Here is a 55,284-nt window from a genome sequence, read left to right as displayed (position 1 = left end):
GCACCACACCGCGGCGCACGCCGACACCGTTCTACCCAACGGAAGGATCGAATGACGATGTCGCCGACCATCACCCAGGAACGACACCGGGAGGTGGTCGAGGCCGTCAAGGCGTTGCGACCCGAGGGCGTCGCCTATGTGCCCAGCGCGAGCATCGCCCCGATCATCAACGGTGTCCTGCAGGCTCAGCACGACGGTGACCTGCCACTGGTGTTCCCGGTCTCACGGGAAGAGGAGGCCGTCGGAATTATCGGCGCCTATTCGTTCGGCGGCAAGTTCGGCGTCATCCTGATGCAGGACAACGGATTCGGTAACGCTCTTACTGCGCTGACCACCATGGCGGTGTCCTACCACCTGCCCATGCTGATCATCGCCAACACCCGCGGTGGGCTGGCCGAGTACAACTCCATGATCCACAGCATCTCCGCACCCGTACCGGAGATGTTGCGTGCCAGTGGCATTCCGGTATTCGCGCTGGATCGGCGCAATTCCCCGCGCGACTGGGGCGCCACGGTCGCCGAAGCCGGCGCCCACGCCCGGATGACCTTCCGCCCGGTGGTGGTGCTGATGGAGTTCTTCGACCACAACGATACGAAAGCCAAGGCATGAAACGCATCGAAGCGCTGCGCACGCTGGTGGCGCGTACCCCCGACGTGCCGGTGGTGGCCACGTGTGCGGCCACCAGCCGTGAGCTGGCGTCCATCGACGACCGGGACAACAATCTTTACCTGCTCGACGCGATGGGCCTGGCGATCTCGGTGGGTACCGGCGTCGCACAGGTCACCGCAGGCACCGGGGTGACGCGCACCGTGGTCATCGAAGGTGACGGCTCGCTGCTGATGAACCCGGGCGCGGCCATCACAGCCGGTTTCCTGGGTCTGGAGAACCTGGTTATCGTGTTGCTGGACAACGGGGTCTACGCGTCGACCGCCGGTATCCCCACGCAGGCGCAGACGGTGGACCTGGGCCGCTTCGCCGAGTCGGTGGATCTCGAAGTGGCCAGGGTCGACAGCCCCGAGCTGCTGGACGAGGCGCTGAAACGGAGCTTCGAGGTGCCCGGGCCGTGGTTCCTGCACGTCCGGATCGAACCCGGCAACGAGGCGGGCACCCCGCTGCTACTGATCGACCCGGTGGTGCTGGGGCACCGGTTCCAGCAGTGGCTGACCAAGGCGATGTGAGGTGAGCGCGCCCACGCTGCCGATCCCCACCGGCACCATGTTCGTCGACGGGCAATGGGTGCCGGCGGAGACCGGGGCCGTGATCGCGGTGCTCAACCCCGCCACCGAAACGCACCTCGCCGAGGTGGCCGACGCTTCCGTCGCAGACGGCCGGCGTGCGCTCGACAGTGCTCATCGGGCCCAGAAGGCTTGGGCCGCAACGACGGCGCAGCAGCGCGCCAATCTCCTGCGCGCCGTGTACGACGCGATCACCGCTCGCGCCGACGAGTTCGCCGACCTGATCGTCGCCGAGATGGGCAAGCCGCGGGCCGAAGCGCTCGGCGAGGTGACCTACGGCGCCGGTTTCTTCCGGTGGTTCTCCGAGGCCGCCACCCGGTTGCACCTGGAGGGCCAGTTCGGTGTCGAGCCGGGCGGCCAGTACCGGATCGCCGTCTCCAAACGCCCGGTGGGGCCGTCGCTACTGATCACGCCGTGGAACTTCCCGCTGGCCATGGCGACACGCAAGCTCGCGCCGGCATTGGCTGCGGGCTGCACGGCGGTGCTCAAGCCCGCCGAGCAGACTCCGCTCACCAGTCTGCTGCTGGCGCAGGTGATGGCCGAGGCCGGAGTCCCAGCCGGCGTCGTCAACGTCATCACCACCACCGCGGCCCCGACGGTCGTCGGTGCGATCATGAAAGACCCACGCGCACGCAAGATTTCCTTCACCGGCTCGACACAGGTGGGTAAGGTGCTGTTACGACAGGCCGCCGAGAACGTGATGAACACGTCGATGGAACTCGGAGGTAACGGGCCTCTGATCGTGTTCGACGACGCCGATATCGACCAGGCTGTCGACGGTGCCATGGTGGCCAAGCTCCGCAACGGGGGTGAATCGTGCGTCGCGGCCAACCGGATCTTCGTCCACCGCGCTGTCGCCGAGCAGTTCGTCGAACGCTTCGCCGCGCGGATGGCCGCAGTGCGGGTGGGGGACGGAGCTGACGAGCGCTCGCAGCTCGGGCCGCTGATCGACGACCGTCACCTGGCCAAGGTCACCGCGCTGGTGGCCGACGCAGTGCGCAAAGGCGCTGAATGTGTCACCGGGGGAGCACCGCTGGATCCGCCGGGTTTCTTCTATCAGCCCACCGTGCTGCGCGACATCCCGGCCGACGCCGACATCCGCACGGAGGAGATCTTCGGCCCCGTCGCCCCTGTCTACGAGTTCGACGACGAAGAGGAGGTCATCTCGGAGGCCAACGACACTCCCTACGGGTTGGCATCCTATGTGTTCACCCGGGATCTGGCCCGTGCCCTGCGCGTCGCCGACGGACTCGACACCGGTATGACGGGCATCAACCGCGGTGTGGTCAGCAATCCCGCTGCGCCGTTCGGCGGCACCAAAGCATCGGGGCTGGGGCGAGAAGGCGCCGTGGAAGGCCTCGATGCCTACCTCGAGACCAAGTACACCGGCATCCAGTTGTAGCGCTAGTTCTCCGGTTCCGGGATCATCCCGAACATCGGCTTGATCACCGACATCAGCCACCCCGCGGTGCCGGGCCCGTGGAAGCGGGTGAAGTTCGTCTGCAGGCTCACCACCCAGCCTTGGCCTGATTTGTCTTCGGCGTACCAGCTGAACGTCAGATCGCCAGGCAGATTGCCCGCCTTGGCGCCGATGTAGGGCCACTGCTGCCGGTCCAGGTCGATGCCGGGAATCGCGGACATGATGTCGCGGACGGGTGCGGCAGCTCCGTGGGCCATGTGTTGCAACGCGGCGTGCACACGGCAGATGTCTTCGGCGTTGCCGTACCACTCGGCGCCATAGGCCGAGGCCGGTGACGTCGTTCGGGTCATGTCGGGCTCGTAGGGGCGCGACTTGGTGTCTTCGAGCATCTGCGCCCTGACCGCCGGGCTTGCCTGCTTCCACTGTTCGCGCACATCGGGTTTGCCCCAGCCGATCGAGAACAGTTCGTGCATGGTGGGGAACGGAGTCATGCTCGCCGGGTCGTGGTGTCCGGTGGCCACCAGGGCGCGTTCGACGGCTTCGTGCCCCACTCGCTCCATGAGCAGATCGGTGGCCATGTTGTCGCTGTTGGCGATCATCTTTTCGGCGAGTAGGCGCACCGGAACCCGTGAACCCGCGGGCAGCTTGTCGAAACCGGACGAGCCGACGGCCTTGGCCTCGGTGGTGATGGTCAGCTCTTCGTCCCACGACAGGGTGCCCGCGCGCGCCGCGTCGGCGACGGCGTACAACACATACATCTTGAAAATCGAAGCCAGCGGCAGGGATTCGCCGGTATTGCTGCCGGCGAGCTGTTCGCACCGGCCGTTGTCGACCTTCGACACCCGATAGGAGTACTTGCCACCGGTCTTGGACAGTGCCGCGTCCACGTCGTCCCACGAGTCGATCTCGGGCGGCTGGTTGGTCACCTTGAACCGGTCGAGCAGAGTGTCACTGTTGATCCGGAACTCTATGTCCTGCCGCCCGCCGTAGGAGGTGACAAGTCGCAGAGTCGCTGTGCCCGCACCGAATTCGATACCGGCCAGGGTGTAAGGCCGGTCGTACCACATCGAATCCATGGTGAGCCAGACGTACTCCACCAGATCGGGCGCGGCGAGCGTCTTGGTGCCGTTGGGTCCGATGGGCCAATCGGAGTTGAGCATGTCCATAATCTGCTTGGCCCGAACCCCCTGCGGGGTGCCGGTGCTGATGTGGATACCCGTGTCGCCGGCGTTTGCCGAGGGGGTGGCGTTGGGTGGCGCGCATCCGTTGACCAGAGAGGTGGTCAGCGCAGCCGTGCACACCAGAGCGGTCAGGCGGCCCAGCGGCCGCCCGAACCGGGTACTACTTGGTGCCGGCAACGTCCAGCACTACCTCGAACTCCAACAGAGATGCGCCGGTGGCCACCGGATTGCTCTGCTGACCCTTGTGCGCCTCGATCGCGGGTCCGGTGGCCCACGCCTGGAACGCCTCCTCGGACTCCCACTGCGTGACCACGAAATAGCGGTCCTCACCCTTGACGGGACGCAGGAGCTGGAACCCCAGGAAACCGGGCTGATTGTCGACCGCGTGCGCGCGGTGGGCGAACCGCTTCTCCAGCTCTGGGCCGGCGTCGGCGGGGACCTCGATTGCGTTGATCTTCACCACGGACATGGCGTTAGGCTACCGCTTCACCTATGCGTACCGAACCGATGCCATGACCGGCCCGCTGACGTACCAGGGCGGGCACGGAGATCCGCTGGTGCTGGTGCACGGGTTGATGGGGCGCGGCAGCACCTGGTTTCGCCAACTGCCATGGCTCACCGGTCTGGGCGCCGTCTACACCTACGACGCGCCTTGGCATCGGGGTCGCGGTGTCGATGATCCCCACCCGATCAGCACCGAGAGGTTCGTCGAGGACCTGGGGGAGGCCGTCACCGGTCTGGGTGCTCCCGCTGCTCTGATCGGCCACTCCATGGGCGCACTGCACAGCTGGTGTCTGGCAGCCGCGCGACCGGAATTGGTGACGGCTCTGGTCATCGAGGACATGGCCCCGGACTTCCGCGGCCGTACCACCGGCCCGTGGGAGCCCTGGCTGCTGGCCTTGCCGGTCGAGTTCGGTACCGAGCAGCAGGTCATCGACATCTTCGGCGCGGTGGCAGGGCGCTACTTCCTGGATGCCTTCGACCGGACCGGCGCCGGATGGCGGTTGCACGGGCACGTCGAACGCTGGGTGCAGATCGCCGCCGAATGGGGCAGGCGGGACTACTGGGCGCAATGGCGTGCTGTTCAGGCGCCCGCGCTGCTGATCGAGGCGGGTAACTCCGTCGCGCCACCCGGGCAGATGCGCCAGATGTACGAGACCGGCCTCCGGACTGACCTGATCAGGTATCAGTTGGTTCCGGGGGCCGGTCATCTGGTCCATGACGATGCGCCGCAGGAATATCAGCATGCGGTTGAGGAGTTCTTAACGACGTTCCCCCAACGCGCCTGATTCCGGCCACGACGGGTGCTCTTCGAATCGGGTGCGCACCGCATCCAGGTCATGGCTCAGTCGCCGCATGTCGGCGTCGTCTTCGAAGAGGCGGCCGATCATGGGTGCGCTGAACCGGAACTGGTCGAGGTTCCAGCGCAGGTGCCCTTCCCGGTGCGCGCGGCGGGCGACGGCTCCGATGAGTGCGAACGGAGCGAGCAGGACAGCTGTGAGAAGCAGATAGGTGAGTGCAGTAGCCATGGCAGCAAGTTTGCGACGGTTCAAATCCGGCCAACAGTGGCAGAACTGACGAGGAAGACTAAAATACCGCCATGATCAAGAGTGTCTCAGCATTGGTGCTGGACGGTTTGGCGCCCTTCGAATTCGGCGTCATCTGCGAGGTGTTCGGGATCGACCGCTCTGCCCAGGGCGTCCCGAATTTCGATTTCAAGGTCTGCGGACCGCAAGCCGGTGTCCCGGTGCGCACCTCGGTGGGGGCCAGCCTGACGCCCGACCATGATTTCAGTGCCCTCCTCGGGGTGGACCTGGTGGCGATCCCCGCGATCGCCGCCTCCAACTATCCGCAGGAGGCTCTCGACGCGATACGGCAGGCCGCCGACACCGGGTCGATCGTCCTGACGGTGTGCTCGGGTGCGTTCGTCGCCGGCGCCGCGGGTCTGCTCGACGGTCGAGCGTGCACCACACACTGGATGCACACCGACGAATTGGCGCGGCTCTATCCCACCGCGAAGATCGACCGCAACGTGCTCTATGTCGACGACGGCAATCTGATCACCAGCGCCGGTACGGCAGCCGGCATCGATGCCTGTCTTCACCTGGTGCGCCGCGAAATCGGTAGCGCGGCAACCAACGCCATCGCGCGCCGGATGGTGGTGCCGCCGCAGCGCGACGGCGGACAGCGGCAGTACATCGATCAGCCCATCCCGGCCAGTCACTCCGAAGGCTTTGCGCCTCAACTGGATTGGATCATGGCCAACCTGCAACACCCGCACACCGTCGCCTCACTGGCGGCGCGTGCGCACATGTCGGCCCGTACCTTCGCGCGGCGCTTCGTCGAAGAGACCGGCCGCACCCCGATGCAGTGGGTGACCGATCAGCGAGTGCTGTATGCGCGGCGGTTGCTCGAGGAGACGGGTCTGGACATCGACCGGATCGCTGACAAAGCCGGATTCGGCACCGCCACGCTGCTGCGGCACCACTTCCGCAGGGTCATCGGCATCACGCCGTCGGACTATCGACGCCGGTTCGCCTGCGAGGACTGCCAAGCCACGGCCTGAGCCCGCGACTCGGCCTCTCAGCCTTCGCCTGCCAGGGCGAAGCGGCCGTCCTCCGTCTGCTCCACCAGGCCGTCGATCAGCAGTGAGTCCAGCGCCCGGTCCCGTTGCGCGGTGTCGGTCAGCCAGGCCATGTCCAGCTGCGCGCGCGGCACCGGAGAGTCGCTGGCCCGCAACACATCCAGCAGGCGACCACGCACCTGCCGGTCGGTACCGGCGTACTTCTGCACCCGCTTGGCCGGTGCGGTCGAGGGTGGGAAACCCGCTGCCCGCCAAGCGCATTGGGACAGCGGACACAGCCCGCACCGGGGGTTCCGAGCCGTGCACACCAAGGCGCCCAGCTCCATCAACCCCGCCGAGAAGCGGGGTGCGGTGTCATCGTCGGGAATCAGCGCAGCCACGTCGGCCTCATCGCGTCTGGCCGACGGTGAACCGGCGTCGGCCAGCCCGTGCACGGCGCGGGCCACCACCCTGCGCACGTTGGTGTCCACCACCGGGACCGACTGCTGATACGCGAAACAGGCGATCGCCCGGGCGGTGTAGCTCCCGACGCCCGGCAGTGACAGCAGGGTCTCCACGTCGTCGGGCACCACGTCGCCGTGTTCGGTGGCGATCACCGTCGCGCATTCGTGCAGGCGTTTGGCGCGGCGCGGATATCCCAGCTTGCCCCACGCCCGCAGCACGTCCGCGGCGCCGGCAGCGGCCGTGGCCGACGGGGTGGGCCAGCGGGCGATCCAGTCCAGCCAGATGGGCTGCACACGGGCCACCGGCGTCTGCTGCAGCATGAACTCGCTGACCAGGATCTGCCAGGCACTGACCTCGGGCCGACGCCACGGCAGATCGCGTCGCTCGCGGTCGAACCAGGTCACCACTTCGGCGGCTTGGATGGTCATTGGGTGCGGCCCACACCGGCAAGGCACAATGACATCCATGCCGAACACCAGTCCTGTGACCGCATGGAAGGCACTCAGAGAGGGTAACGAGCGCTTTGTCGCCGGCGAACCCCAGCACCCCAGCCAGAGCATCGAGCACCGGGCCAGCCTGACCGAGGCCCAGAAGCCCACGGCCGTGGTGTTCGGGTGCGCCGACAGCCGGGTGGCCGCGGAGATCATCTTCGATCAGGGCCTCGGCGACATGTTCGTGGTGCGCACCGCGGGCCATGTCATCGACTCCGCGGTGCTCGGATCCATCGAATACGCCGTCACCGTGCTCAATGTGCCGCTCATCGTGGTCCTCGGCCACGACAGCTGCGGCGCGGTCAAAGCCACGCTGACCGCACTCGATGACGGGGCAGTGCCGGGAGGCTATATCCGTGACGTCGTGGAACGGGTCACCCCGTCGATCCTGCTCGGGCGCAAGGACGGCCTGGAGCGGGTGGACGAGTTCGAGGCCCGCCACGTCGTCGAGACCGGATCGCAGCTGGTAGATCGCTCGACCACCATCTCCAACGGGGTCAAGGACGGCACCCTGGCGATTGTCGGGCTCACCTATCACCTCGCCGACGGCAAGGTGGCGCTGCGCACTCACCTCGGCGACATCGGCGAATAGCACACCAGGGCCGTTTCAGCCGCGTCGCGACACGCCGCGCCAGGTCGAACTGTCAGCGGTGACCTCGGCTTACCGTGAGTAAGTGCTGGAAACCGAACCCCATCGCCAACTCCCGCCGGAGATCTATCGCCGACGCCGGGCGTTGGCGATAGGCATCGCGGTTTTTGTCATCGTCGTCGTGGTGGCCATCGTGTTACTGGTGGTCAGAGGTGGTTCCAGTAGCGAACCGTCGACCACCACCGACGATCAGCCCAACACCGCGCAGGGACCGCTGGCGCCCACACCGACCCCTGAGGTCAAGACGCCGGTGGTCCCCCCGGCTGTTGATGCGCCGGCGCCGACACCCACCCCCACGGTGGCCGTCGAGCCGCCGCCGGTGCTGCAAGAGGGTGACGACTGCCCGGACTCGACCCTGGCGGTCAAGGGCATCACCAGCCAACCGCGCTACACCATCGGCGATCAGCCGAAGTTCACCATGGTCGTCACGAACATCGGCCTGGTCGCCTGCCAGCGCGATGTCGGTGCGGCGGTCCTGGCCGCCTATGTGTACTCGCTGGACAACAAGCGGCTCTGGTCGAACCTGGACTGCGCGCCGTCCAACGAGACGCTGGTCAAGACGTTCGCCCCGGGTGAGCAGGTGACCACCGAGGTGACCTGGACCGGGATGGGTTCCGAGGCGCAGTGCCCGCTGCCGCGGCAGCCCATCGGGCCCGGTACGTACAACCTGGTGGTCCAGCTGGGCAACCTGAGATCGGCGACGGTGCCGTTCATTCTGGCGGATCCGAACGCTCCGCCGCCGCCCGGTGACGTGCCGCCTCCGGCGGGCGCTCTGCCGCCCGCGCCGGCCGGCCCGCTGCCTGGCCCGGTGGGCTGAGCACCCCGACCTGGCGCGTCGTCGACCGGCTGATCAAGCCAGTCGGTCGGCGATCGTCGACTCCGCCAGCTGCGACAGACCCTCCCTGACGTGGCGCGCCCACATGGCGCCGATCCCCTCCACCGACTGCAGATCGGTGGCGCTGGCTGCCAGCAGACCCTGCAGTGAGCCGAAGGTACGCACCAGCAGATCGACGTGGGCGAACTGCAGGCGCGGGATCCCGGCCATCGCGCGGTAGCCCCGGGCGGACAGCGCGGTGTCCTGCGCTTCGACCGTCGACGGGTAACCGAACACCCGGGCCAGCGCGGTGAAGTCGAGCAGCTCGGTGTCGGAGAGACTGTCCAGTTCATCCAGTGTGCGGGCCACCTGGCTTTTCGACGGGGGCTCCGGATTGGCGTGATAGTCGCGCATGATCAGCTCGCGGGCGGTGTCATTTCCGCCGAGGAGTTCCTCGAGCTGGAGGCGAAGCTGCCGCCCGTCGGTACCCAGCTCCACGGCGTCGTTGTCGATCTCGATACCGATGCGCCGCACCATTTCGAGCCGCTGTACCACCGTCATCACGTCGCGCAATGTGACGAAGTCTTCGATCTCGGCGGTGGAGAGCTGCCTGCTGACCTCATCGAGGCGCGCTTTGTAGCGTTCGAGGGTGGCGATCGCCTGGTTGGCCCGCGACAGGATGGTCGCCGAATCGGCGACCACATGGCGTTCGCCGGCGACGTACACCGTCACGATGCTCATCGAGTGGCTCACCGAGATCACCGGATAGCCGGTCTGGATGGCCGACCGTTCGGCAGATCGATGCCGGGTGCCCGATTCATCGGTGGGAATCGACGGGTCGGGCACCAGCTGGACGTTGGCGCGCATGATCCGGCTACCGTCGGTGGACAGCACCACGGCGCCGTCCATCTTCGACAGTTCGCGCAATCGGGTGGGCGCGTACCGGACGTCGATGGCGAAGCCACCGTCGCAGATGGACTCGACGCTGTCGTCGTAGCCGAGCACGATCAAGGCACCCGTGCGGCCCCGCAGGATGCGCTCCAAGCCGTCTCGCAGCGCGGTACCGGGCGCCAGGCGCCCCACCGTCTCGCGCAGTGTCGGCTTGTCAGTGGGCGTCACAGCCAGTCATTGTCCCCTGTGACCGCTTCGTTCCGACGACCGTCCACCACTTTCAGGTCCGGCCGCTTGCCCATTCGGACCTCCGGGGGTTTGCTGGCCGGCTGCACCGCAATGGTGAGCATCGCCTTCAGAGCCGCACTGATGGTGGCGACCTCCATGGTGTGCATGGTCTTGGGTCCCTGTTTGTTGGAGTTCACGGCGCCGGGAGGTACCAGCGCTCTGGTGAACCCGAGACGCGCGGCCTCGGCGAGCCGGCGATCCATCCCGGTGACACGCCGCAGGTCCCCGGCCAACCCCACCTCGCCGATGACGACGGTGGAGGTGGGCAGGCACAGCTGGGCGTAGGACGTGGCCATCGCCAGTGCCACCGCCAGATCCGCTGACGGGTCGGTGAGCCGCATCCCGCCGACGGTCGACAGGTAGATGTCGTGCTTGCCGATGGACAGCCCGGCCCTGGCTTCGAGCACCGCGGCGATCATGGCGACCCGCGACTGGTCGATTCCGCTGACGGCGCGCCGCGCCGAGGGCACTTCCTGCACCCCGATCAAGGCCTGGATCTCGCCGATCAACGGCCGCTTGCCGTCCAGCGCAACGGTGACAGCAGTGCCGGGAACCGGATCGGGCCGCTGGTCGAGGAACAACCCCGACGGGTCGGCCACGCCTTCGATTCCGTTCTCGTGCAACACGAAACAGCCCACTTCGTCGGCGGCGCCGAACCGGTTCTTGACGCCCCGCACCAGCCGCAGCGCGGTGTTGCGGTCGCCCTCGAAATGCAGCACGACGTCGACGAGATGCTCCAACGACCGCGGGCCCGCGATGGCTCCGTCCTTGGTGACATGACCGACGAGGATGATCGCCACACCTGGCCCAGCCGTCGATTTGGCGTACCCGGTCAACGCCGTGGTGATGGCGCGCACCTGGGTGACCCCGCCTGTCACGCCGTCGGTGTCGGTGGTGGACAGGGTCTGCACCGAGTCGATGATCACCAGGGACGGTTTCACCTGATCGATGTGCGCGAGCACGGTGTGCAGGTCGGACTCGGCGGCCAGGTACACCTCGTCGTGAGTGCACCCGGTGCGCTCGGCGCGCATCCTGATTTGCCCCGCCGATTCCTCCCCGGAGACGTAGAGGGCGCGGCGGCCGGCCTCGGCCCAGCGGTGCACCACCTCGAGCAACAGGGTGGACTTGCCGACGCCGGGCTCGCCCGCCAGCAGGGTCACCGAGCCGGGGACGATGCCCCCGCCGAGCACCCGGTCGAGTTCGCTGACGCCGGTGTGAACGTGACGAGTGCGGGCGGGATCGATGGCGCTGATCGGTACCGCGGCCGAGGCGGGTGCGATGGCGCGGTGTGTGGAACCCCCGAGCGCACTGAGCACCGGAGCTTCGTCGACGGTGCCCCAGGTGCCGCATTCCGGGCAGCGGCCCACCCACTTGGCGGTGACATACTGGCACTCGGAACAGCGGTACTGCGTGCGTGCTTTCGTGCCGCCGGTTTTAGCCACGGCGTGACCGTAGCGGCCGGGTGTGACAGATCGTCACCGGACACGCACGAGCGGTGACGGGCTAGTGCCCTTCGCCGCTGTGTCCGCCGCCTTCGCCGCCCTGGCGGGGTGCGTTGCCCGCCGAGATCGGCACGTCGAGCACCTTGTCGCCGGCCCGCTCGAAGGTGAAGGTGAACGGGTAGGTGAGGCCGTTGCTGATCGGCTCCGACAACGCGACGGTGGCCTCGGCTCCATCGGCGGCCTCGGGCACCGCGGCCAGTTCTTCGACTCCGTCGGGGACGCCGACTTCGAGCAGCCCGTTGGCCGGCAGTTCGGTATTGCCCGTCAAGGTCACGGTGCCGACCTCGGAGGTGATGCGCACCAGACGGTCGGGGGTGTCGGGGGACTGGTTGGTGGCGCTGAAGATCAGGTCGACATCGGTGCCGGGCTCGAGCGCATCCGAGGTCTGGACGGCTTGGATGTGGACGTTGCGCAGCACCACGTTCTCGACGACGCCGCCGGTCCCGTTGACCGCGGGCTCCTGCGTGGCCACCTGCGAGATCTGGCCGGCTCCGCAACCCACCAGGACGGCGGTTGCGCTCGCCGCCAACAGGGAGATCCCGAAGGTCTTCTTGATGGGGTTGTCCATCGGCACTGAGAGCCTCCTGTGAGCGGCCGCCTTGATTCGACTATGCAGAGTAGTAGGTGCCGCACAGGCGCGGTACCCAAGGGTTGCCGGAAGCACATCAAGATCACCTGATCGGGGGCGGCGCCGGCATTGCTGGGCTGCTCCGGGGCGGGGTCGGAGGCGGGCCGACTTGCACGCTTTTCGGCCCCTGTCAACCCCCTGCGGCGGCGGTTGTGGCCCCTGACCTGCGCAGTTGGAACACGCGAGTTTCGCTCCCGTGCTATCCTGAACTAGCGAAAGGGGCTCGAAACTGATGATTTTTAAGGTCGGAGACACCGTTGTCTATCCACATCACGGTGCTGCATTGATCGAAGCGATCGAAACCCGGACCATCAAGGGCGAGCAGAAGGAATACCTCGTTCTGAAGGTTGCCCAGGGCGATCTGACCGTTCGTGTTCCCGCTGAGAACGCCGAGTATGTCGGCGTCCGTGATGTTGTTGGGCAAGAGGGCCTGGACAAGGTCTTCCAGGTGCTGCGGGCGCCTCACACCGAGGAGCCGACCAACTGGTCGCGCCGGTACAAGGCCAACCTCGAGAAGCTGGCTTCTGGAGACGTCAACAAGGTCGCGGAGGTTGTCCGGGATCTGTGGCGTCGCGATCAGGAGCGCGGTCTGTCCGCCGGCGAGAAGCGGATGCTGGCCAAGGCCCGTCAGATCCTGGTGGGCGAACTCGCGCTCGCCGAGAACACCGATGACGCCAAGGCGGAGACCATCCTCGACGAGGTGCTGGCCGCCGCGTCCTGAGCGACGGTGTCCTGACGGACAATGCGCACTGTCGCGATAGTGCCGGCCGCCGGTTCCGGTGAACGGCTGGCCGCCGGCGTTCCGAAAGCGTTCGTTCATCTGGGTGGCCTCACCCTGATCGAGCGTGCCATTGCCGGATTACGTGAATCCGGCGTGGTCGATGGCGTGGTGGTCGCAGTGCCACCCGCCAGGACCGACGAGGCGTCGCTGATGCTCGGTGATCCCGAATACCAGGTCACCGTGGTCAGCGGCGGTGCCGACCGCACCGAATCGGTGCGGGCCGCGCTGGAAGCGGCCGGCGACGCCGAATTCATCCTGGTACACGACGCCGCCAGGCCGTTGACCCCACCGACGCTGATCGCGCGGGTCGTCGAGGCATTACGGGACGGCCACACCGCGGTGGTTCCTGCGTTGCCGCTGGCGGACACCATCAAGGCGGTGGACGCCAACGGCGTCGTACTGGGAACCCCCGAACGCGCCGGGCTGCGGGCCGTTCAAACTCCCCAGGGGTTCACCACCGAGGTACTCAAGCGCGCCTACGGGCGCACCGGGCTGTTCACTGACGACGCCTCCATGGTGGAGAGCATCGGTGGCCAGGTACAGACGGTCGTGGGCGACCCCATGGCTTTCAAGATCACCACTCCGATGGATCTGGTGCTGGCCGAAGCGGTCCTGACGCGGGCCGGCGCCCTGTGACGATCCCCAGGGTCGGTCTGGGCACCGACGTCCACCCGATCGAGCCCGGACGGCCCTGCTGGCTGCTGGGCCTGCAATTCGACGGCGCCGACGGCTGCGCCGGGCACTCGGATGGCGATGTGGCCGCGCACGCGCTCTGCGATGCGCTGCTGTCGGCGGCCGGGCTCGGTGACATCGGCGGGGTGTTCGGTGTCGACGACCCCCGGTGGGCCGGAGTGACGGGCGCCGACATGCTGCGCCATGTCCGCGCCCTGCTGACCGACAACGGCTACCGGATCGGCAATGCAGCGGTGCAGGTGATCGCCAACCGGCCGAAGGTCGGACCGCGCCGCGAGGAGGCGCAGCAGCTGCTGTCGGGCCTGCTCGACGCGCCGGTTTCGGTGTCGGCGACCACCACCGACGGGCTGGGCCTGACCGGTCGCGGCGAGGGCTTGGCCGCCATCGCGACGGCTCTGATCTTGCCGATGACCGTCGGGGCCTGATCGGCCGGTAAGCTGGCACGTCGTGACCGGCCTGCGACTCCACGACACCATGACAGGTGAAGTGCGTGATTTCGTCCCGGTGCGCGACGGTCACGTGTCCATCTACTTGTGCGGGGCCACCGTTCAGGGCCTGCCCCATATCGGGCATGTCCGCAGCGGGGTGGCTTTCGACGTGCTGCGCCGCTGGCTGACGGCCAAGGGCTTCGACGTCGCCTTCATCCGCAATGTCACCGACATCGACGACAAGATCCTCAACAAGGCCGCCGCCGCAGGCCGGCCGTGGTGGGAATGGGCCGCCACCCATGAGCGGGCCTTCTCCGCGGCGTACGACGCGCTGGGCGTGCTTCCGCCGTCGGCCGAGCCCCGCGCCACCGGGCACATCACCCAGATCGTGGAGTTGATCGAGCGGCTGATCGACCGCGGGCACGCCTACACCGGAGGCGGCGACGTCTACTTCAACGTGCTGAGCTATCCGGAGTACGGCGCGCTGTCCGGGCACCGCATCGACGACGTGCACCAGGGCGAGGGTGTGGCCACCGGGAAACGCGATCAGCGCGACTTCACCCTGTGGAAGGGCGCCAAGCCGGGTGAGCCGGCATGGCCGACGCCGTGGGGTCGTGGCCGGCCCGGCTGGCATTCCGAATGCGTGGCGATGGCCCACGAGTATCTGGGTGCGGAGTTCGACATCCATTGCGGTGGCATGGATCTGGTGTTCCCACATCACGAGAACGAGATCGCCCAGGCGCGCGCTGTCGGCGACGGGTTCGCCCGGTACTGGCTGCACAACGGCTGGGTCACCATGGGCGGCGAGAAGATGAGCAAGTCGTTGGGCAACGTGTTGTCCATTCCGGCTGTGCTGCAACGGGTTCGGCCTGCCGAGCTGCGCTACTACCTGGGCAGTGCGCATTACCGCTCCATGCTGGAGTTCACCGAGGTGGCCTTGCAGGACGCGGTGAAGGCCTACACCGGGATCGAGGACTTCCTGCACCGGGTGCGTACCCGGGTGGGCGCTGTGGTTCCCGGTACCTGGACCGAGAAGTTCGCCGCCGCCCTCGATGACGATCTGGCCGTGCCGATGGCCTTGGCCGAGGTGCACAGCACCCGCGCCGACGGTAACCGCGCGCTGGATTCCGGCGATCACGACGGCGCCATGGCTGCCGCGAAGTCCATCCGCGCCATGATGGGGATCCTGGGCTGTGACCCCCTCGACGAGCGCTGGGAACTGCGTGATGAGACCTCCGCGGCGCTGGCCGCAGTGGATGTGATGGTCCAGTGGGCCCTGCACAGCAGGCAGGAGGCGCGCGCCGCACGTGACTGGGCCGCCGCCGACCAGATCCGCGACCGCCTCAAAGAAGCCGGTATCGACGTCACCGACACCGCCGACGGCCCGCAGTGGGAGTTGTTGGACAGCAACCGGAAAGAAGAGGTCTAGTCGTGGCGGGCAATTCGCAGCGACGCGGCGCGATTCGCAAGGCTGGCACCAAGAAGGGGCCGACCGTCGGCTCCGGCGGTGTCCGGCGTCGTGGTCTGGAGGGTCGTGGTGCCACCCCTCCGGCGCACCTGCGCCCCAATCATCCGGCCGCCAAGCGGGCCAACAAGGTCGCCAAGCAGCAGCAGGGCCGACCGAAAAAGACCGACGACACCGAGATCGTGCTGGGCCGCAACCCGGTGCTGGAATGCCTGCGCGCCGGTGTGCCCGCCACCGCCCTCTATGTCGCACTCGGCGCCGACGCCGATGAGCGGCTGACCGAATCCGTCACCCGCGCAGCCGATTCCGGCATCCCGATTCTCGAGGTTCCGCGCACCGACCTGGACCGGCTGAGCACCAACGGGTTGCATCAGGGCATCGCGTTGCAGGTCCCGCCCTACATCTACGCCCACCCCGACGACATGCTGCGCGCGGCCACACAGGATTCGGCTCCCGCACTGCTGGTGGCACTGGACAACATCTCCGATCCCCGGAACCTGGGCGCGATCGTGCGGTCGGTGGCGGCGTTCGGAGGCCACGGTGTGGTGATCCCGCAGCGCCGCTCGGCGTCGGTCACCGCTGTCGCGTGGCGCACCAGTGCAGGCGCCGCGGCCCGGCTTCCGGTGGCCCGTGCCACCAATCTCAATCGGACACTGAAGGATTGGGCCGACGGTGGTCTGCAGGTGATCGGACTGGACGCGGGGGGTGACACCACCCTCGACGAGCTCGATGCCAGGGGTCCTGTGGTGGTCGTCGTCGGTTCAGAAGGCAAAGGACTGTCGCGGCTGGTGCGGGAACACTGCGATGCGGTGGTCTCGATTCCGATGGCCGGGCCCACCGAGTCGCTGAACGCGTCGGTGGCCGCCGGAGTGGTGCTGGCCGAGATCGCCCGGCAGCGCCGCAGCTGAACTCTGGGTGACATCTCGGTGCGCAGCACCTTCTACGGCTGATCGCGGCTAACGTCGATGGTGTGCGTACCCTCGCCGCGTTGGCGGCTCTGATGTTCGCCCTGTCCTCGGCTCCCGAAGCGTACGCGGAGCCAGGGGAGTTCGACTTGCAGTCACACCGCGGCGGCCGCGGTGAGACCACCGAAGAGTCGCTGCGCGCCTTCGCCAAATCGCTGGAGCTCGGCGTCAGCACACTCGAACTCGACATCGTGATCTCCGCCGACGGCCAGCCGATGGTGTGGCACGACCCGGTGATCCAAGCCGACAAGTGCTCCGACACCGCCCCGGCCTTCCCCGGTGATCCGCAGTACCCGTACGTCGGCAAGCTCGTGGTCGACCTGACCGCCGCGCAACTGCGCACCCTGGACTGCGGCAAGCTGCTGCCGGCCTACCCGAATGCCGAAGTGGTGCACGGTAATCGAATCGCCACCCTGCCGGAGGTGTTCGCGCTGGCGGATTCCTACGGTGCCGACGTGCGTTACAACATCGAGACCAAGGTCGAGGCGGACAAGCCCGAGAACTCGGCCCCGCCACAGCAATTCGTCGACGTCATCCTGGCCGCGGTGCGTGCCGCGGGCAAGACCGGCCAGGTCGAGATCCAGAGTTTCGACTGGCGCACCCTGCCGATGGTGCGTGCCGCCGAACCGTCGATCCCGCTGGTCGCCCTCTGGGACGACACCACCTGGGTGCCGGGCTCGCCGTGGCTGGGTGGTATCGATCCCGCGCAGGCAGACAACGACCCGGTGTACGCGGCGATGCAGGCCGGTGCGAACATCTTGTCGCCCAACTACGCACTGGTGGATCCTGCACTCGTCGAACGGGCACATGGCCACGACCTCACGGTGGTCCCGTGGACCGTCAACGACGCGGACGAGATGCGTGCCCAGATCGCGATGGGAGTCGACGGCATCATCACCGACTACCCGACCTTGTTGCGTCAGGTGATGAGCGAGCTGGGCTTGCCGCTGCCGCGCGCGTACCAACGAATCAGCTGACGCCCAGAAGTTCCACCCCGGCCCACAGCGCCACCACCGCCGCGACCAGCGTCACGGGCACCGTGAGCAGACCGAGCAGGCTGAACTCGACGGCGTTGGTGGCGGCGCCGCGGCTGGTCAGAACCCGCCGCCACAGCAGGTTCGACAGCGACCCGACATAGGTCAGGTTGGGCCCGATGTTGACACCGATCAGGACTGCCAGCACCGCGGCGGGTCCGGCCGCCGCCACCAGCGGCAGCAGCACCAGCACCGCGGGCAGATTGTTCACCAGATTGGCCAACACGGCGGCGACGGCGGCGTATCCGAGAAGTGCAACCAGACCGGTACCCGACGGGAGCACCCGATCCATCGCCGATTCCAAGCCGGCATCCGTCACTGCCTTGACCACCACGCCCAGCGCCAGCACGAACGCCAGGAACGGCACGTTCGCCGATTGCGCGATGCCGGCCACGGTACTGCGTTTCTGGGCCAGGCTGCGGATACCGAGGACCAGAACTCCGGCCAGCGCCGCCCACACCGGGTCCACACCCAGGAAGGAGGTGCCGGCGAAACCGGCCAGTGTCAGCGCCAGCACCACGAGGACGAAGATCGGCTGCTCGGGTTTCTCGACGGGCGCACCGTCCGCGACGGGCGCCAGGTCCCTGCGGAAGACGAAACGCAAGATCACGTATTCCGCGGCGATGGCCACCAGCCACGGCGCGGCCATCAACGCGGTGAACTCGACGAACGACAGATCCAGCATGGCGAAGGCAAGCAGGTTGGTCAGGTTGGACACCGGCAACAGCAGCGACGCCGTGTTGGACAGGTGGGCCGTCGCGTAGGCGTGGGGGCGGGCGGGCACCCGCAGCGTGGCGGCGGTGGCCAGCACCACCGGGGTCAGGAGGACCACCGTCGCGTCCAGTGACAACACCGCAGTGGTGGCGGCGGCCAGGACGAAGACCTGGCGCAGCAGCCGCGGCGGCGCCCCGGCGCTGGCGCGGGCCATCAGCGCACCGAACGACTGGAACAGCCCTTCGTCATCGCAGAGCTTCGCAAGCACCAGCACCGCGGCCAGAAAGGCGACCACTGGCAGTAATCGCTCGATCTCGGCTCGGGCGTCGTCCATGGACACGGCACCGATCGCGACGAGAAACAGCGCGGCAGGCACAGCGGCCATCGCTTCGGGCCAACCTCTCGGTCGCGCGATGGCGAAGCCGAGGACGGCAGCAAGCAGCGCCAGGGAAACGATCAGCGTGATGGTCAAGCCCAGGGGTCCTCGCGCCGCCACACCGTGGGCAGGAACAACGACACCCCGTCGGCGTCGGCGAAGCGCTGTAGCACGCGCATCGAGTTGTCCAGATCGTCGGCCGCAAAGGGCAACGCCCGCAACGGCTTCGACAGGGGCCGGAAGAAATCGTCCCAGTGGATACCGATGACCGTGCGCGCGCCGACGGCACGGACCGTGTGCTCCCAGTACTCGCGCAGGTACGACTCGGGCAGGACGCCGAGCTGGCCGAGCCCCAGGTAGGCCACTTCGGCACGACGGCCCGCCAGTGCGCCGGGAACGTAACCGGCGCTGCCCTGGATCAACAGCCGGCGATCGGTGGGCCGGTGCCACAGCAGCAGCGACCAGGCCTCACCGCACCGGTACGCCGACGCCCGCGCCGGCGTCGTCACCGGAGAGGTGATGGCGCCGGGAAAGCGGTCCGGAGGGCAGTGGTGGGAGGCGATGAGCGTCACCTCGTGAGGACCGAGGTCGATCGGCGCTGCGGACGTCGCCACCTGGATGCGGTGCTCGGGCAGCCCGTGGCCACGGCCGATGTTGGCCGCTGATTCGCCACCGATCAGCACGGCTCCGGTGCGTTCGGCGACGGCGGCACTGTCGAGCGCGTGGTCGAAGTGGGTGTGTACCGGTATCACCGCAGCCAGCCGAGTGATCCCGGCCCGGGCCAGGCAGCCGTCGATGCGCGGTGCCGAGGGCGCGAGGCGGCCGAGTCCGACCTTGGCCAAGCTGGGCCGGCTGAAGAATCCGTCGGTGAGCAGAGCCGATTCACCGTCGTCTACCAGCAGCGTCGACACGCCCATCCAGGTGACCGTCACCGGTGACTGTGCTGATGCTGCCGGTACGGCGAACTTCGCGGCGTGCCGCGAGATTTCGGGTCGGCCGGGGCGTAGTCGCACCAGACGACTCTACGGCTGAGGGTCAGTAGGCATAGGGATCGGGCGGCGGGAATCACATCAGGTCCATGCGAACGTCGGGCGTCCGCTACACGAAGGGCGTCAGCGCCACCCCGGCCGAGGTCAGGCGGTCGCGCACCGCACGGGCGATCTGTACCGCACCGGGTGAGTCGCCGTGCACACACACCGATTCGACGTCAACGGTGATGCGGCGGCCGTCGATGGCGTCCACCTCGCCGCTGTCGACCATGTCCGCAACCCGCTGGGCGATCGCCTCCGGGTCGTGCAGTACCGCGCCCGGCTCGCGTCGGGAGACCAGCCTGCCCTCCGGGGTGTAGGCGCGGTCGGCGAAGGCTTCGGCGACGGTGCGCAGACCCAGCCGCTGCGCCTCCTCGAAGAACGCCGAACCGGCCAGGCCGAGCACCGGCAGGCGGGGATCGACAGCATGCACCGCCGCTGCCACGGCCCGCGCCTGGGCGCGGTGGCCGGCGATCGAGTTGTACAGGGCGCCATGTGGTTTGACGTAGCTGACGCGAGATCCGGCCACGCGGGCCAGCGCGTCGAGTGCGCCGACCTGGTAGATGACTTCAGCGGTCAGATCGGCCGCTTCGACGTCGATGAACCGTCGGCCGAAGCCGGCGAGATCTCGGTAGCTCACCTGGGCGCCGATCCGAACGCCGCGATCAGCCGCAGCGCGACATGTCCGGGCCAGCCTGGCGGGGTCACCGGCATGGAAACCGCAGGCGACATTGGCGCTTGTCACCACGTCCAGCATGGCGTCGTCGTCGCCGAGTTCCCAGATTCCGAAGCCTTCGCCGAGGTCGGCGTTCAGGTCTATGGCGGCCATGCCCCTAGGGTAGGGCCACGCAGGTGTCGCACTCGTCGGCCAGCTCACGATCGTGGGTGGCCAGCACCACTGTGCGGCCGGCTTCGACCAGCTCGCGGATCCCCTTCATCACCTGCCCCCTGGACTCGGCGTCCATACCGGTGGTCGGCTCGTCCAGGACTGTGATGGGAGCCTGCTGGGCGAATGCCTGGGCCACCAGGGCCCTTTGGCGCTGACCGCCGGAGAGTTCACCGATGCGGCGCTGACGCAGGTCGTCGAGACCGAGGCGGCCAATCCAGTGATCGACGATGCGGTGGTCGTCGGCTTTCATTCGTTTCAGCAGCCCGAGCTTGCGCCACCGGCCCATGGACACCGCCTCCGCGACCGTGATCGGGAAGTTCTCGGCAACCTGGCTGTGCTGCGGCGCCAATGCCACCTCCCGCGCGCCATCGAGGTCGATCGTGCCGCGCGCCGGCCGCAGGATGCCCGCTATCAGGCTGAGCACCGTCGATTTGCCAGAACCGTTCGGGCCGACGATCGCGGTGGTCGAACCGCCTGGGATGTGAGTCGTGAAATCGGTGAGAACACGAACATCGTTGTATCCGAACGACACTGACGTCAGCGTCACCGCATTGCTGTACATGCACAACACCTAATTGGTAATGATTATCATTGGCGGTTACAGTCTAGCCCGTGCTGGACTGGCTGACCGAACCGTTCGAATCCACCCTCGTCAGGCACGCGCTGGTAGCCGGTCTGGTGGTCACACTGATCTGTGCGATCGTCGGCACCTGGGTGGTGTTGCGCGGTGCGGCCTTCCTCGGTGACGCGATGGCGCACGGTGTGCTGCCCGGGGTGGCGCTGGCGTCGATGGTCGGCGGCAACATTGTGTTCGGAGCAATGGTCGCAGCGCTGGCCATGGCCTACGGCGTCTCGGCGCTCGGTTCGTCGAAACGCTTTTCGGCCGACACCAGCATCGGGCTCCTGCTGGTCGGCATGCTCGCACTGGGCGTCATCGTGGTGTCGCACTCCCGAAGCTTCGCCACCGATCTGACCGCGCTGCTCTTCGGCGACGTGCTGGCCGCCACCACTGCCGACCTGATCGGACTGACGCTGGCGCTGGTGTGCATCGCGACGGTGGCTTTTATGGGCCGACGCGCCTTCGTAGCCGCCACCTTCGACGTTCGCAAAGCGGCCACCCTCGGTCTGCGGCCCGGCATGGCGGTGGCGGCGCTGACCGTACTGATGGCAGCGGCCATCGTGGCGTCATTCCAGGTGGTCGGAACGCTGCTGATGCTCGGACTCTTGGTGGCACCACCGGCGGCCGCGCTGGTGTGGGCCCGCAGCGTACCCGCGATCATGGCGGGTGCCGCACTCATCGGATCCGCTTCTGTGGCAATCGGTCTGGTGGTCTCGTGGCACGCCTCCACCGCGGGCGGGGCCACCATCGCGATCACCGCGGTGGCGTTGTTCTTCGTCTCTTTGTCAGTCAAGGCGCTGTCGACGCGTTTGCGGTCGACGGCGGTGGTGGCGGTGGCCGCCGCGACTGTGGTCGGTTGCGCAGCCGCAGAGCAGCCGCCCACGTCCTCACCGGCGATGGCGACCGAAGGCGCCGAGCACAACAAGTCCTCACCCGATGTCATCGAGCTGGCCGACGCGCCCACGCGCCTGATCGTCGTCGATTCCGGCACCGGGGCTACCGAAGTTCTCGACGCCTTCGATGAAACCGGAGTCACGATCGGGGAATTCGGACCGGTGCGCGGCCTTCTCGGCGACGGCCGGTACGGATACCTGGTCGGCGAGAACAGCACCACCATCATCGATTCCGGCGCCTGGACCTACTACCACGGCGACCACAATCACTACTACGCCAAGCCACCGTCGACAGCGGGGAACAGCGACTTCGGCGCGGTGGAGATCACGGCCGACGACGGTGTGGTGGCACTGCACGCACCGGAGGAACCGCCCACACTGCTTGACCGTAAAGCCCTGGCGGAAGGTCGAATCGAATCGCCGGAGGCCGCGCCGGATCTGGCGGGCGCCCGTGTCGTGGCGCCCTATGGCGGCGCACTGGTGGTGGCAGGGGACACCGGTGAGCTCCACGTGGTCGACGACCAGGGCGACGTGACGGTGTTGCCGGTGCCGTGCGCCGACGCCGGCGGCGCGACGGCCACCCGCAGTGCTGTCGTGCTCACCTGTCGCGACGGAGCGGTCCGCGTCGTCGCGGCCGGTACGCCTGAAGCGACGGCCATTCCCTTCCCCGCGGGCGAACGCCCGGTGCTGGGCCCGCTGGAGAACCGGGGGCGGGAGGGCACCCTGGTGGGCCGCGACGGGGACCAGGTGTGGCTGCTCGACAGCACGAAGCGGACCTGGGAGGTGGTGTCGGTGCCGGGCGCCGTTGCGGCGACGTCCGCCGGTGACGGTCAGGTGTTGGCACTCACCGGGGACGGTTCGCTGCGGGTGTTCGACATGACCACCGGCACGCAGACCGCTGATCTGGCTCTGTTCGCCGACGGACTTCCAGCCGGTACCCCGACTCCGGTGATCGATGTGGACACCGACCGTGCCTACATCAATGATGCTGCCGCGCAGGTGGTCTACGAGGTCGACTATCGCGACGGGCTGCGGTTGGCGCGGACCCTTCGCACTGCGGTGACGCCGGATCTGATGGTGGAGACGGGCCGATGAGGCGCTGGTGGGCCGCGTTGGCGGCAGTGGCACTGGTCGTGGCCGGGTGCGCAGACGACTCCTCGCAGGCCGGTGAAGCCCATATCGTCGTGACGACGAACATCCTCGGTGACGTGGTGAGCAACGTCGTCGGGGACACCGCAGACGTCACCGTGTTGATGAAACGCAATGCCGACCCGCATTCGTTCGAATTGTCCGCCCAGGAGGCCGACTCGGTTTCCCGCGCCGATCTGATCATCTACAACGGACTCGGACTCGAAGAGGGTGTACAGCACCACGTCGACGCCGCCGCGAAGCGAGGGGTGCCGGCGCTGGCGGTGGGGGAGCATGCCGACGCAATCTCGTTCTCCGAAGGCGATTCCGCGGGTGCGCCGGATCCGCACTTCTGGATGGATCCCTTGCGGATGACCGCGGGAGTCGACGCCATGGAAGCGTCCTTGGTCGAGCAGCTTCCGCAGAGTGCGGAGCAGATCTCGGCCAACGCCGAGGCGTACCGGGGGCAGGTGCGTGAGTTGGCGACGACGATGGCGCAACGCTTCTCGGCGCTTCCGGCAGACCGTCGCGCACTGGTGACCAACCATCACGTGCTCGGCTACCTGGCGCAGCGGTATGGGCTCGAGGTGGTGGGCGCCGTCGTTCCCAGCGGCACGACGCTGGCTTCACCGGCGCCGTCGGATCTCGAATCGCTGGCCGGAGCCATCCGGGAAGCCGGTGTCACAACCATTTTCGTCGATACGTCGCAGCCTGACCGGCTGGCCAGGGCCCTTGCTTCACAGTCCGGCCTCGACGTCGACGTGGTGTCGCTGTACAGCGAATCGCTGGACGAACCCGGCTCTGAGGCCGGCACCTATCTCGACATGATGGCCACCAATACCGACACCATCATCGCCGGCTTGTCCTGAAACAGGCTGCTTCACAATGAAAAAGGAGAATTGATGTCACCACTGAAACCCCTTTCCCTCGTCTCGGGGGCGGTCCTCACCGCGCTCGTGGCCACCGCATGCGGTGGCAGCGACAGCGCCGAGCAGACGTCGGAGACGCCGGCTGCCGGGGCCACCTCGTCGGCGGCGCCCGCCGAGGTCACCGTCAACGAGCCGGTGGCGGTGACCTACGACGGTGGCATCGCCGTGCTGGATGGCGAGACCCTGGAGGTCAAGGCCGACGTTCCATTGGAAGGCTTCCTGCGGATCAACCCCGCCGGCGACGACAGTCATGTCATGGTCTCCACCGGTGAGGGCTTCCAGGTGCTCGACGCCACGACAGGCACCCTCACCGACATCGTTTTCCCGGCACCGGAACCCGGGCACGTGGTGGTGCACGGGGAGAACACCGTGCTCTTCGCCGACGGTACCGGCGAGGCGACGATCTTCGATCCGCACGACCTGTCGGCCGGCGGTACGCCGCCAACCGAGAAGTTCACTGCGACGGCGGCGCATCACGGCGTCGCGGTCGTGCTCGCCGACGGCACCCGGCTGATCAGTGAGGGCACCGAGGACGGGCGGACCGGCGCGATCGCGATGGACGCCAGTGGCAAGGAGATCGCCCGCACCGAGGACTGCCCGGGGTTGCACGGTGAGACCGTGGTCGCCGACGAGGCCGTCGTGTTCGGTTGCGAGAACGGTCCGGTCGTCTTCAAGTCCGGCGCCTTCACGAAGATCCCGAGCCCGGATCCCTACGGCCGCACCGGAAACATCAAGGGACATCCGGACTCGCCGGTCGCGCTCACCGACTACAAGGTGGACCCGGATGCGGAGTTGGAACGGCCCAACCAGTTCGCCCTCGTCGACACCACGACGAACCAACTGAGGTTGGTACCCATGCCCCAGGGCGTCAGCTACTCGTTCAGGTCATTGGCCCGCGGTCCGCACGCCGAAGCGCTGATGCTCGGCACCGACGGCAAGTTGCATGTGTTCGATCCGGCGACCGCCCAGAACATCCGCAGCATCGACGTGGTGACGCCGTGGACCGAACCCGACGAGTGGCAGCAACCCCAACCCACCGTGTTCGTCCGCGGCCACGACGTCTACGTCACCGACCCCGCGGCCAAGGAGATCAAAGTCGTCGACATCGAGACCGGCGAGGTGACGCAGACCGGAACACTGCCGAACACCCCCAATGAGCTCAACGGGCCTGTCGGCCACGAGCACTGACCGATGCGCGAGACGCCCAGCGCTGCCCGTGCAGCGCTGGGCGTTCTGGCGCGACCAGTCGCCTGAACCAGGTGTCAGTGTGAATGGCTGTGCGTGACTCCCCATTCCGGAAGTGGGTCGGGATAGCCGGCCCACCCGGCCGGACCCTGGACGACTTCGTCGTCGGTCAGCAGTGCCCAGCGCAGTAGTTCGTCGACGCGCACACGATCCAGCCGTAGGCCGATCAGCACGATCTCCTGGCCCGGGCTGATGTCTGTGGTGGACCAGAACTGTGCCGGTTCGATGACGAGATTCGGACCGGCCTGTGACCAGATGGCCGCGATGTCCGCCCGGCTGGCGATCCAGCAGAAACCCTTGCTGCGCAACACCCCTCGAAGCTGGCCGAGGATCTCGGCCAGCCGTTGTGGGTGGAAGGGCCGGTCGGCGCGGAATGTCATCGATCCGATGCCGTACTCCTCGGTTTCCGGGGTGTGGCCGTCGGCGATCTCCTCGTCCCAGCCGGGCGCTTCCGCCGCCGCGATGGGGTCGTAGCGGCCGGTGGACAGGACCTCGCTCAGCTCGACCACACCATGATCGGTGCGCAGCAGGGTCGCCCGCGGGTTGAGCCGACGGACCACCGTCTCGACCGCGCCCACATGCGCCGGGCTCACCAGGTCCGTCTTGTTGAGCAGGATCACGTCGGCGAACTCCACCTGGTCCATCAGGAGATCGGCGACACTGCGGGCGTCGCCGTCGCCCGCGCTGAGGTCTCGTTCGGCCAACGTCTGCCCGCGCACGACCTCGGGCAGGAACGTCGAGCAGTCCACCACGGTGACCATGGTGTCCAGCCGCGCCAGGTCGCCCAGCCGGAACCCGTCGTCGAACTCCCACTCGAACGTCGCCGCCACCGGCATGGGTTCGGAGATTCCGGTGGATTCGATGACCAGCTGATCGAACCGGTGTTGCCGGGCCAGCGCGCCGACGGTCTCAACCAGGTCTTCGCGCAACGTGCAGCAGATGCAACCGTTGGTCAGCTCCACCAGCTTCTCCTCGGTCCTGTCGAGGTGGCCCTGGCCGGCGATCAGCGCGGCATCGATGTTGATCTCGCTCATGTCGTTGACGATCACCGCGACGCGACGGCCGTCACGGTTGGCGAGGATGTGGTTGAGCAGGGTGGTCTTTCCGGCACCCAGGAATCCGGACAGGACGGTGACGGGCAGAAGGTCGGGAGAGGTCATCCCTTAATGGTAATCATTACCAATAAGGACCTTCGGTTAGGCGACCTCTACTGCAAACGGTTATCGTTACCGGCATGGCATCTCTGAGGGCGGCGCGCGCCGGTCTTCTCGCGGTCGCGGTCTTGGCCGCACCCTTCGCTCTGGCGGCATGCTCCGGCGGCGCCGACTCCGGCGACTCCACCGGAACCTCCGCGCAGGCAGCCGCCGGCGACTGCCCCGTCACCCCGGTCGAGGTCGTCGTCAGCGTCGATCAGTGGGGCGACATCGTGAGCGATCTGGGTGGCGCCTGCGCCAACGTGAAAACCGTGCTGGCATCCTCGTCGGTGGACCCGCACGACTACGAGCCGTCCCCCTCGGATGCCGCGACCTTCGAAGGGGCCCAACTGGTGGTCGTCAACGGCGGCCACTACGACGAGTGGGCGACCAAACTGGCGTCGACATCGGCACCCGATGCACCCGTGGTGGCCGCGCTGCAATCGTCCGAGGAAGACCACGCTCACGAAGGCGGAGATCACGACCACGCAGACAGCGGAGTCAACCCGCACGCGTGGTACAGCCCGACGGCAGTGACGGCGCTGGCCGACGCGGTCACCGCCGAGCTCGGCAAGCTCGCGCCCGACGCGGCCGACTACTTCGACACCCGTCGCGAGGACTTCACCACCGCGCTGCAGCCCTACACCGACACCATCGAGAAGCTCAAGGCCGAATCGAACGGAAAACGTTACGCGGCAACCGAAAGCGTCTTCGATGACATGGCGGCCGCGACCGGCCTGACCAATGTCACGCCCCAGGGTTATCAGGCCTCCTCGGCCAATGAGACCGACCCGTCCCCGGCCGACCTCGACGCCTTCCTGCGTCTGCTCGGCGACAAGGGCGCCGATGTCTTGATCTACAACACCCAGACCGAGGGCTCGGTGCCCGATCAGCTCCGGGCCGCCGCGGAAAGCGCGGGCATCCCGGTGGTCGAAGTCACCGAAACCGTGCCGCCGGGCGCCGATTCGTTCGAAGCTTGGCAGGTGCAACAACTCGACGCACTCGCCAAGGCCCTCGGTGTCGGGGTCTGACACCCCCGCGCTGTCCTTCGCGGATGTCAGCGTGGTCCGTGGCGGCCGGCTCATCTGGTCGGAAGGGACCTTCGACATACCCGCCGGCGGCATCACCGCGGTCATCGGATCGAACGGCTCGGGCAAGACCACCCTGCTCCAGGTGGTGCTGGGCCTGCTGCGGGTGGCCTCCGGCACCGTGCGTGTGCTCGGCCGTCCGGCGGGCCAGGCGACCGACCTGATCGGCTATGTCCCGCAGAACTACGCCGCAGCGGCCGGGAACGCGGTGCGTGCGTCCGACGCGGTGATGCTGGGCCTGATCGGTAACCGTTGGGGTTTCGCGCGTCCGACGGCCGACCAGCGGCACCGGGTGATGGAGACCCTCGCCGCGGTCGGGGCCGCCGACTTCGCCGGTCGCAGACTCTCCGAGCTCTCCGGGGGCCAGCGACAACGTGTTGCGATCGCCGAGGCGCTGGTCAGCCATCCGCAGCTGCTGATCCTCGACGAGCCCCTGGCTGCCATCGACCTGCGCAACCAGCGCGAGATCGTCCGGCTGCTCGGCCGGATCCGCGACGAATTCGGTGTCACCATCCTGGTGGTGGCACACGATCTCAACCCGCTGCTCGGTGTGCTCGACAGTGCCATCTACCTGCTGGACGGGCACGCCCACTTCGACATGATGGACGAAGTGGTGGACGAAGAACTGCTCAGTCACCTGTATGGCACCTCCATCCAGGTGGTGCACACGCCCCAGGGTGAGCTGTACATGAGGAGCGTGTAGGTGACCACACAGGTGATCGCGCTTGGCTACCAGGAGAACTGGTGGCAGATCCTCACCTCGGCGTTCATGCGCAACGCGCTGATCGGCGGCACCCTCGTGGCGCTGGCCGCGGGTCTGATCGGGTACTTCATCGTCGTCCGGAACACGGCTTTCGCCGCACATGCCCTGGCGCACATCGGCTTTCCCGGCGCCACCGGCGCCGTCCTGCTCGGCGTGCCCGTGACCCTGGGGCTCGGGGTGTTCTGTATCGGCGGTGCGCTCGTCATCGGTGCGCTGGGCAAGAAGGCCGACGAACGGGAGATCGCCACCGGTACCGTGCTGGCGGCGGCCACCGGTCTGGGTCTGTTCTTCAGCTCGCAGGCGACCAAGAGCAGCAGCACCGTCACCAACGTGTTGTTCGGCAATCTGCTGGCGGTGACCCACGAGCAGCTCGTGATCTTCGCGGTGCTCGTCGCCGTCTTGGCGGTCACCATCGCGGCGATCTTCCGGCCGTTGTTGTTCGCGTCGGTCAACGCCGAGGTGGCCGAAGCCAAGGGCGTGCCGGTGCGGGCGTTGTCGATCGTCTTCATGGCCCTGCTGGGCCTGGCCATCACCATGGCGGTTCAGGCGGTCGGCACCCTGCTGCTGTTCGCGCTCGTGGTCACCCCGGCTGCCACCGCGATCATGCTGACGGCCCGGCCCGTCCTGGCGATGCTGGTGTCCACTGCCTTGTCGCTGCTGGCCGTCTGGGCCGGTCTGGTGGTGTCCTCGATCTTCGATCTTCCGCCGAGCTTCGTCATCGTCACCATCGTCTGCCTGGTTTGGCTGGGGGTGTGGTCGGTGGCGCAGCGCACCGGCGCGGTGCCGAAGAGCGAGCCCGCCGGACACATGAACTAACCTCACAGAGCATGTCCAGAAGTCCGGCTCCGCGCAGGCGGGCCACTCTGGCTTCGCTGGCCGCCGAGCTCAAGGTCTCGCGCACCACGATCTCCAATGCCTACAACCGCCCGGACCAGCTGTCGTCCGATTTGCGGGAGCGGATCTTCGCCACCGCCAAGCGACTGGGGTACGCCGGTCCCGACCCGGTGGCGCGGTCACTGCGCACCCGTAAAGCGGGAGCGGTCGGGTTGGTCATCATCGAACCGCTGACCTATTCCTTCAGCGATCCCGCCGCGCTGAACTTCGTCGCCGGGCTGGCGGAATCGTGTGAAGAGGTGGGGCAGGGGCTGCTGCTGGTCGCGGTCAGCCCCAGCCGCAGTGTGGCCGAGGGGGCCAGCGCGGTGTTGTCGGCCGGAGTGGACGGCTTCGTGGTCTACTCCGCCGCCGATGACGACCCGTACCTGCAGTCGGTGCTGGACCGACGGCTGCCGGTGGTACTGGTCGATCAGCCTCGCGACGTCCCTGGGACGTCGCTGGTGTGTATCGACGACCGCGCCGCCATGCGCGAGATGGCCGATTACGTGATCGGGCTCGGACACCGGGAGATCGGTCTGCTGACGATGCGGCTCGGCCGGGAACCCGGCAAAGCCGACAGCCTGGTCGCCGTTGCGGAACGGGATCGGCTGGCCGACAAGCTCTTTCACGTGCAATGCGAGCGAATCGGCGGGGTGCAGGACGCCATGACGGCGGCCGGGCTCGATCCGGACAATCTGACGGTCATCGAGAGCTATGAACACGGTCCGACGTCCGGCGGCGCCGCGGCCGAGCTGGCACTGCAACGCAATCCGCGCATCACCGCGTTGATGTGCACCGCCGACGTGCTGGCGCTGTCGGCGATGGATTTCCTGAGGGCCCGCGGTATCTACGTACCCGGACAGGTCACCGTCACCGGGTTTGACGGCATCCCCGAAGCCGTCAAACGCGGGCTGGCCACCGTGTCGCAGCCGAGCTTCGAAAAGGGCAGGCGGGCAGGGGCTTTGCTACACAATCCGCCACGGGACGGGTTGCCGGTGATCGACGTGTTGCCCACCGAGCTGATCCGTGGCCGCACCGCCGGCCCGCCCGGCTAGCGGCGTCGGCTCAGCAGGAACTCCAGCGCGGCCGCCACGTCCTCGGGGGTGGACACGCGGTGAGTGGCAGCGGTGTCACCGGGACCGACCTTGACCCCCACATCGCCGCCGCGCAGGCGCCGGAACGCTTTCTCGTCGGTCACGTCGTCGCCGAAGAACACCACGGCGTCGGCGGTGTCGCGGTCGCGCAGGATGTCGAGCGCTTCCCCCTTGTCGGTGGTGATCACCGCGAATTCCAGGACGGCCTTGCCCTCGGTCTGCTGCGCGCTCCAGCCGGTTCCCGCCGCACGCGCAGCGGCCAGCGCGGCCTCCCCGTCGGCCGGGGCGGCATTGCGCACATGGAGGGCGACGCTGGCGGGCTTGGGTTCCACCGTGACGCCCGGATGGCGCGCCGCGATGGCCGTCAGCTCATCGGTGATGGTCTGCAGCAGCGCGGTGTCGATCTCATGGCCGAAACCGGTCTCGAATTCCGCGCCGTGACTGCCGACCAGGTGGACCGCGCCGGTCAGACCGGACAGCGTGCCCAGATCCGCCAGGGCCCGGCCGGAGATCAGAGCCGCCGACGTCGCCGGCAGCGTGGCCAGTTCACGCAGGGCATCGGCGGCCGCGGGCAGCGGACGGGCGTCACCAGGATGGTTGACGATCGGCGCCAGGGTGCCGTCGAAGTCGCAAGCGACGAGCAGTCGGGGAACCCGCGCCACCCGGGTCAGGGCAGCGGTGAGGTCTTCGGGGAGGCTCACCGGGTCAGATCTTCGGGTGCTCTCCGTCACCGATCAGCAGTCGCACCGCCAGGTCCAGGCGTTTGCTCACGTCGGTAGCGGATGCGCGTCGTGTCAACCAGGCCAGCAGATTCGACAGCCACACATCGGAGATCACGCGGGCGATGTGGAACTGGTCTTCACTGGGTTCACCGTCGGCCATCGCGCGGGCGAACATCGAGTCGATGATCTTCTCCACGTGATCAACTTCACCTGCGGCGGACGCGTCGGCGAACACGTAGGCGCGGGTCATCGCCTCGGTGAGCAGCGGGTTGCGCTGCATCGCGCGGTTCAGCTTGCTCACCATGAAGTTGAGCCGCTCGTAGGGGCTGCCGCCGGCGACCGGGCTGCGGTCGGTCTTGGCGTCGATGCGCTCGAACTCCCGCCCCAGGGCAGAGACCAGCAGGTGCACCTTCGACGGGAAGTACCGGTACAGCGTGCCCACGGCCACGTCGGCGCGGTCGGCGACGGCCCGCATCTGCACGGCCTCGTAACCGCCCTTGGAGGCGATCGCCATGGTGGCGTCGAGGATGCGTTTACGGCGCTCGCGCTGCGCTTCGGATCCGAGTTCCGACTCGGACAGGACTGCCACCGTCAGAACCTCACGCGGTTGTGCCGCGGACTTCTGGTCCGCTTTCGCCTGAACTGACGCGGTTTGCGCTGGCATAGAGGCCTGGGACATGCGGCCGACAGCTCCTTCTTCTCACGTATCGATTGAAACGATACGCATCGCGGACTTGAAATTCTCACCCCCGCGCCCCCGAGACATCCGTGAGAGTCGTCTGTGTACTGCTGCAACAGTGGTCGACTTGACGTGCGATCACTGGCACTATTAGAACACGTTCTAGTGGGCCGCACCGGTCAACTGCTGCGAAACCAAGGAGTGTGCGGTGTCTGGAGTTTCTGGCGCGGGAGCGGCCGAACAGTTAGCTGCGCGGGAGCTTGTGCGTAGCTGGGCGGCCAGTTCCGGCGCCATCGCGGCCATCCGTGACATCGAGCAGGGCAAGCCGGACGCGTGGCGGCCGGTGTTCGCCGGCCTGACGGAACTGGGGCTGTTCAGCGTGGCGGTTCCGGAAGGGGCCGGTGGTGCCGGCGGCAGCATCGGTGACCTGTGCGCCATGATCGACGAAGCTGCTGCCGCGCTGGTACCCGGTCCCGTCGCCCCGACGGCGGTGGCCACCCTGGTGGTCGAGGACGCAACGCTGCTGGAAGCCCTGGCCGGCGGCGACCGTGCCGCCGCGCTGGCCTTGACGGCCGACCTCACGCTGGAGGACGGCACCGTCTCCGGCAGCGTCGACCACGTGCTCGGCGCGGACGCCGACGCCGTGCTGCTGGTGCCCGCCGGGAGCCAGTGGGTCCTGGTGGACGCGCGCGCGGGCGGGGTGGACGTCGAGTTGCTGACGCCCACCGACTTCTCCCGCCAACTCGGCCGGGTCACGCTGACATCGGCTCCGGCCACCCCGCTGTCGGTCTCGGCCACCCGGTTTCGCGACCTGGTTGCCACGGTGTTCGCCGCCGAGGCGGCGGGCATCGCGCGCTACGCGCTGACCACAGCGACCGAGTACGCCAAAGTGCGGGAACAGTTCGGCAAGCCGATCGGCAGCTTCCAGGCCGTCAAGCACATCTGCGCCGAGATGCTGCTGCGCTCCGAGCAAGCTGCCATCACCGCGTCCGACGCCGCGCGTGCCGCGGACGAGGCCGATCACGACCAGCTCGCCATTGCCGCGGCCGTGGCCGCCACCACGTGCATCGATGCCGCCATCCGCAACACCAAGGACTGCATCCAGGTCCTCGGCGGGATCGGTTTCACCTGGGAGCACGACGCGCATCTGTACTTCCGCCGGGCCTACGCCATCGGCCAGTTGCTGGGCGGACGCGCGGCGTGGTCGCGGCGGGTCGCCGAGTTGACCACCGCCGGGGTGCGCCGCCGGCTCGGCATCGATCTCAGCGACGTCGAGGATCAGCGGCCCGGTATCGCGGCCGAGGTCGCCGAGATCGCCGCCCTGCCCGTCGAACAACGTCAGGCCGCCCTGGCCGAGGCGGGCCTCTACGCGCCGCACTGGCCCAAGCCGTTCGGCCGCGAAGCCTCGCCCGCGGTGCAGCTGCTGATCGACGAGGAGCTGGCCTCGGCGGACGTGGACCGCCCGGACATCTCGATCGGCTGGTGGGCCGCGCCCACCATCCTCGAGCACGGCACCCCTGAGCAGATCGAGCGGTTCATCCCGGGCACGCTGTCCGGGGAGATCTACTGGTGTCAGCTGTTCTCCGAGCCGGGCGCCGGTTCCGACTTGGCCGCACTGCGCACCAAAGCCGTTCGCGCCGAGGGTGGTTGGCTGCTCACCGGACAAAAGGTGTGGACTTCCAACGCGCAGAAGGCGAATTGGGCGGTGTGTCTGGCCAGAACGAACCCGGACGCCCCGAAGCACAAGGGCATCACCTACTTCGTCGTGGACATGAGCGCTCCCGGCCTGCTGATCCGGCCGTTGCGGGAGATCACCGGCGAGGCACTGTTCAACGAGGTATTCCTCGATGACGTGTTCGTACCCGATGAACTGGTCATCGGTCCGGTCGACGGCGGGTGGCCGCTGGCCCGCACCACGCTGGCCAATGAACGTGTGGCGATGGGCGGCGGTGGCAAGCTCGACAAGGGCATGGAAGATCTGATCGGTGCCGTAGGCGATCTCGAACTGGATGTGGCCGAACAGGATTCGTTGGGACAGTTGATCGTTGCCGCGCAGATCGGGTCGCTGCTCGATCAGCGGATCGCCGAGATGGCGGTCGGGGGTAGGGATCCGGGTGCGCAGTCCAGTGTGCGCAAGCTCGTCGGCGTGCGGTACCGGCAAGCGCTGGCCGAACGGGTCATGGAGCTGACCCCCGGCGGCGGGTTAGTCGACAATCCCGAGGTGCGGTACTTCCTCAACACCCGCTGCCTGACCATCGCCGGTGGCACCGAACAGATTCTGTTGACCGTCGCCGGCGAGCGTCTGCTGGGGCTGCCGCGGTAACCTCTGGCACCCTATGCTCACACGATGCCGACCAGTGGGGGCAGTGCCACGCCACGGATGAGTCTTCGTGACCGCAATCGCCAGCAGACACGCGAAGCGATCCTGCGAGCCGCTCAGCTGCTGATGACACGCGACGGCGCCGCGGGCACGTCCATGGTGGAGGTCGCCGAGCTCGCCGGTGTCTCCGACACGACCGTCTTCAACTATTTCAAGACCAAATCCGACCTGCTCGACGCCGTGGTCGCCGAACTGGCCAGCGCCACCAACCTGGCGACGCTGCTGGCGACGCGGCCCACCGACGAAGGTCCGTTCACCGCGCTGCTCAACCTGATTCGCGACGGCGCCGACAGTGGCGCCGTGTTCGAGGCTGCCGAGACGGTGCGCTTTCTCACGGCCGTCCGATCCGATCCGGCACTGTGGGGTTCGTATCTGCGCATCAACCACGACACCGGAGAGACGCTCGCGGCTTTGTACGCCGACCGCGCCCCGGACTGGTCGGCCCTGCAGGCACGAATGGCCGCCCACGCGACGGTGGCGGCGCTGTCGGTCCTGCTTTCGGAGGTCACCGAGGAGTGGACGACGGCCGACATCGCCGAGCGTCTGGACGAGGTGTTCGTGCGGCTGGAGCGAGCCTGGCCGAAGTGAAACGCAAAACTTTGGGTGTTGACAAATAATTTGGGTCGACACAAACTTGGGCTGTCACCTCGATGGGAGGAGCCCCGTGATCGATCTGCGCACCGACAACCCCGCCGCCCTGCACTGGCAGGTGCAACGCTCCGCCGAGGCGGTGGCCGCACTGCACGCGGTCAACGGCTTCGCCGGCCTCGAAGCCTCGGTTCTGCGGTACTCGGACGCCGCGAGCAGGTGGACGCCGATCCGGGCCGGCCGATTCTGGTTTCAGCTGGCGCGCCTGGACTCCACCGCGGAACTGCCCGCGATCACTGTCCGTGACGCCGTCGACGGCCGACCGCGGATCCTGGTCGATCCGAATGGCCATATCGCAGCCGATGGGTTGCCGATCTCTCTGGGGTGGGTATCACCGTCGCCGGACGGTGCGGTGGTGGCCTACTCGATCACCGCCCAGGGCGCCGAGGTCAACGAGGTCTTCCTGGTGGACGTGGCCAGCGGTGAGCGCTTGCCCGACCAGGTGCCGTGGAACGTCTGCTTCGAGCCCTCATGGCTGCCTGATGGTTCAGGATTCTGGTGCGCCACAAGGGATGTCACAGCTGACACCGTGCGGATGCCGATTCGCCGGTTCATCCTCGGGGAGCCGGCATCGGACTGGGCGGCCCCGCTGCCGGAGGACCTGTCGTTTCCCGTTCCCAAGGTCTCCAAGGACGGTCACTACGTCGCCGTCGTCACCGGCAACACCGAGGTGCGTGTCGACCATCTCATCACCAAAGATCTTCAGGTGATGCGTGTGTTCGAAGGGGTGCCCGGCGTTTTCCGCTGTGTCATCGCCGACGAGATGATCTACGCGCTCACCGACAACGACGCGCCGCGCAACCGCATCGTGCGCGTCCCGCTCGGCACCTCCGGCGATCCAGGTACCTGGTCGGAGCTGCTAGCCGAAAGTGCGGACACCGTGCTCGATTTCGAGATCTTCGGCGACACGATGGTAGTGGCGAGCCTACGTGAGTGCAGCGCGGCGATCGACGTCATCGACCTGTCCACCGGCGAGCGCACCGAAGTGCCGTTGCCCGGACGGGGCGGGGTGGGAGCGGTAACCGAGCGGGCCGCTCACCCGGCCCTGCCGGCGTTCGCGCGTGGTACCGACGAGCTGACGTTCCTGTACTCCGACCTCGCCACCTCGCCGGGGATCTACCGCTACCAACTCGGCGATCGACGGCTGGAATGCCTGGAGGCCCCGGCGTTGGTCCTGGAGAACATGACCGTCCGCTACCTCACCGCGGTCTCCGCGGACGGCGTTGAGATCCCGGCACACGTCATCCATCGCGCCGACCTCGACTTGACCCGGCCGAACCCGACGTTCCTGACCGGCTACGGCGGTTTCCGTCTGGCGAATCTGCCCGCGTACGTCAACGGCCATGCCGCCTGGCTGGAGGCCGGCGGTATCTACGTTCTGGCACATCTGCGCGGCGGCGGTGAGTACGGTGCCGATTGGTGGCGTGCCGGTCACCGCGATCAGAAACAGAACACCTTCAACGACTTCTACGCTGTGGCCGAGAAACTCATCGAGCTGGGCTGGACCAGCAGTGAGCACCTCGCGATCTACGGCGCCAGCAACGGCGGCCTGCTCACCGCGGTCGCGTTGACGCAGCGCCCCGACCTGTGGGCCGCGGTGGTGTCGGATGTGCCGATCACCGACCTGGTCAACATGGACCGCTCTGCACTGACCTACGCCATCGGTCGCGACGAGTACGGCGACCCGAGGATCCCCGCGGAGCGGAGCTGGATGGAGGCCATCGACCCGGTGGTCAACGCACAACCTGCCGACTACCCGCCGACGTTGGTGATCGCCGGCGCCAACGACCCGCGCTGCCCGGCCGGCCATGCGCGGTTACTCGTCGACAAGCTCGACAGTGTGCACTCCGGCGACGCGCCGATCCTGCTGCGGGTGCACGCCGATCAGGGCCACGGTGCGCAGGGGGCCATCGAGTCCGCCCGGCGGCTCACCGAAATCCTCGCGTTCTGTGCGACGCACACGGGGCTCGAGCTGCGCTTCTAGAACGAAGTCTGGCCGCACGCCCCGCGGGTGGTGACGTTGTGCCCGCCGTAGACGACCTGGATCTGGGAGCAGACGATGAAGTCGGCAGCGGTGTTGGGCCGGCCGGTCTTCCAATCGGTGGGCACCGAACTGCCGTCCACGCGGAACCGCTCCAGTGGCCCACCGCCGAAATAGGTCACCGAGATCTCGACACCGCTCGGGTTCTTCAGCATCCGGGACAGAACGTTGTTGTGGTTGGCGCCCTTGGTCTCTCGTGGCATTCCGGCCGGAGCGCTGTACTCGGCTTCCTGCCAGACATTGCGATCGTTGCTGCGCAGGGTGATGGTCTGCCGGGCCCAGAAGTCGCCGGGAAATCCCGTTGGCCCGGTGGGTGTCATCAGGTTGGCCTGGGTGTCGAAGTAACACCTGGCTTCGGCGGGCACGCAGTTGGCGTTGACATGCATTTCCACCTGGGTTGCCGCGTCGACCGGGAAGGACGACATCCCCGAATCGGAGGCGGCGCCGGCCGACGCGGGCTGCGCGAGCATGACCGCAGCAAGCGCCGCGGGAATCGCCAAGAGCCGCTTCATCTGCACGAAACTATCCCGTCGTCATTCGTCGTAGGTCACTTCGACGGAATCCGATGCCGGCAGCGCCTGGCAACCCAGGATCAGCCCCTCTTCGAGATCCGACGGTTCCAGGACATCGTTGATCTCCATGCTGACCTCGCCGCTCTTCTTCAACACCGCGCACGCGCCGCAGTGGCCCTCGCGGCAGGAGAACGGCGCATCGAGGCCTTTGTTCAGCAGCACATCGAGCAGCTTGGCATTGCGCGGCCAACTGAGCTCATGGGTCGTGCCGTCCAACGTCACCACAGCGGTGGCCGGCGCCTCTGCGCCCTCTTCGGGTTCCTCGAGCTCGACCGCGGCAAAAGGATCGGTGTCCAGGGAACGGAACACCTCGATGTGGACCTGCTGGTCGGGCATCCCGAGGGCCCGCAGCGCCTCCTCTGCGGCAGCCATGAACGGGCCGGGCCCGCAGATGAACGCCTGCCGCGAGGTGTGCGGGTCCGCCAACCGCGTCAGCGCCGCGACAGAGGGCAGGCCCTGCACCGACTCCAGCCAGTGGATCACTGACAGCCGGTCGGGGTATTTCGCCGCCAGTTCACGCAACTCCTCCGCGAAGATCACCGATTTCTCGTCGCGGTTGGCGTACAGGAGGGTCACCTGTCCGTCGCCCTCCGACAGCGCGGACTTGCAGATCGCCATCATCGGGGTGATACCGCTGCCCGCGGCGATCAGCAGGAAATCGCCGTCGAGCGACTTGGGCACGAACGTGCCCGACGGGGCGAGCACGTGCATCTTCATCCCGGCGTGTGCGTTGTCGCAGAGCCAGTTCGAAGCGTATCCCTCGACGGTGCGTTTGACGGTGACGGTCAGTGCGGAGTCGGTGTGCGGAGAGCTGCACAGCGAGTAGCAGCGTGCCACCGATCCGGTGCGGTCGCTGGGTACTCGCAGAGTCAAGAACTGGCCGGGGGTGTACCGCAACCGTTCCACCGGTACGTCGGCACCGTCGGGGACCTTGAACACCAACGACCGGGCATCCTCGGTCTCGGCGATGACGTCGGCGATCTCGAGCTCCAGTACATGGCTGCCGAGCGGCTCGTCCGTCGCCACTGCACCCTCCTCATCGCCGGGTAATAACTAGAACAGGTTACAGAAATGCACCTTCGCAGGTCCAGCCGCTGCACGTGCACGGTTCTCGACACAAATCGTAACGTGTTCTAGTCTTGGTCCCAGATGTTTACGGGTCCCGCACCCCTCGGGAGGAAATGCAGTGACTTCCATTCAACAACGTGACGCGCAGTCGGTCTTGGCCGGTATCGACGATCTGCTCCCCCTGATCGCCAAACGCGCCCAAGCTGCCGAAGAACTCCGCCGGCTGCCCGACGACACCATCAACGACCTCAATGAGGTGGGTTTCTTCAAACTGCTGCAACCCGAGCAGTGGGGTGGCTTCCAGGCGGATCCGGCACTGTTCTACGAAGCCGTCCGACGACTGGCCACCGCGTGTGGGTCCACCGGCTGGGTCTCATCGATCATCGGCGTGCACAACTGGCACCTCGCGCTGTTCGATCAGCAGGCCCAGGAAGAAGTCTGGGGTGATGATCCGACGGTCAGGGTCTCCTCGTCCTACGCTCCCATGGGCGCCGGTGAGGTGGTCGACGGCGGGTACAAGGTCAGTGGCGCCTGGCAGTGGTCGTCGGGGTGCGACCACGCGGTGTGGGCATTCCTGGGCGGCCCGGTGATCAAGGATGGGCGGCCGGTCGACTTCGGCAGCTTCCTGATCCCGCGCACCGACTACCGGATTGACGACGTGTGGAATGTCGTGGGACTCAAAGCGACTGGTAGCAACACCGTGGTGGTCAAGGACGTCTTCGTACCGCGCCACCGCTTCCTGTCCTACAAGGCGATGAACGACGGCACCGCGGGCGGCTATCAGCAGAACACCGCGCCGGTATACAAGATGCCTTGGGGCACAATGCATCCCACGACCATTTCGGCGCCCATCGTCGGAATGGCCTACGGGGCCTACGACGCGCACGTCGAGCATCAGGGCAAGCGCGTGCGGGCGGCGTTCGCGGGAGAGAAGTCGAAGGACGATCCGTTTGCCAAGATCCGCATCGCCGAGGCGGCCAGCGACATCGACGCCGCCTGGCGTCAGCTGTCCGGCAATGTCAGCGACGAGTACGCGTTGCTGAGCGCGGGCAAAGACATTCCGTTCAGCCTGCGCGCCCGCGCCCGTCGCGACCAGGTGCGTGCCACCGCGCGCGCCATCGCCTCGATCGACCTGCTGTTCGAGGCCTCCGGTGCCACCGCGCTGAACCTGGATCAGCCCGTGCAGCGATTCTGGCGCGACGCCCACGCCGGCCGGGTGCATGCCGCCAACGAACCCGAGCGGGCGTACCTGATCTTCGGTAACGACGAGTTCGGTCTCCCGCCCGCAGACACGATGGTCTGAGCCATGACGTCCTTCGCCGCCGAAGCCGCCCAGCAGCAAGAGATCACCTTCGAGTCCACCTCGCGGTATGCGCAGGTCCGGGAGGACATGAAGCTGCACTACCACGAAGCGGGAGTGGGCAATTCGCAAACGGTGGTGCTCTTGCACGGGGGTGGTCCCGGTGCCTCGAGCTGGTCGAACTTCAGCCGCAACATCGCGGTGCTGGCCAAGCACTTCCACGTCCTGGCCGTCGACCAGCCCGGCTACGGCTTGTCCGACAAGCACACCGAGCACGAGCAGTACAACCGCTACAGCGCCACCGCGCTGCTGAACCTGTTCGATCATCTGGGCATCGAGCGAGCCGCGCTGGTCGGCAATTCACTCGGCGGGGGCACGGCGGTGCGTTTCGCTCTGGACAACCCGAAGCGGGCCGGCCGGTTGGTGTTGATGGGGCCCGGCGGACTGAGTGTCAACCTGTTCGCCCCCGACCCCACCGAGGGCGTCAAGCTGCTGGGCCGGTTCGCCCAGGACCCGACGCGCGAGAACATCGAGAAGTTCCTGCGCATCATGGTGTTCGATCAAGGCCTGATCACTCCCGAGTTGGTCGAGGAGCGGTTCCAGATCGCCAGCACCCCCGAATCGCTGGCCGCCACCAAGGCGATGGGCAAGTCGTTCGCCGGACCTGATTTCGAGCTCGGCATGATGTGGCGCGAGGTGTACAAGCTGCGCCAGCGGGTGCTCCTCATCTGGGGGCGCGAGGACAGGGTGAACCCGCTCGACGGTGCGCTGGTGGCGCTCAAGCAGATTCCGCGCGTTCAGCTGCACGTGTTCGGACAGTGCGGACACTGGGCGCAGCTGGAGAAGTTCGACGAATTCAACAAGCTCACCATCGATTTCCTGGGAGCCGAGTCATGACGATCAGATCGCTTGGGTATCTGCGCATCGAGTCCACCGATGTCGCTGCGTGGCGTGAATACGGCTTGAAGGTCCTCGGTATGGTCGAGGGCAAGGGGGAGACCGATGGGGCGCTGTATCTGCGGATGGACGAATTCCCGGCCCGCCTGATCATCGTGCCCGGTGAGCACGACCGCCTCCTGGAATCCGGCTGGGAGACCGCGAATGCCGCGGCACTGCAGGACATTCGGCAACGCCTGGACGTCGAGGGCACCCCCTACAAGGAGGCCACCGCAACGCAGCTGGCCGACCGTCGCGTGGACGAGATGATCATCTTCGACGACCCGTCGGGCAACACGCTCGAGGTCTTCCACGGAGTGGCGCTCGAGCACCGCCGGGTGGTCAGCCCCTACGGACACACGTTCGTCACCGAGGAGCAAGGGCTCGGCCATGTCGTCCTGACCACCCGTGACGACGCCGAGACGCTGCACTTCTACCGCGACGTGCTGGGCTTCTTCTTGCGCGACTCGATGAAGCTGCCTCCTCAGCTGGTGGGCCGGCCCGCCGACGGTGCGCCGGCCTGGCTGCGCTTCCTCGGTGTCAATCCTCGCCATCACAGCCTCGCGTTCATGCCGGGGGAGACGCCCAGCGGAATCGTCCATCTGATGGTCGAGGTGGGTGAAGCCGACGACGTGGGCCTGTGCCTGGACCGTGCGCTGCGACGCAAGGTGAAGATGTCTGCCACCCTTGGCCGGCACGTCAACGACAAGATGCTGTCGTTCTACATGAAGACACCCGGCGGGTTCGACATCGAGTTCGGCTGCGAGGGGCTCGAAGTCGACGACGACAACTGGGTGGCCCGCGAGAGCACCGCGGTCAGCCTGTGGGGGCACGACTTCAGCGTCGGCTTCAAGTAGCCACGGCTTTCTCCTGATGAGCACACCGGGGATCGACCCACGGACGTTCCGCCACGTCCTGGGGCAGTTCTGCACGGGCATCACGATCATCACCACCGTCACCGACGAGCAGCCCATCGGTTTCGCCTGCCAGTCGTTCGCCGCGCTGTCCCTAGATCCGCCGCTGGTGCTGTTCTGCCCCACCAAGGTCTCGCGCTCCTGGCAGGCGATCGAGGCCAGCGGCCAGTTCTGTGTCAACATCCTGACCGAGAAGCAGAAGCAGGTCTCGGCACGCTTCGGCTCGAAGGAGCCGGACAAGTTCGCCGGAATCGACTGGCGCCCAGGAAAATTGGGATCGCCGATCATCGAGGGAGCGTTGGCGCACATCGAGTGCACGGTGGCGTCGGTGCACGACGGCGGCGATCACTTCGTGGTGTTCGGCTCGGTGCACTCCCTCTCGGAGGTGCCGAAGGTCAAACCGCGGCCGTTGCTGTTCTACCGCGGCGAGTACACCGGTATCGAGCCCGACAAGAATTCTCCCGCGCAGTGGCGTGACGATCTGGAGGCGTTTATCACCGCCACCACACCCGACACCTGGCTCTAGTCCGGTCGACGAGCCGGCGAGGGACGAGTCGGGGAGAGAGGGCCGGACTGAAGGAAGTAGCCGGTCAGATGCACCCCAGCGCGCACGGGTCGGCCACCTGATCCTCGGGCAGCGAGTTCGCCGGCGGCACATCGTGGGTCAGGTCGATATCGCCTTCAAGGCCGGGCGCGATGGGCAGCAGGCTGCACAGGAATGACAGGCCGAACTCGCACGGCGGCATCGGCTCGGCCGACACAGGAGCGGCCAGCACGCCGCCGATCAGCGCGCACGCGCCGGTGAGGATGCCAATCCGTCGCAGCATCCGGCGAGCTTAGCCCACCACCCGGTCGATGAACTCGATGATGGTGGCGGCCACCTCCTGGTGCACCGACTCGTTCAGGATGTCGTGGCGGCCGCCGGGGAACTCCACCAGTTCCAATGCGTCGATCTGGTCGGCGTACGCCCGGACCGCGCCCACCGGTGCGATCGCGTCGATCGAGCCGTGCACCGCCAGCGTCGGCACCGTCAGAGCCGGCAGCGTCGAGCCGAGGCTGTCCCAGATGGTGTCGAGTGCGCGGGCCAGCGCGCCGCCGTCGGCATCTTCGAATCCCAGCGGGTCGTTCTCAAGCGCGTCGAGGTAGAACGGGTCCGTCGACAACAACGCCAGATCGAGTTCGAAACTGGTGTTCGCATCAAGCAGCTCGGGGACCGGCACCAGAGGGGCGCCGGAAACCACCGCGGCGACATACCGGTCCGGCTTGTCCAACAGGATCGACAACGACACCGCCGCGCCGAACGAATGCCCCTGCAAGACAAGGGGAATCCCCGGGGTTGCCTCCTCGGCCAGCCCCGTCAGCTGCTCGGCCAGCCTCGCACTGTCTGCGATGCGGCCGAAGTTCCCGCGCTCGCCCGGGCTCAGCCCGTGACCCAACTGGTCCACGGCCCAGAGGTCGAGCCCCGCGGCGTTGAGTGTGAAGCCCAGCCGGTGATACAGCGAGGTGTTCTCGCCGAAGCCGTGCAGGAAGACCACCGCGGCGCGCGGGTCAGTGGCAGCCCAGTGCCGGTAGTAGAACCGGCCGTGATCAGAGTCGAAATGCGGCATGCACCGACTGCACCAGGCGACCGGTGGCACCGCAAGACTTCGGCTCAGGAAGACCCGGTGGAATCCAGGATCAGCCGTACGGTCTCGGCGGGCTGATCCCAATGCGGAAAATGCCCGGAGCGGGAGAACCAGTGCAGCCGGGCATCCGGAAACAACTCCAGAGCCCGCGCGGCCTGGCGGGGAAATGTCACCCGGTCCTTGCGGCCCCACCCGATCACCACGCGGTCGTGCACGGGCCCGCCCTGTTGTCGAGGGCCGTGCACCAGTGCGCGCAGCGCGTCGCGGATACTCGGTGACGAGGCGAAATTGCGCAGTTCCTGCAGCACCAGATCCGAACTCAGGGCCCACGGCCTGGCGGAGAACTGCGTCAGCAGAGCGGTGCGTCCCACCGCGTTGCTCACCAGGGCCGGCAGCAGCGGTTGGATGTGGCGCACCAACGCGATCGACGGCATGACCGTCGCCCCGAAATAGCGGACCTCGGCCTCGGACCAGAAACCGCCCGGGTTCAGAGCCACCACGGCGCCGCGGTGCCCGCGCCGGGCCAGGTCCAGCGCCATCCGCGCACCCATCGAGCTACCGACGACGTCTACATCAGGCAACCCCTGATCGGTGATGAACTGCTCGACGGCATCGGTGAGCGAGGCGATCGTCACCTCGCCGGCCAGCGGGGGACTGTTACCGAAGCCGGGCAGGTCCACGGCGAAAACCTCGCGTTCCCGGGCCAGTGCGGGAACAACAGGATCCCAGTTGTGCAGGTGGGAGATGCCGTGAATGAGCAGGAGCGGAGCGCCCGAACCGGTGCGCAGATATTTCATGAACCCCTGATACCCAGCAGCACGTCGTGTTGTTCGTGCACACGGGCGCGAATCGCGTCGACAAACGCACCGACCTCGGGCCTGCGCAGCGTTTCGGCGCGGGCCACCAGCCAATAGCTGAGCTGAATCGCCACTGTGCGGGTCAGCACCCGCGTCAGGTCTTCGTGCCGGTCTGCCATGAAGCAGGGCAGCAGCCCCAGACCCGCGGCGGCCCGGGTGGCCTCGACATGCACGAACACGTTGGTGGAGGAGACCGATTCCCGCATGACCGGGGCGAAGGTGCGGGCCAGGTCCAGGTCATCGACCTGCAGCATGGAGTCGATGAAGTAGATCAGCCGATGCTCGGTCAGGTCGGCGACGGACTCCGGTACGCCGCGGGCGGCCAGGTACTCGGTCGCGCCGTAGAGCCCGAGCCGGTAGTCGCCCAGGGGGATGGCCTGCGCGCGGTGCACCTGTGGCTCGCCCACCACCACCTCGATGTCGAGGCCGGAACGCTGCTGGGTGGCTCGACGGGTGGCCGCGACGATCTCGACGGCGATACCCGGATGGCGACGTTGCACGGCGGCCGCCGCCGGTGCGGCGATGTAGGCGCTGAAACCGTCGGTCGCCGACATCCGCACCACGCCTTCCAGCGTGCGCTCGGCGCCGTCGGGTGCTGACAGTGACCGCACCGCCGACTCGACCGTCTCGGCGGCGGCCAGCGCTTGGCGCCCCAGTTCGGTGAGCTCCCAGCTGCCGGCGACCCGGGCCAGGACCCGGCCACCCAGTCCCTGTTCCAGGGCTCCGATGCGGCGGGCGATCGTGGTGTGGTTCAGCCCGAGTTCGTCGGCGGCGGATATGTAGCGGCCGGTGCGGCCGACCGCGAGCAGGATCAGCAGATCGTCGGCATTGATGCGCTGCGTGCCAGGCATTTCTGCATTTTTGCAGATTGTTGGTGCGGGTTTGGTCATTGCGGAGAGGGGAACCTGCATCAATACTCAGCAGAGTTTGTGGTGGGCATCACAGTGAGGGAGATGGGATGAGCCAGCCGATATCAACCGGCCTGCGTCGCGTGGTCGCGGCGTCCATGGCCGGCACCGTTGTGGAGTGGTACGAGTTCTTCCTGTACGGCACCGCGGCCACTCTGGTGTTCAGCAAGGTGTTCTTCTCGGAGACCACCAGTGAGCTCAACGCCATCTTCCTGGCATTCGCCACCTACGCCGTCGGCTTCATCGCGCGGCCGCTCGGCGGTGTGGTGTTCGGGCATTACGGCGACAAGTACGGCCGCAAGAAGCTGCTGCAGTTCAGCTTGATCCTGGTGGGCGCAGCCACCTTCCTGATGGGGTGTCTGCCCACGTACGGCCAGATCGGCTACTGGGCGCCGGGGTTGCTGGTGGCGCTGCGGTTCATCCAGGGCTTCGCAGTGGGCGGCGAATGGGGTGGTGCCGTCCTGCTGGTCGCCGAACACAGCCCGGACAAACAGCGTGGCTTCTGGGCCAGCTGGCCGCAGGCGGGTGTGCCCGCAGGCAACCTGTTGGCCACCGTCGTCCTGTTGGTGCTGACGTCCACGTTGTCGGATGCGGCGTTCCTGTCCTGGGGCTGGCGGGTTGCGTTCTGGCTGTCGGCCGTCGTCGTGCTCGTCGGCTACTACATCCGCACCAAGGTCACCGACGCACCGATCTTCGTCCAGGCGCAGGAAGAGGCAGAACGGATCAAGTCGACGTCGTTCAGTGTCGTCGAGGTGCTCAAGCGTTACCCGCGGGGCGTTTTCACCGCGATGGGCCTGCGTTTCGGCGAGAACATCATGTACTACCTGGTGGTCACGTTCACCATCACCTACCTCAAGGTGCAGGTGGGCGCCGACACCTCGTCGATCCTGTGGTACCTGCTGGTGGCGCACGCCGTGCACTTCGCGGTGGTTCCGCTCGTCGGGCACCTGGCCGACCGCTTCGGCCGGCGCCCGGTGTACATGGTCGGTGCCATCGTCGGCGCGACATGGGGCTTCTTCGCCTTCCCGATGATGGACACCGGCAACTACGTCGTCGTCACCGCCGCGGTCACCATCGGTCTGGTCTTCCACGCGCTGATGTACGCGCCGCAGCCGGCGATCATGGCCGAGATGTTCCCGACACGGATGCGCTATTCCGGTGTCTCCCTGGGCTACCAGGTGACCTCCATCGTGGCCGGCTCGCTGGCGCCGCTGATCGCCGTCAAGCTCCTGGACATCTACGACTCCTCGGTGCCGGTCGCGATCTATCTCGCCGCGGCGTGCCTGGTGACGCTGGTCGCCGTGGTGTTCGTGCGGGAGACCAACGGAATCGATCTCAAGTCGCTGGACATCGCTGACATCCAGGACGTCAAAGGTGAACCCAGGACGTACGCATGAGTGAGCTGCAGGGCAGGTCGGCACTGGTCACCGGCGGCGGCAGTGGGATCGGGGCGGCCTGTGCCCGCGAGCTCGCGACCCGCGGCGCGAAGGTCACCGTGGCCGACATCGACGAGTCGGCCGCCAAGGCCGTGGCCGACGAGATCGACGGGACCGCTTGGGCGGTGGACCTTCTCGATGTCACCGCGCTCGAAGGGCTGTCGTTGGACGTCGACGTTCTGGTCAACAACGCCGGCGTGCAGAGCATCAACCCCATCCAGGAGTTCGATCCGGCGAAGTTCCGGATGATCCAGACGTTGATGGTGGAGGCGCCGTTCCTGTTGGTCCGCGCGGCGCTGCCGCACATGTACGCCCAGGGGTTCGGCCGCGTCATCAACATCTCGTCGGTGCACGGGCTGCGTGCGAGCGAGTTCAAAGTGGCTTATGTGACCGCCAAGCACGGACTCGAGGGGCTGTCGAAAGTGACTGCGCTCGAGGGCGGTTCGCACGGGGTGACCAGCAACTGCGTCAACCCAGGTTATGTGCGGACCCCGTTGGTGACCAAGCAGATCGCCGATCAGGCGCGCACACACGGCATCGACGAGGACGAAGTGCTGTCCAAGATCCTGCTGACCGAGAGCGCCATCAAGCGCCTGGTCGAGCCGGAAGAGGTTGCCGCGCTGGTCGGTTGGCTGGCCTCGCCGGCGGCCGGGATGGTCACCGGCGCCTCCTACACGATGGACGGCGGCTGGTCGGCCCGCTAGCCGAAATCACGAAATCCAGGCTCCGATACGTGACACGGCCTCGTCGATGTCGGAGGTGGGGCCCGCGAACGACAACCGCACGTAGGACCCGCCGCGCACCGTGTCGAAGTCGATTCCCGGCGCGATCGCCACCCCCGTCTCGGCGAGCAGCTTCTCGCAGAAGCCCAGCGAGTCGTCGGTCAGATGCGACACATCGGCGTAGACATAGAAGGCACCGTCGGTCGGAGCCAGGCGGTCGATCCCCATGTGCCGCAAGCCGTTCAGCAGTCGGTCGCGATTGTTGCCATAGTGCTGCAGGTGGCTGTCGGCCTCCGCGACGGACTCCGGGGTGAACGCGGCCACCGCCGCCCGCTGGGACAGCACCGGCGGGCAGATCGTGAAGTTGCCCGTCAGCCGATCCACAGCCCGCTGCAGCGGTTTCGGCACCACCAGCCAGCCCAGCCGCCATCCCGTCATCGCGAAGTACTTCGAGAAACTGTTGACCACCACCGCATCCCGCGACGTCGTCCATGCGCAACTGGTCTGCGGCGCACCGGGATACACCAGGCCGTGGTACACCTCGTCGCTGATCAACCGCACTCCGGTGTCCGCACACCAGGTGGCGATCGCGGCCAACTCCTCGGGTGCGATCACTGTTCCGGTCGGATTGGCGGGACTGGCGACGATCACGCCGTCCAGCGGCGGATCCACCGCCGCGAGCATTTCCGTGGTGGGCTGGAACCGCGTCTCCGGTCCACAGGGAATGTCGACCACCTCGCAGCCCAGTGCCGTCAGGATGTTGCGGTAGCAGGGGTAGCCGGGGCTGGTGACCGCCACCCGGTCACCGACGTCGAAACATGCCAGGAACGCGAGCAGGAAGCCTCCGGAGGAGCCGGTGGTCACCACGACGTCCGTCGGGTCGACGTCGAGGCCGTGCGCCGTCGAGTAGGACTGCGCGATGGCCGCCCGCAGTTCGGGGATGCCCAGCGCCACGCTGTAGCCCAGCTGATCACTGTTCAGGGCGGCCACGGCCGCCGCACGCACCGGGCCGGGCGCACCCGCACTGGGCTGCCCGGCCGACAGGTTCACCAGATCACCGTGGGTGCGCTGGCGCTCCGCGGCGGCCAACCAGACGTCCATGACATAGAACGGCGGAATGCCCGCCCGCAACGCGGTCTTCACCGTAGTCAGATTACGGGCACGTCCCCGTCCATCTGGAGCACGTCCTGCTCGAGGCGACGCAGGTGCTCGCGCACGGGGCCCAACAGCTGCGAGGTGCCGTGCGCGCGTTTGAAATACAGCTGGATGTCGTGCTCAGCGGTGATCGCGATGCCGCCGTGAATCTGGATGGCCTCGCCCGCGACATCGGTCAACGCCTCGCTGGCGATGACGAATGCAAGTGCGGCCGTCGACGGCGACGGCTGGTTCACGGCTTCCTCCACCACAGCGGACGCCACCTGCACCTTGACGTAGAGATCGGCCATCCGGTGCTTGAGCGCCTGGAAGCTGCCGATGGCGCGGCCGAATTGCACCCGCTCCTTGGAGTACTCGACGGTGAGTTCCAGCGCCCGGGCGGCCGCCCCCACAGCTTCGGCGGCGAGCAAGAGTGCGGCGACGTCGAGCAGGCCGGGGTCAGCGCCGAGGGGCTGGCGCTGCCCGGCATCGATGCGGGCCAGCCGACGGGTGGGGTCCATGGTCGTCAGCGGGTGCGCCGCGAACTCCGTCCAGCGAACCAGCTGCCCGTCCTCGACAGCGACCACGATGTCGGCTGTATCGCCGCCCACCACGTGATCGGCGTCGAACACCACGGCGCCGGTGGCCTCACCAGCGGCCAGCGCCTCCAAGGCGTCGGTATCGGGATCGGCGACCGACAACAGGGCCACCTCAGCCAGGATGGTGCCCAGCAGCGGGGTCGGCACCAGGTTGCGGCCGAGCTCGGTCAACACGGCCGCAGCGTCGCTGAGTTCGCCGCCGGCACCCCCGAGATCTTCGGGTACCACCAGGGCTGCAACCCCGACCTGCTCGCACAGCAGCTGCCAGAGCTTCTCGTCGAATCCCCGCTCGGAGTCCATCGCCGCGCGCACGGCGGCCGGGGAGGCATGTTTGCCGACCAGATCCCGCACCGTCTGGACCAGCAGTTTTCTTTCGTCAGACATCGATGACCTCCAGCAGGCGCCGCCGATGGCCGGCCGGGTCGCCCCACGCCGAACGCAGCGCCTGAACCCGCAGCAGCCACAGTGACAGGTCGTGCTCGGCGGTGAAGCCGATGGCGCCATGGGTCTGCAATGCCGAGCGCGCCGCCAACAGCCCCGCGTCTGAGGCGGCCACCTTGGCGGCGCTGACATCACGCGCCGTCTCCGGCGTCGCATCGCCCAGCGACAACGCAGCGCCGTAGACCAGCGGCCGGGCCAACTCCAGCGCGATGTGGACATCGGCGAGTTTGTGTTTGATGGCCTGGTAGGAACCGATGATCCGGCCGAACTGGCTGCGCTGCTTGGCATATTCGCATGCCATGTCCAGCAGGGCCTGTCCGGCCCCGATCAACAGCGCCGCGGTGGCCAGCGAACCGAACTCGACGGCGCGGTCGACGTCGGCGGTCCAGGACTGGCCGGTGGCGGTGACGTCGGAGAGGGTGCGGCTGACGTCGACGGAGCGGTGACTCGCGCCGGCGACGCCTTCCTGTACCTCCACTCCGTCGGCCACCAGGATCAGCCCGGCGAATCCGGTGTCGACGGCGCGGGGCGCGACGCCGGGTACGGCGACGGTGGCGATCAGCTCACCGGCGGCCAGGGCACTGTTGCGTTCATCTCCGGCCAGCAGAACCGGTGCCACGGCAATGGATTCGACTACCGGACCCGGCACACACCAGCGTCCCAGCCGTTCCAGAGCCACCACCAGATCCACCGGGTGCGCACCGATACCGTCCTGCTCCTCGGGCACCGCCAAGGCGGTGACGCCGAGGTCGGCCAAGGTGGCCCAGACCTTACGTCCGGGGCCGGTGTCGCCCGCCGACCAGGCGCGCACCGCGGCAGGCACATCCGCGGCCCCCAGCGCAGCGTCGATACTCCTGGCGAAATCGCGTTGTCCTTCGTCGATTTCGAAATTCACTTTTTCTGTCCTTGGCTTTCACGCGGTAATCCGAGCAACCGCTCAGCGATGATGTTGCGTTGGATCTCATTGGTACCGGCGTAGATCGGGCCGCCGAGGGCAAAGAGGTAACCGTCGGTCCAGGAGTCGGCCAGCTCACCGTCGGCCGCGCGCAGATCCAGCGCGGTCTGGTGGATGTCGACATCCAGTTCGGACCAGAACACCTTGGTGACCGATGATTCGGCGCCGAGTTCGCCGCCGCCGGCCACTCGGGTGACAGTGCCGAAGGTGTGCAGGCGATACGCCTGCGCTTTGATCCACGCATCGGCCACCCGGTCGGTGAATTCGGGCCGTGGATTGTGCTTCCACGCCGTGACAAGGCGTTCAGCCGGCGCCAAGAACCGGGCCGGGCTGCGCAGCGACATGCCCCGTTCGTTGCTCGACGTGCTCATGGCGGCTTTCCAGCCCTCGTGGGGTGCGCCGATCACGTCTTCGTCGGGGACGAACACGTCGTCGAGGAAGATCTCCCCGAAACCGGTGTCGCCACCGAGCTGAGCGATGGGCCGCACGGTCACGCCGTCGGCTTTCAGGTCGAACATGAAGTACGTCAGGCCCTTGTGCCGCTGCGCTTCCGGGTCGGAACGGAACAACCCGAACGCGCGCTCGCCGAACACCGCACGTGAGCTCCAGATCTTCTGCCCGTTGAGTTTCCAGCCGCCATCGGTCTTGGTGGCGGTGGAACGCAAGGAGGCGAGGTCACTGCCGGATTCCGGTTCGGACCAGGCCTGCGCCCAGATCTCCTCACCGCTGGCCATCTTCGGCAGAATCCGGTCCAGTTGCTCTTCGGTGCCGTGCGCGAACAGAGTCGGTGCCAGCATCGAGGTGCCATTGGCGCTGGCCCGCCCCGGTGCTCCGGCGCGGAAGTACTCCTCCTCGTAGACCACCCACTGCAGCAGGGTGGCGTCGCGGCCGCCGTACTTCTCGGGCCAGGTGATCACCGACAATCCAGCGTCGAACAGGATCCGGTCCCAGCGCCGGTGCTGCTCGAAACCTTCTGCGGTGTCATAGGATTCGGTGGGAAAGTCGGACTTGTGAGCGGTCAGGAACTTCCGTACCTCGATGCGGAAGGCCTGCGCCTCGTCCCCGAAATTGAGATCCATCAGCGTCTTTCTCTCAGCTGCGGTTTGACGACCTTGCCGCCCGGATTGCGTGGCAACACGTCGAGGAACTCCACCGAACGTGGTGTCTTGAAGTTCGCGAGATGTTCGCGGGTGTAGGCGATCACCGTCTCCTGGTCCAATGTCGACCCGGGTTTGACGACGACGAACGCCTTGCCGACCTCACCCAGCCGGTCATCCGGGACGCCGATCACCGCGGCCTCGGCAACCCCGTCCAGGCGGGCCAGCACCTGCTCGATCTCGGCGGGGTAGACGTTGAACCCGCCGCAGATGTACATGTCCTTCAGTCGATCGGTGATGCTGAGATTGCCTGCCGCGTCGACGGTCCCGATATCACCGGTGTGCAACCAGCCGTCGTTGTCGATGGCCGCCTCGGTGGCGGCCGGGTCGTCGAGATAACCCAGCATCACGTTCGGCCCCCGCAGCAGCACCTCGCCGGTATCGGCGATGCGCAGCTCGAAGTCGGCGATCGGCCGCCCGCAGGTGGTGGCTACCGTCACGGCGTCATCGGATGCGCGGCACATCGTGCCGAAACCGCTGGCCTCGGTGAGACCGTAGGCGGTCAGGACGATGTCGATGTCGAGTTCGGACTGCATCCGCTCGATCAGGACCACGGGAACCACGGCTGCGCCGGTGACCGCGAATCGCAGTGAGGACAGGTCGTAGTCGGCGCGGTGGGGGTGGTCGAGCAGGGTCTGATAGATCGTCGGCGGTCCCGGCAGCACGGTGGCGCGATGCTCGGCGACGGCCTGCATCGTCTTCTCGGGGTCGTAGGTGAGCATCGGGATGAGTGTGGCGCCGGTTTGCAAGCACGCCAGGATGCCGGCCTTGTAGCCGAAGTTGTGGAAGAACGGATTGATGCACAGGTAACGATCGGAACTGGTCACTTCGCCGCAGGCCGCCCAGGCCGCCGGCGCCGACAGTGACTGCCGATGTGCGCACAGCACACCCTTGCTCCGGCCGGTGGTGCCCGAGGTGAAGAGGATGTCGGAGACGTCGTCCGGTGCGACGGCCGCGGCGCGGGCGTCCGCGGCCGCCACATCGGTTCCGCGCGCGACGAATTCGTCCCAGGTGCCGTCGTCCCTGTCCACCGGTACGCGGATGATGTGCCGCAGCGCGGGCAGCGCCGCCCGATCGAGATCGGCGACACGGTCGGCGCCCAGGAATTCACCCATGGCGATCAACACCGGCGCCTCGGTGCGGGCCAGGATGTCGGAGGCCTCACTCGCGGTGTACCGGGTGTTCAGCGGAACGACGACGCCCCCGGCGTAGTGCGCGGCCAAGCAGGCCACCACCCAGTGCCAGGTGTTGGGGGACCAGATCGCCACCCGGTCACCGGGAGCCACACCGAGGTCGATCAGTGCCGCGGCAGCCTGGCGCACTTCGTTGCGCAGCGCGCCGAAGGTCAAGGTCCTGTCGGCGGTGACCAGTGCTTCGTGCTCGGGTAGCTCGCGTGCGATCCGGTCCAACACCGCAGGAGTCGTCTGCGGGACGGTCGTCATCGTTGCCTCTTTCGGATCTGATCACCCGGCTCCTCCTCGAGCCGCTCCACAGGTTCCGCGTCTCGCATCGGTCGACCGGGCCGATGTACATCACCCGGCTCCTCCTCGAGCCGCTCCACAGGCTCCGCGTCTCGCATCGGTCGACCGGGCAACAAAGCAAGTGCTTGGTAGGTTAGCCTACAGGGGTGGAGGAGGTCCAGAAGTTCCGGGCAGAGGTCCGCGAGTGGCTGGCCGACAATCTCGTCGGCGAGTTCGCGGCGCTGAAAGGCCTCGGCGGCCCGGGTCGTGAACACGAAGCGTTCGAGGAGCGGCGGGCGTGGAATCAGCACCTGGCCAAGGCGGGGCTGACCTGCCTGGGCTGGCCGGTCGAACACGGCGGACGCGGCCTGTCGGTGGCCCATCGCGTCGCGTTCTACGAGGAGTACGCGCGCGCCGATGCCCCGGACAAGGTCAACCACTTCGGTGAGGAGCTGCTGGGGCCGACGCTCATCGCCTTCGGCACACCCGAACAGCAGCAGCGGTTCTTGCCGCGGATCCTCGATGTCACCGAACTGTGGTCGCAGGGTTACTCAGAACCCGGCGCCGGCAGCGACCTGGCGAATGTGTCCACCACCGCAGAGCTCGACGGCGACAGCTGGGTGATCAACGGGCAGAAGGTGTGGACTTCGCTGGCGCACTGGGCGCAGTGGTGTTTTGTGGTGGCGCGCACGGAGAAGGGTTCCAAGCGCCATGCCGGTCTGTCGTATCTTCTGGTGCCGCTGGACCAGCCGGGTGTCGAGATCCGCCCGATCATCCAGCTCACCGGTGACTCCGAGTTCAACGAGGTGTTCTTCGACGACGCCCGCACCGATGCGGATCTGGTGGTCGGCGAGCCGGGCGACGGGTGGCGGGTGGCCATGGGCACGCTGACCTTCGAGCGCGGTGTTTCCACGCTCGGTCAGCAGATCCGTTATGCCCGTGAGCTTTCCGGCATCGTCGCGTTGGCTCGGCGTAATGGCAGTGTCGATGATCCAGTGATCCGGGAGCGGTTGACCCGTGCCTGGGTGGGTCTGCGGGCCATGCGCTCGTACGCGCTGGCCACCATGGACGTCGAGCGTCCCGGCGGCGACAACGTCTCAAAGCTGCTGTGGGCGAACTGGCATCGCGGACTCGGTGAGCTGGCCATGGACGTCAAGGGCGCCTCCGGGCTCACCCTCGACGGCGGCGAGTTCGACGAGTGGCAGCGGCTCTATCTGTTCTCCCGCGCCGACACCATCTACGGCGGATCCAATGAGATCCAGCGCAACATCATCGCCGAGCGGGTGCTCGGCCTACCGCGAGAGCCCAAAGCGTGAGGAAGCCCAGAGGATGAGCCTGTCGCAAGCCCCCAAGGAGATCGAGGGCCACGGATTATTGCGCGGCAGAGTGGTTTTGGTGACCGCCGCCGCCGGAACCGGGATCGGATCAGCCACCGCGCGCCGTGCGCTGGCCGAGGGTGCCGACGTCATCGTGTCCGATTACCACGAACGCCGACTCGGGGAGACCCGCGACGAGTTGGCGGCGCTGGGTCTGGGCAAGGTCGAGGCAGTGGTGTGCGACGTGACGTCCACCGGCGCCGTCGACGCGCTGATCGCCGGTGCGGTGGACAAGCTGGGCCGTATCGACGTCCTGGTGAACAACGCGGGCCTGGGCGGGCAGACCCCCGTGATCGATATGTCCGACGACGAATGGGACCGCGTTCTCAACGTCACGCTGACCTCCGTCATGCGGGCCACCCGTGCTGCGCTTCGCTACTTCCGTGATGCGGACCACGGTGGTGTCATCGTCAACAACGCCAGCGTGCTCGGCTGGCGGGCTCAGCATTCACAGGCGCACTACGCCGCCGCCAAGGCCGGCGTCATGGCGCTCACGCGGTGCAGCGCCATCGAGGCCGTCGAGTTCGGTGTGCGGATCAACGCCGTCTCGCCGAGCATCGCCCGGCACAAATTCCTGGAGAAGACCAGCTCGGCGGACCTCCTGGATCGGCTCTCGTCGGACGAGGCGTTCGGGCGTGCGGCCGAGCCGTGGGAAGTGGCGGCCACCATCGCGTTCCTGGCCAGCGACTACTCGAGTTACCTCACCGGCGAGGTGATCTCGGTGTCGAGCCAGCACCCATAGCTGGCCAAGCAAGTGCTTGGTTGGTACTCTGCCAGGATGGACAACACCGCGCCAACGCGCCGCGACGAGCTGTTGACGCTCGCCGCGACGATGATGGCCGAGCGCGGGTTGCGGGCCACCACGGTCCGCGATATCGCCGACGCCGCCGGGATCCTGTCCGGGAGCCTCTATCACCATTTCAAGTCGAAAGAAGAGATCGTCGACGAGGTGCTGCGGAGCTTCCTGGACTGGTTGTTCGCTCGGTATCAGCAGATCATCGACACCGAGCCCAATCCCCTGGAACGGCT

At 67.3% G+C, this 55,284-nt stretch carries 58 protein-coding genes (2 of these 58 running past the window's edge); 33 read left to right on the top strand and 25 right to left on the bottom strand.

Features of this window, described 5'->3' with window-relative positions; translation table 11 throughout:
- The 4 genes in view from AC3A6P_RS30165 to AC3A6P_RS30150 are tightly spaced (at most 1 nt apart) and all read left to right on the top strand, a layout consistent with a single transcriptional unit that may run on beyond the window.
- Positions 1-55, top strand: the final stretch of a protein-coding gene (locus AC3A6P_RS30165) for a nuclear transport factor 2 family protein (RefSeq protein ID WP_487696052.1). 401 nt of this gene lie to the left of the window's left edge; 55 of the gene's 456 nt are visible here — the last part of the coding sequence; the start codon falls outside the window, past its left edge; its stop codon occupies positions 53-55.
- Positions 52-609, top strand: a complete 558-nt coding sequence (locus tag AC3A6P_RS30160) for a thiamine pyrophosphate-binding protein (RefSeq protein ID WP_487696051.1) — start codon at positions 52-54, stop codon at positions 607-609. The genes AC3A6P_RS30165 and AC3A6P_RS30160 overlap by 4 nt, the downstream gene beginning before the upstream one ends.
- Complete coding sequence (locus AC3A6P_RS30155) at positions 606-1,178, top strand: thiamine pyrophosphate-dependent enzyme (RefSeq protein ID WP_487696050.1); 573 nt, start codon at positions 606-608, stop codon at positions 1,176-1,178. The genes AC3A6P_RS30160 and AC3A6P_RS30155 overlap by 4 nt, the downstream gene beginning before the upstream one ends.
- A 1-nt stretch (position 1,179) precedes the next feature.
- The gene (locus AC3A6P_RS30150; RefSeq protein ID WP_487696049.1) at positions 1,180-2,637 is read left to right on the top strand and encodes an NAD-dependent succinate-semialdehyde dehydrogenase; all 1,458 of its coding nucleotides are present in this window, start codon (positions 1,180-1,182) and stop codon (positions 2,635-2,637) included.
- Positions 2,638-2,639: 2 nt separating this feature from the next.
- Here the strand turns inward: AC3A6P_RS30150 and AC3A6P_RS30145 are convergent, their stop codons facing one another.
- Positions 2,640-4,013 carry a serine hydrolase gene (locus tag AC3A6P_RS30145; protein ID WP_487696048.1) on the bottom strand — a complete coding sequence of 458 codons (1,374 nt, stop codon included), beginning with the start codon at positions 4,011-4,013 and terminating at the stop codon, positions 2,640-2,642.
- Positions 3,997-4,305, bottom strand: a complete 309-nt coding sequence (mhuD, locus tag AC3A6P_RS30140) for a mycobilin-forming heme oxygenase MhuD (protein WP_487696047.1) — start codon at positions 4,303-4,305, stop codon at positions 3,997-3,999. Before mhuD ends, AC3A6P_RS30145 begins: the two co-directional genes overlap by 17 nt.
- 43 nt (positions 4,306-4,348) lie before the next feature.
- Here mhuD and AC3A6P_RS30135 point away from each other — a divergent pair, with 43 nt between their 5' ends.
- The gene (locus tag AC3A6P_RS30135) at positions 4,349-5,125 is read left to right on the top strand and encodes an alpha/beta fold hydrolase (RefSeq protein ID WP_487696070.1); all 777 of its coding nucleotides are present in this window, start codon (positions 4,349-4,351) and stop codon (positions 5,123-5,125) included.
- Here the strand turns inward: AC3A6P_RS30135 and AC3A6P_RS30130 are convergent.
- Positions 5,099-5,365, bottom strand: a complete 267-nt coding sequence (locus AC3A6P_RS30130) for a hypothetical protein (RefSeq protein WP_487696046.1) — start codon at positions 5,363-5,365, stop codon at positions 5,099-5,101. The genes AC3A6P_RS30135 and AC3A6P_RS30130 overlap by 27 nt on opposite strands.
- 71 nt (positions 5,366-5,436) lie before the next feature.
- Between AC3A6P_RS30130 and AC3A6P_RS30125 the strand changes: the two genes are divergently transcribed.
- Positions 5,437-6,402, top strand: coding sequence for a GlxA family transcriptional regulator (locus AC3A6P_RS30125; RefSeq protein ID WP_487696045.1), 966 nt, complete (start codon positions 5,437-5,439; stop codon positions 6,400-6,402).
- A 17-nt stretch (positions 6,403-6,419) separates the two neighbouring features.
- On the opposite strand, the gene AC3A6P_RS30120 is transcribed toward AC3A6P_RS30125, so the two are convergent.
- Positions 6,420-7,292, bottom strand: a complete 873-nt coding sequence (locus AC3A6P_RS30120; RefSeq protein WP_487696044.1) for an HhH-GPD family protein — start codon at positions 7,290-7,292, stop codon at positions 6,420-6,422.
- 37 nt (positions 7,293-7,329) lie between these two features.
- Between AC3A6P_RS30120 and AC3A6P_RS30115 the strand changes: the two genes are divergently transcribed.
- Together AC3A6P_RS30115 and AC3A6P_RS30110 are read left to right on the top strand one after the other, a co-directional pair.
- Positions 7,330-7,947 (top strand): carbonic anhydrase, encoded by a 618-nt coding sequence (locus tag AC3A6P_RS30115; RefSeq protein ID WP_487696043.1) that lies wholly within the window; start codon positions 7,330-7,332, stop codon positions 7,945-7,947.
- Positions 7,948-8,029: 82 nt separating this feature from the next.
- On the top strand, positions 8,030-8,821 hold the full coding sequence (locus AC3A6P_RS30110) for a hypothetical protein (protein WP_487696042.1): 792 nt from the start codon (positions 8,030-8,032) through the stop codon (positions 8,819-8,821).
- Positions 8,822-8,854: 33 nt separating this feature from the next.
- On the opposite strand, the gene disA is transcribed toward AC3A6P_RS30110, so the two are convergent.
- The 3 genes from disA to AC3A6P_RS30095 form a co-directional block, all read right to left on the bottom strand.
- Positions 8,855-9,937 (bottom strand): DNA integrity scanning diadenylate cyclase DisA, encoded by a 1,083-nt coding sequence (gene disA, locus AC3A6P_RS30105; RefSeq protein WP_487696041.1) that lies wholly within the window; start codon positions 9,935-9,937, stop codon positions 8,855-8,857.
- Positions 9,934-11,439, bottom strand: a complete 1,506-nt coding sequence (gene radA, locus AC3A6P_RS30100; protein ID WP_487696040.1) for a DNA repair protein RadA — start codon at positions 11,437-11,439, stop codon at positions 9,934-9,936. Before radA ends, disA begins: the two co-directional genes overlap by 4 nt.
- Positions 11,440-11,500: 61 nt before the next feature.
- Positions 11,501-12,067 carry a copper chaperone PCu(A)C domain-containing protein gene (locus AC3A6P_RS30095; RefSeq protein WP_487696039.1) on the bottom strand — a complete coding sequence of 189 codons (567 nt, stop codon included), beginning with the start codon at positions 12,065-12,067 and terminating at the stop codon, positions 11,501-11,503.
- Positions 12,068-12,359: 292 nt separating this feature from the next.
- On the opposite strand from AC3A6P_RS30095, the gene carD reads away from it, so the two are divergent.
- The 6 genes from carD to AC3A6P_RS30065 all read left to right on the top strand — a co-directional run bounded on the left by carD (position 12,360) and on the right by AC3A6P_RS30065 (position 17,436).
- Positions 12,360-12,848 (top strand): RNA polymerase-binding transcription factor CarD, encoded by a 489-nt coding sequence (gene carD / locus AC3A6P_RS30090; protein WP_003921720.1) that lies wholly within the window; start codon positions 12,360-12,362, stop codon positions 12,846-12,848.
- Positions 12,849-12,869: 21 nt separating this feature from the next.
- Positions 12,870-13,544: a 2-C-methyl-D-erythritol 4-phosphate cytidylyltransferase gene (ispD, locus tag AC3A6P_RS30085; protein WP_487696038.1), complete on the top strand. Its 675-nt coding sequence runs from the start codon at positions 12,870-12,872 to the stop codon at positions 13,542-13,544.
- Positions 13,541-14,026 carry a 2-C-methyl-D-erythritol 2,4-cyclodiphosphate synthase gene (gene ispF / locus AC3A6P_RS30080; protein ID WP_487696037.1) on the top strand — a complete coding sequence of 162 codons (486 nt, stop codon included), beginning with the start codon at positions 13,541-13,543 and terminating at the stop codon, positions 14,024-14,026. The genes ispD and ispF overlap by 4 nt, the downstream gene beginning before the upstream one ends.
- A 22-nt stretch (positions 14,027-14,048) precedes the next feature.
- Positions 14,049-15,458: a cysteine--tRNA ligase gene (gene cysS, locus AC3A6P_RS30075; RefSeq protein ID WP_487696036.1), complete on the top strand. Its 1,410-nt coding sequence runs from the start codon at positions 14,049-14,051 to the stop codon at positions 15,456-15,458.
- A 2-nt stretch (positions 15,459-15,460) separates the two neighbouring features.
- Positions 15,461-16,402: a 23S rRNA (guanosine(2251)-2'-O)-methyltransferase RlmB gene (gene rlmB, locus AC3A6P_RS30070; RefSeq protein ID WP_487696035.1), complete on the top strand. Its 942-nt coding sequence runs from the start codon at positions 15,461-15,463 to the stop codon at positions 16,400-16,402.
- A 62-nt stretch (positions 16,403-16,464) separates the two neighbouring features.
- Positions 16,465-17,436 carry a glycerophosphodiester phosphodiesterase gene (locus AC3A6P_RS30065; RefSeq protein WP_487696034.1) on the top strand — a complete coding sequence of 324 codons (972 nt, stop codon included), beginning with the start codon at positions 16,465-16,467 and terminating at the stop codon, positions 17,434-17,436.
- On the opposite strand, the gene AC3A6P_RS30060 is transcribed toward AC3A6P_RS30065, so the two are convergent.
- The 4 genes from AC3A6P_RS30060 to aztA form a co-directional block, all read right to left on the bottom strand.
- Positions 17,429-18,673, bottom strand: a complete 1,245-nt coding sequence (locus AC3A6P_RS30060) for an SLC13 family permease (RefSeq protein ID WP_487696069.1) — start codon at positions 18,671-18,673, stop codon at positions 17,429-17,431. The genes AC3A6P_RS30065 and AC3A6P_RS30060 overlap by 8 nt on opposite strands.
- A gap of 2 nt (positions 18,674-18,675) precedes the next feature.
- A complete protein-coding gene (locus AC3A6P_RS30055; protein WP_487696033.1) occupies positions 18,676-19,596 on the bottom strand; it encodes an MBL fold metallo-hydrolase in 921 nt (306 codons plus the stop codon).
- Between the two features lie 85 nt (positions 19,597-19,681).
- Positions 19,682-20,440: a LamB/YcsF family protein gene (locus tag AC3A6P_RS30050; protein WP_487696032.1), complete on the bottom strand. Its 759-nt coding sequence runs from the start codon at positions 20,438-20,440 to the stop codon at positions 19,682-19,684.
- A gap of 4 nt (positions 20,441-20,444) precedes the next feature.
- Positions 20,445-21,062: a zinc ABC transporter ATP-binding protein AztA gene (gene aztA, locus AC3A6P_RS30045; protein WP_487696031.1), complete on the bottom strand. Its 618-nt coding sequence runs from the start codon at positions 21,060-21,062 to the stop codon at positions 20,445-20,447.
- Between the two features lie 50 nt (positions 21,063-21,112).
- Between aztA and aztB the strand changes: the two genes are divergently transcribed.
- Genes aztB through aztD form a run of 3 tightly spaced genes read left to right on the top strand, consistent with a single transcriptional unit; the run spans position 21,113 to position 25,257 of the window.
- The gene (gene aztB, locus AC3A6P_RS30040; protein ID WP_487696030.1) at positions 21,113-23,107 is read left to right on the top strand and encodes a zinc ABC transporter permease AztB; all 1,995 of its coding nucleotides are present in this window, start codon (positions 21,113-21,115) and stop codon (positions 23,105-23,107) included.
- On the top strand, positions 23,104-24,009 hold the full coding sequence (aztC, locus tag AC3A6P_RS30035; protein WP_487696029.1) for a zinc ABC transporter substrate-binding protein AztC: 906 nt from the start codon (positions 23,104-23,106) through the stop codon (positions 24,007-24,009). The genes aztB and aztC overlap by 4 nt, the downstream gene beginning before the upstream one ends.
- Before the next feature lie 33 nt (positions 24,010-24,042).
- Positions 24,043-25,257: a zinc metallochaperone AztD gene (aztD, locus tag AC3A6P_RS30030; protein WP_487696028.1), complete on the top strand. Its 1,215-nt coding sequence runs from the start codon at positions 24,043-24,045 to the stop codon at positions 25,255-25,257.
- 74 nt (positions 25,258-25,331) lie between these two features.
- Here aztD and AC3A6P_RS30025 read toward each other — a convergent pair whose 3' ends face one another.
- Complete coding sequence (locus AC3A6P_RS30025) at positions 25,332-26,474, bottom strand: GTP-binding protein (protein ID WP_487696027.1); 1,143 nt, start codon at positions 26,472-26,474, stop codon at positions 25,332-25,334.
- A gap of 74 nt (positions 26,475-26,548) precedes the next feature.
- On the opposite strand from AC3A6P_RS30025, the gene AC3A6P_RS30020 reads away from it, so the two are divergent.
- Genes AC3A6P_RS30020 through AC3A6P_RS30005 form a run of 4 tightly spaced genes read left to right on the top strand, consistent with a single transcriptional unit; the run spans position 26,549 to position 30,286 of the window.
- Entirely contained in the window at positions 26,549-27,538 is a 990-nt protein-coding gene (locus AC3A6P_RS30020; protein ID WP_487696026.1) for a metal ABC transporter solute-binding protein, Zn/Mn family, read from the top strand.
- The gene (locus tag AC3A6P_RS30015) at positions 27,525-28,298 is read left to right on the top strand and encodes a metal ABC transporter ATP-binding protein (protein WP_487696025.1); all 774 of its coding nucleotides are present in this window, start codon (positions 27,525-27,527) and stop codon (positions 28,296-28,298) included. The genes AC3A6P_RS30020 and AC3A6P_RS30015 overlap by 14 nt, the downstream gene beginning before the upstream one ends.
- Positions 28,299-29,174, top strand: a complete 876-nt coding sequence (locus tag AC3A6P_RS30010) for a metal ABC transporter permease (RefSeq protein ID WP_487696024.1) — start codon at positions 28,299-28,301, stop codon at positions 29,172-29,174. It abuts the gene before it with no gap.
- Positions 29,175-29,185: 11 nt separating this feature from the next.
- Positions 29,186-30,286: an Rv3575c family transcriptional regulator gene (locus AC3A6P_RS30005; RefSeq protein WP_487696023.1), complete on the top strand. Its 1,101-nt coding sequence runs from the start codon at positions 29,186-29,188 to the stop codon at positions 30,284-30,286.
- Here the strand turns inward: AC3A6P_RS30005 and otsB are convergent.
- Positions 30,283-31,026 (bottom strand): trehalose-phosphatase, encoded by a 744-nt coding sequence (gene otsB, locus AC3A6P_RS30000; protein ID WP_487696022.1) that lies wholly within the window; start codon positions 31,024-31,026, stop codon positions 30,283-30,285. The genes AC3A6P_RS30005 and otsB overlap by 4 nt on opposite strands.
- A 4-nt stretch (positions 31,027-31,030) precedes the next feature.
- The gene (gene kstR, locus AC3A6P_RS29995; RefSeq protein ID WP_487696021.1) at positions 31,031-31,636 is read right to left on the bottom strand and encodes a cholesterol catabolism transcriptional regulator KstR; all 606 of its coding nucleotides are present in this window, start codon (positions 31,634-31,636) and stop codon (positions 31,031-31,033) included.
- A gap of 298 nt (positions 31,637-31,934) precedes the next feature.
- Between kstR and AC3A6P_RS29990 the strand changes: the two genes are divergently transcribed.
- The 3 genes from AC3A6P_RS29990 to AC3A6P_RS29980 all read left to right on the top strand — a co-directional run bounded on the left by AC3A6P_RS29990 (position 31,935) and on the right by AC3A6P_RS29980 (position 36,738).
- On the top strand, positions 31,935-34,049 hold the full coding sequence (locus AC3A6P_RS29990) for an acyl-CoA dehydrogenase family protein (RefSeq protein ID WP_487696020.1): 2,115 nt from the start codon (positions 31,935-31,937) through the stop codon (positions 34,047-34,049).
- Positions 34,050-34,073: 24 nt separating this feature from the next.
- Entirely contained in the window at positions 34,074-34,694 is a 621-nt protein-coding gene (locus AC3A6P_RS29985; protein ID WP_487696019.1) for a TetR/AcrR family transcriptional regulator, read from the top strand.
- Positions 34,695-34,770: 76 nt separating this feature from the next.
- On the top strand, positions 34,771-36,738 hold the full coding sequence (locus tag AC3A6P_RS29980; protein WP_487696018.1) for a prolyl oligopeptidase family serine peptidase: 1,968 nt from the start codon (positions 34,771-34,773) through the stop codon (positions 36,736-36,738).
- On the opposite strand, the gene AC3A6P_RS29975 is transcribed toward AC3A6P_RS29980, so the two are convergent.
- Positions 36,735-37,307, bottom strand: a complete 573-nt coding sequence (locus AC3A6P_RS29975) for a hypothetical protein (RefSeq protein ID WP_487696017.1) — start codon at positions 37,305-37,307, stop codon at positions 36,735-36,737. The genes AC3A6P_RS29980 and AC3A6P_RS29975 overlap by 4 nt on opposite strands.
- A gap of 21 nt (positions 37,308-37,328) precedes the next feature.
- On the bottom strand, positions 37,329-38,393 hold the full coding sequence (locus AC3A6P_RS29970; protein ID WP_487696016.1) for a 2Fe-2S iron-sulfur cluster-binding protein: 1,065 nt from the start codon (positions 38,391-38,393) through the stop codon (positions 37,329-37,331).
- 160 nt (positions 38,394-38,553) lie between these two features.
- Here AC3A6P_RS29970 and hsaA point away from each other — a divergent pair, with 160 nt between their 5' ends.
- Genes hsaA through hsaB form a run of 4 tightly spaced genes read left to right on the top strand, consistent with a single transcriptional unit; the run spans position 38,554 to position 42,111 of the window.
- Positions 38,554-39,738, top strand: coding sequence for a 3-hydroxy-9,10-secoandrosta-1,3,5(10)-triene-9,17-dione monooxygenase oxygenase subunit (gene hsaA, locus AC3A6P_RS29965; RefSeq protein WP_487696015.1), 1,185 nt, complete (start codon positions 38,554-38,556; stop codon positions 39,736-39,738).
- Positions 39,739-39,741: 3 nt separating this feature from the next.
- Complete coding sequence (gene hsaD, locus AC3A6P_RS29960) at positions 39,742-40,632, top strand: 4,5:9,10-diseco-3-hydroxy-5,9,17-trioxoandrosta-1(10),2-diene-4-oate hydrolase (RefSeq protein WP_487696014.1); 891 nt, start codon at positions 39,742-39,744, stop codon at positions 40,630-40,632.
- On the top strand, positions 40,629-41,528 hold the full coding sequence (gene hsaC / locus AC3A6P_RS29955; protein ID WP_487696013.1) for an iron-dependent extradiol dioxygenase HsaC: 900 nt from the start codon (positions 40,629-40,631) through the stop codon (positions 41,526-41,528). Before hsaD ends, hsaC begins: the two co-directional genes overlap by 4 nt.
- 16 nt (positions 41,529-41,544) lie before the next feature.
- Positions 41,545-42,111 carry a 3-hydroxy-9,10-secoandrosta-1,3,5(10)-triene-9,17-dione monooxygenase reductase subunit gene (gene hsaB / locus AC3A6P_RS29950; protein WP_487696012.1) on the top strand — a complete coding sequence of 189 codons (567 nt, stop codon included), beginning with the start codon at positions 41,545-41,547 and terminating at the stop codon, positions 42,109-42,111.
- A 64-nt stretch (positions 42,112-42,175) separates the two neighbouring features.
- On the opposite strand, the gene AC3A6P_RS29945 is transcribed toward hsaB, so the two are convergent.
- From AC3A6P_RS29945 to AC3A6P_RS29930, 4 genes are read right to left on the bottom strand one after another with little or no spacing between them, the layout of a single operon-like run.
- On the bottom strand, positions 42,176-42,412 hold the full coding sequence (locus AC3A6P_RS29945) for a fibronectin-binding protein (protein ID WP_487696011.1): 237 nt from the start codon (positions 42,410-42,412) through the stop codon (positions 42,176-42,178).
- A gap of 9 nt (positions 42,413-42,421) precedes the next feature.
- The gene (locus tag AC3A6P_RS29940; RefSeq protein WP_487696010.1) at positions 42,422-43,192 is read right to left on the bottom strand and encodes an alpha/beta hydrolase; all 771 of its coding nucleotides are present in this window, start codon (positions 43,190-43,192) and stop codon (positions 42,422-42,424) included.
- A 44-nt stretch (positions 43,193-43,236) separates the two neighbouring features.
- Positions 43,237-44,007 carry an alpha/beta fold hydrolase gene (locus tag AC3A6P_RS29935; protein WP_487696009.1) on the bottom strand — a complete coding sequence of 257 codons (771 nt, stop codon included), beginning with the start codon at positions 44,005-44,007 and terminating at the stop codon, positions 43,237-43,239.
- Positions 44,004-44,957, bottom strand: a complete 954-nt coding sequence (locus tag AC3A6P_RS29930) for a LysR family transcriptional regulator (protein WP_487696008.1) — start codon at positions 44,955-44,957, stop codon at positions 44,004-44,006. Before AC3A6P_RS29930 ends, AC3A6P_RS29935 begins: the two co-directional genes overlap by 4 nt.
- 68 nt (positions 44,958-45,025) lie before the next feature.
- Between AC3A6P_RS29930 and AC3A6P_RS29925 the strand changes: the two genes are divergently transcribed.
- Complete coding sequence (locus AC3A6P_RS29925) at positions 45,026-46,372, top strand: MFS transporter (protein WP_487696007.1); 1,347 nt, start codon at positions 45,026-45,028, stop codon at positions 46,370-46,372.
- Positions 46,369-47,115, top strand: coding sequence for a 3-hydroxybutyrate dehydrogenase (locus AC3A6P_RS29920; RefSeq protein ID WP_487696006.1), 747 nt, complete (start codon positions 46,369-46,371; stop codon positions 47,113-47,115). Before AC3A6P_RS29925 ends, AC3A6P_RS29920 begins: the two co-directional genes overlap by 4 nt.
- A 6-nt stretch (positions 47,116-47,121) precedes the next feature.
- Here the strand turns inward: AC3A6P_RS29920 and AC3A6P_RS29915 are convergent, their stop codons facing one another.
- Genes AC3A6P_RS29915 through fadD3 form a run of 5 tightly spaced genes read right to left on the bottom strand, consistent with a single transcriptional unit; the run spans position 47,122 to position 52,861 of the window.
- Positions 47,122-48,234, bottom strand: a complete 1,113-nt coding sequence (locus AC3A6P_RS29915) for a pyridoxal phosphate-dependent aminotransferase (RefSeq protein ID WP_487696068.1) — start codon at positions 48,232-48,234, stop codon at positions 47,122-47,124.
- Positions 48,235-48,281: 47 nt separating this feature from the next.
- A complete protein-coding gene (gene ipdE2 / locus AC3A6P_RS29910) occupies positions 48,282-49,250 on the bottom strand; it encodes an acyl-CoA dehydrogenase IpdE2 (RefSeq protein WP_487696005.1) in 969 nt (322 codons plus the stop codon).
- The gene (locus AC3A6P_RS29905; protein ID WP_487696004.1) at positions 49,243-50,202 is read right to left on the bottom strand and encodes an acyl-CoA dehydrogenase family protein; all 960 of its coding nucleotides are present in this window, start codon (positions 50,200-50,202) and stop codon (positions 49,243-49,245) included. The genes ipdE2 and AC3A6P_RS29905 overlap by 8 nt, the downstream gene beginning before the upstream one ends.
- Positions 50,199-51,341 (bottom strand): acyl-CoA dehydrogenase family protein, encoded by a 1,143-nt coding sequence (locus tag AC3A6P_RS29900; RefSeq protein ID WP_487696003.1) that lies wholly within the window; start codon positions 51,339-51,341, stop codon positions 50,199-50,201. The genes AC3A6P_RS29905 and AC3A6P_RS29900 overlap by 4 nt, the downstream gene beginning before the upstream one ends.
- Positions 51,341-52,861, bottom strand: a complete 1,521-nt coding sequence (gene fadD3 / locus AC3A6P_RS29895) for a 3-((3aS,4S,7aS)-7a-methyl-1,5-dioxo-octahydro-1H-inden-4-yl)propanoate--CoA ligase FadD3 (RefSeq protein WP_487696002.1) — start codon at positions 52,859-52,861, stop codon at positions 51,341-51,343. The genes AC3A6P_RS29900 and fadD3 overlap by 1 nt, the downstream gene beginning before the upstream one ends.
- Before the next feature lie 185 nt (positions 52,862-53,046).
- On the opposite strand from fadD3, the gene ipdE1 reads away from it, so the two are divergent.
- The 3 genes in view from ipdE1 to kstR2 are tightly spaced (at most 36 nt apart) and all read left to right on the top strand, a layout consistent with a single transcriptional unit that may run on beyond the window.
- Positions 53,047-54,195: an acyl-CoA dehydrogenase IpdE1 gene (gene ipdE1, locus AC3A6P_RS29890; RefSeq protein ID WP_487696001.1), complete on the top strand. Its 1,149-nt coding sequence runs from the start codon at positions 53,047-53,049 to the stop codon at positions 54,193-54,195.
- A gap of 13 nt (positions 54,196-54,208) precedes the next feature.
- Positions 54,209-54,997 carry a (5R,7aS)-5-hydroxy-7a-methyl-1-oxo-2,3,5,6,7,7a-hexahydro-1H-indene-carboxyl-CoA reductase gene (gene ipdF / locus AC3A6P_RS29885; protein WP_487696000.1) on the top strand — a complete coding sequence of 263 codons (789 nt, stop codon included), beginning with the start codon at positions 54,209-54,211 and terminating at the stop codon, positions 54,995-54,997.
- 36 nt (positions 54,998-55,033) lie between these two features.
- On the top strand, positions 55,034-55,284 hold the 5' portion of the coding sequence (kstR2, locus tag AC3A6P_RS29880; RefSeq protein ID WP_487695999.1) for a TetR family transcriptional regulator KstR2. Its footprint extends 355 nt past the window's final position; 251 of the gene's 606 nt are visible here — the first part of the coding sequence; the start codon lies at positions 55,034-55,036; its stop codon lies beyond the right edge, outside the window.

Source organism: Mycobacterium sp. Soil_C_30, from assembly GCF_057656995.1.
The sequence above is the reverse complement of the archived record's forward strand: the minus strand, read 5'-3'. Positions and strand labels throughout refer to the sequence as shown.

What these genes read in the sequence shown, in the direction of transcription:
- AC3A6P_RS30160 (WP_487696051.1), top strand. Translation starts at nt 52, where the DNA reads ATGACGATGTCGCCGACCATCACCCAGGAACGACACCGGGAGGTGGTC.
- AC3A6P_RS30155 (WP_487696050.1), top strand. Translation starts at nt 606, where the DNA reads ATGAAACGCATCGAAGCGCTGCGCACGCTGGTGGCGCGTACCCCCGAC.
- mhuD (WP_487696047.1), bottom strand. Translation starts at nt 4,305, where the DNA reads ATGTCCGTGGTGAAGATCAACGCAATCGAGGTCCCCGCCGACGCCGGC.
- AC3A6P_RS30135 (WP_487696070.1), top strand. Translation starts at nt 4,349, where the DNA reads ATGACCGGCCCGCTGACGTACCAGGGCGGGCACGGAGATCCGCTGGTG.
- AC3A6P_RS30130 (WP_487696046.1), bottom strand. Translation starts at nt 5,365, where the DNA reads ATGGCTACTGCACTCACCTATCTGCTTCTCACAGCTGTCCTGCTCGCT.
- AC3A6P_RS30125 (WP_487696045.1), top strand. Translation starts at nt 5,437, where the DNA reads ATGATCAAGAGTGTCTCAGCATTGGTGCTGGACGGTTTGGCGCCCTTC.
- AC3A6P_RS30120 (WP_487696044.1), bottom strand. Translation starts at nt 7,292, where the DNA reads ATGACCATCCAAGCCGCCGAAGTGGTGACCTGGTTCGACCGCGAGCGA.
- AC3A6P_RS30115 (WP_487696043.1), top strand. Translation starts at nt 7,330, where the DNA reads ATGCCGAACACCAGTCCTGTGACCGCATGGAAGGCACTCAGAGAGGGT.
- AC3A6P_RS30095 (WP_487696039.1), bottom strand. Translation starts at nt 12,067, where the DNA reads ATGGACAACCCCATCAAGAAGACCTTCGGGATCTCCCTGTTGGCGGCG.
- carD (WP_003921720.1), top strand. Translation starts at nt 12,360, where the DNA reads ATGATTTTTAAGGTCGGAGACACCGTTGTCTATCCACATCACGGTGCT.
- ispD (WP_487696038.1), top strand. Translation starts at nt 12,870, where the DNA reads ATGCGCACTGTCGCGATAGTGCCGGCCGCCGGTTCCGGTGAACGGCTG.
- AC3A6P_RS30050 (WP_487696032.1), bottom strand. Translation starts at nt 20,440, where the DNA reads ATGGCCGCCATAGACCTGAACGCCGACCTCGGCGAAGGCTTCGGAATC.
- aztA (WP_487696031.1), bottom strand. Translation starts at nt 21,062, where the DNA reads ATGTACAGCAATGCGGTGACGCTGACGTCAGTGTCGTTCGGATACAAC.
- aztC (WP_487696029.1), top strand. Translation starts at nt 23,104, where the DNA reads ATGAGGCGCTGGTGGGCCGCGTTGGCGGCAGTGGCACTGGTCGTGGCC.
- aztD (WP_487696028.1), top strand. Translation starts at nt 24,043, where the DNA reads ATGTCACCACTGAAACCCCTTTCCCTCGTCTCGGGGGCGGTCCTCACC.
- AC3A6P_RS30025 (WP_487696027.1), bottom strand. Translation starts at nt 26,474, where the DNA reads ATGACCTCTCCCGACCTTCTGCCCGTCACCGTCCTGTCCGGATTCCTG.
- AC3A6P_RS30020 (WP_487696026.1), top strand. Translation starts at nt 26,549, where the DNA reads ATGGCATCTCTGAGGGCGGCGCGCGCCGGTCTTCTCGCGGTCGCGGTC.
- AC3A6P_RS30005 (WP_487696023.1), top strand. Translation starts at nt 29,186, where the DNA reads ATGTCCAGAAGTCCGGCTCCGCGCAGGCGGGCCACTCTGGCTTCGCTG.
- AC3A6P_RS29985 (WP_487696019.1), top strand. Translation starts at nt 34,074, where the DNA reads ATGCCGACCAGTGGGGGCAGTGCCACGCCACGGATGAGTCTTCGTGAC.
- AC3A6P_RS29975 (WP_487696017.1), bottom strand. Translation starts at nt 37,307, where the DNA reads ATGAAGCGGCTCTTGGCGATTCCCGCGGCGCTTGCTGCGGTCATGCTC.
- hsaD (WP_487696014.1), top strand. Translation starts at nt 39,742, where the DNA reads ATGACGTCCTTCGCCGCCGAAGCCGCCCAGCAGCAAGAGATCACCTTC.
- hsaC (WP_487696013.1), top strand. Translation starts at nt 40,629, where the DNA reads ATGACGATCAGATCGCTTGGGTATCTGCGCATCGAGTCCACCGATGTC.
- hsaB (WP_487696012.1), top strand. Translation starts at nt 41,545, where the DNA reads ATGAGCACACCGGGGATCGACCCACGGACGTTCCGCCACGTCCTGGGG.
- AC3A6P_RS29945 (WP_487696011.1), bottom strand. Translation starts at nt 42,412, where the DNA reads ATGCTGCGACGGATTGGCATCCTCACCGGCGCGTGCGCGCTGATCGGC.
- AC3A6P_RS29940 (WP_487696010.1), bottom strand. Translation starts at nt 43,192, where the DNA reads ATGCCGCATTTCGACTCTGATCACGGCCGGTTCTACTACCGGCACTGG.
- AC3A6P_RS29935 (WP_487696009.1), bottom strand. Translation starts at nt 44,007, where the DNA reads ATGAAATATCTGCGCACCGGTTCGGGCGCTCCGCTCCTGCTCATTCAC.
- AC3A6P_RS29930 (WP_487696008.1), bottom strand. Translation starts at nt 44,957, where the DNA reads ATGACCAAACCCGCACCAACAATCTGCAAAAATGCAGAAATGCCTGGC.
- AC3A6P_RS29925 (WP_487696007.1), top strand. Translation starts at nt 45,026, where the DNA reads ATGAGCCAGCCGATATCAACCGGCCTGCGTCGCGTGGTCGCGGCGTCC.
- AC3A6P_RS29920 (WP_487696006.1), top strand. Translation starts at nt 46,369, where the DNA reads ATGAGTGAGCTGCAGGGCAGGTCGGCACTGGTCACCGGCGGCGGCAGT.
- AC3A6P_RS29915 (WP_487696068.1), bottom strand. Translation starts at nt 48,234, where the DNA reads ATGGACGTCTGGTTGGCCGCCGCGGAGCGCCAGCGCACCCACGGTGAT.
- ipdE2 (WP_487696005.1), bottom strand. Translation starts at nt 49,250, where the DNA reads ATGTCTGACGAAAGAAAACTGCTGGTCCAGACGGTGCGGGATCTGGTC.
- AC3A6P_RS29900 (WP_487696003.1), bottom strand. Translation starts at nt 51,341, where the DNA reads ATGGATCTCAATTTCGGGGACGAGGCGCAGGCCTTCCGCATCGAGGTA.
- fadD3 (WP_487696002.1), bottom strand. Translation starts at nt 52,861, where the DNA reads ATGACGACCGTCCCGCAGACGACTCCTGCGGTGTTGGACCGGATCGCA.
- ipdF (WP_487696000.1), top strand. Translation starts at nt 54,209, where the DNA reads ATGAGCCTGTCGCAAGCCCCCAAGGAGATCGAGGGCCACGGATTATTG.